Below are 55,011 nucleotides of genomic sequence, written 5' to 3' on the forward strand. Positions count from 1 at the left end.
CGAAGGCGCGACGACGCTTGAATGGACGCTGTCGAGCCCGCCGCCCTATCACCAGTTCGAAACGCTGCCGGTGATCGAGGATCACCACGACTACCACGATCACCGCCCGGCAACGGTTTGATCGCCATGCGGTGGCGGGGTGCATAGGCTCCCCATACCGAACGGCACAACAATCGGCAGGGGCGCGGCGGCAATGCCGCGCTCTTCGCCAATGAGACACTAGAAGATTATGGACACCGCCTCGCCCCCGATCAGCCCGACCAGCGCCGCCGCAACCGCGGCTGCGCTCCCGGCGGAATGGCGTGATTTTTTCACGCTGACCAAGCCGCGGGTGATGACGCTGGTGATCTTCACCGCGATCTGCGGCGTGCTGGCGGCGCCGGGCAGCATTCATCCGGTGCTGGGCTTCACCGCTATTCTAGCGATTTCGATGGGTGCGGGCGGTTCAGCCGCGCTCAACCATTGGTGGGAAGCCGATCTTGATGCCGGGATGAAGCGCACCATGAACCGCCCGCTACCCGCCGGGCGGATGCGGCGTGAGGATGCGCGCGATTTCGGGGTTTTCCTGTCTGCCGTGTCGGTGTGCCTGATGGGCGTCGCCATCGGCTGGCTGGCAGCGGCGCTGCTGCTGGGCGCGATCATCTATTACGCGGTGATCTACACCATGTGGCTGAAACCGCGCACTCCGCAGAACATCGTCATCGGCGGCGGCGCGGGCGCGTTTCCGCCGCTGATCGGCTGGGTCGCGGTGACAGGTGAGATTACCGCGATGCCGGTGCTGCTGTTCGCCATCATCTTCTTCTGGACGCCGCCGCATTTCTGGGCGCTGGCGCTGTTCGTGCAGTCTGATTACGCCAAGGTCGGCATCCCGATGCTGCCGGTGGTCGCGGGCGAGAAAGTCACGCGCCGCCAGATCATGATCTACACCCTGCTGCTAACCCCGGTAGCGATCGCGCCGTGGGCGATTGGCGGGACGGGCTGGATCTATGGCTCGGTCGCGGTGGTCTTGTCGGCCTTGTTCATCGCGCTGGCGCTTCCGGTGGGATCGCGGATGAAGGCGGCGGACGATAAAATGCTGCCCGAAAAGCGCTTGTTCAAATACTCGATCGTCTATCTGTTCGTGCTGTTTGCCGCTTTGGTGGCAGACCGCGTGGCGGCCTATCAGGGATGGATCGCATGACACCCGAAGAAGAAACCGAATACCGCCGCCGCCAGAAAAGCCGCAATCTTGTGGTCGCGGGTACGCTATTGTTCTTCGTGGTGTTGTTCTACGCAATCACCATGGTGCGGATTGGAGACGGTTGATGGCAACGCACCCGCCCGTAATGCAGGCAAATGAAACCACGCGGAGCAATGTGCGTGTCGGCGTGCTGGCGTTCTTGGGCGCGGTGTTCATGCTCGGCCTCGGCTATGCATCGGTGCCGCTCTATCGGCTGTTTTGTCAGGTCACCGGGTTCGGCGGCACCACGCAGGTGGCAAGCGAGGCCGAGGCCGCGCGCGCCGCTGTGAATGCGACCGGGCAGAAAATCTCGATCCGCTTCGATGCCTCCACTTCGAGCGATATGCCGTGGACGTTCCGCCCGAGTCAGGCGACCGACACCATCACCATTGGTGAACGCGACATCGCCACCTATGTCGCCCGCAATGAAAGTTCGCGCTCCATCACCGGGATGGCGACCTTCAATGTGACACCGGTGCAGGCGGGCCAGTATTTCAACAAGATCCAGTGCTTCTGCTTCACCGAACAAACCCTCGCGCCGGGGCAGGAAGTGATCATGCCGGTATTGTATTACGTCGATCCGGCGATGCTGAACGATCCGAATATGCAGGGCGTTGAGCAAATCACGCTGAGCTATACTTTTCACCGCACGGATGATCCGGTAACTCCGGCGTCTGCGCGCACCAACTGAACCTTTACGCAACCCAGGGACGGGACCGACCAATGGCTGGCAAGGCAAACCACGATTATCACATCCTTGAACCCGATATCTGGCCGTTGATCGGCTCGATTTCGGCGCTGACTTTCACTAGCGGCATGGTGCTGAGCTTTTACCCCGATCTGTTCGGGATGGCATCCAAAGTCGTGGTGTGGGCGGGGCTGGCAGGATTGCTCGCTACGTTCTTCATGTGGTTCCGCAATGTTGTGATCGAAGCCCAGCGCGGCGATCATACTCCGGTGGTGCAGCTGCATATGCGGTATGGGATGATCTTGTTCATCGCGTCCGAAGTGATGTTCTTCGTCGGCTGGTTCTGGAGCTTTTTCGATTTCGCGCTGTTCCCGACTCCGCTGCAATTCGATCATGAAACTGGCGCGACGACGAGCCTGTTCGGCCAAGCGGGCGCTGTTGCGGCCTTCATTCCCGAAGGCATGGAAGTGCTCGATCCCTTCGCGCTGCCGCTGCTCAACACGCTGATCCTGCTGTGTTCGGGCACCACGGTTACATGGGCGCATCATTCGCTGATCCACGGTGATCGTGAAGGGCTGAAGCAGGGCCTGTGGGCGACGATTGCGTTGGGCGTGCTGTTCAGCTCGATCCAGGCCTATGAATATGCGGTCGCGCCGTTCGGCTTTGGCGGCAACACCTATTCATCCGCGTTTTACATGGCGACTGGCTTCCACGGGTTCCACGTGCTGATCGGCACGATCTTCCTCAGCGTGTGCCTGTACCGCGCCTATATCGGCCACTTCACCCCGCGCCAGCATTTCGGTTTCGAAGCCGCTGCCTGGTATTGGCACTTTGTCGATGTGGTGTGGCTGTTCCTGTTCGTCGCCGTCTATGTGTGGGGCGGCTGGGGCGCTGAATTCCATTGATGGATGCGGATGACAGTCCGAATGAAACGAAGGGGCAGCCGGGATTATTCTCGGCTGCCCTTTCCGGTTTGTGCCCCCGCTGCGGCGCGAGGACGCTGTTTGCCGCGCCTGCGCGGCTGGCTGGTGAATGCACGGAGTGCGGGCTGAATTTCCTCAGCCTTGAACGCGGCGGGCGGTTTATCGGCGTGGTGACGATGCTGCTGGCGCTGGCGCTGATCCTCGCTGCGCTGGGCGTTGACGAATGGCTGCGCCCGCCCTTGTGGGCCTCGCTGCTGTTCTGGGTGCCGGTGACGGCGGGTGCGGTGATTTTTGCGCTGCGGTTTTACAAGGCCATGTGGGTCTATCACCAATACGAGGAACGCCAGCCATGAACGCCCGCCTGCCGATTATCCCGACGATTATCGTCTTGGCGGCGGTCGCCACCATGATTGCGCTCGGCGTGTGGCAGCTGGGGCGCAAGGCCGAGAAAGAGGCACTGATCGCTCGATACGAGGTGGCGGCGGGTGAAGGCGAGGTGGCGCTGTTCCCGCTGGAGGGCGAGGGCGAGGAAGTGTTGTTCCGCCGCAGTTTACTTGGGTGCAATGCGGTCGAGAGCATCGAAGCGGTCTCCGGCACCTCGGCTGAGGGCCAGAAAGGCTGGGTGCACCGGGCGAGGTGTGTGGAGGGCTTGCACGCTGTTGTTCCCGTTGACCTTGGCTTCAGCCGCGATCTTGCCAAGCCTGCCTTCACCGGCGGTCTCATCAGCGGCGTGATCGCCCCGGGGCCACGGCTCGTGGCAGATCCTCCTATGGCCGGGCTGCAAGCGATGGCCAAGCCCGATCCGGCTGACCTGCCCAACAACCATCTCGCCTATGCCGGGCAGTGGTTCTTTTTCGCGCTGACCGCGCTGGTCATCTACGTGCTGGCATTGCGCCGCCGTCGCCGCTAGGCGCTGTTCGCATATGCAATACGTATCGACACGCGGCAGCGCACCGGCGCTCGATTTCGAAGGGGTGACGCTGGCGGGGCTCGCCAGCGATGGGGGGCTGTATCTGCCAGCCGAATGGCCGCGGTTCAGCGCAGCCGAGATCCGCGATATGCGCGGGCTCGCCTATCCCGATCTGGCCGCGCGGATCATGGCACCCTTCGTCACGCCCAGCCTTTCCGAGGATGAACTGCTGGCGCTGTGCCACACGGTTTATGGCGATTTCGGCCACGCTGCCGTTACCCCGCTGGTGCAGCTGGATCAGCAACACTGGCTGCTCGAACTGTTCCATGGCCCGACGCTGGCGTTCAAGGACGTGGCGCTGCAATTGCTCGGGCGGCTGTTCGAAACCTTCCTTGAACGGCGCGGCGAACGCATCACCATTGTCGGCGCGACCAGCGGGGATACCGGCTCTGCCGCGATACAGGCGGTCGCGGGGCTTGATCGTGTGGAAATCTTCATGCTCCACCCCAAGGGCCGGGTCAGCGATGTGCAGCGCCGCCAGATGACCACGGTGCGCGCGCCCAATGTCCACAATCTTGCGATTGCTGGCAGCTTTGACGACGCGCAGGCCCATGTGAAGCGGATGTTCAACGACCCGCAAGTGACCCATGCGCTGAACCTCGGCGCGGTCAATTCGATCAACTGGGCGCGGCTGATGGCGCAGGTGGTGTATTACTTTGCGTCCGCGCTGCAACTCGGCGCGCCGGATCGGACTGTTGCTTACTCTGTGCCGACCGGCAATTTCGGCGACGTGTTTGCAGGCTATGTCGCGGCGAAGATGGGCCTGCCGATTGAACGGCTGATCGTCGCCACCAACATCAACGACATTCTCCACCGCGCCTTGACCAGCGGCGATTATTCGGCGGGCGGGGTCACGCCCACGATCACCCCGTCGATGGATATTCAGGTGAGTTCCAATTTCGAACGGTTGCTGTTCGATGGCGCGGGCCGTGACGGCGCGGCGCTGGCGGCGCAGATGCGCGGGTTTGAAGCGTCCAAGGCAATGCAGCTCACCAACGCGCAGGCGCAAAGCGCGGCGGCGCTGTTCACCAGCGCGCGCGCCGATCAGGTCGAAACCGCGCGGGCGCTGCAATGGGCGTTCCGCCACGCCGGGCAGGTGATCGATCCGCATACCGGGGTCGGGCTGCACTGCGCGCGGGCGGTGGCCGATGCCGGGGTCGTGCCCGCTGGCGTGCCGCTGGTGACGCTGGCGACGGCGCATCCGGCCAAGTTCCCCGACGCGGTAGAACGCGCCATCGGTGTGCGCCCGTCGCTGCCAGCGCGCGTGGGCGACTTGTTCGGGCGGGCGGAAAGCTTCACCGAACTGGCGGGCGATTATGCCACCACCCGCGATTATGTGCTGGAGAACGCTGCGGGATCGCAGGCGTAATGGACGCGCAATTCTCGCTCATGCTGAGCCTGTCGAAGCATGGACAGGGCCGAGCGAGCGTCCTTCGACAAGCTCAGGACGAGCGGGGGACGGATCGTGGCTGACCTCGTCCAGCAGCCGCTGGTGATGGAATGCACCGGTTGGCCAAATGCAGAAGGCGCGTACCGCCTGCTCGACAGCGGGGCCGGGCGCAAGTGGGAGGCGTTTGGCCCCCACGCCTTCATCCGTCCCGAACCCCAGGCCCTGTGGCAGCCCCGCGTAGCCGAATGGCCCGCAGCGGGCGAATTCATCCCAGGATCGGACGAGGATGGCGGCGGGCGCTGGCAATTCAGCGAAAACTTGCCCGAAGACGGCTGGCCGCTGGCGTGGGATGATGTGCGCTTCACCGCCAAGCCCACACCCTTCCGCCACCTGCAATTCTTCCCCGATATGGCCCCGGTGTGGGAATGGATGCGCCAATGCGCGAGTCCCCGCGACGGCGGGGATCCCAAGCAACCAGCGCCCACGCCGCCGGAGGCTCCCGCCTTCGCGGGAGCGCACGAGTTTCTCAATCTGTTCGGCTACACCGGCCTTGGCAGCCTCGCGCTGTCGCGGCACGGCAAGGTGGCCCATGTCGATGCCTCGAAGAAATCCGTGGCGCAGGCGCGGGAAAATGCCGTGCTTTCGGGGATGGAGGATCGCCCGATCCGCTGGCTGGTGGACGACGCGGCGAAGTTCACTGCGCGCGAAGTGCGGCGCGGGCGGCGTTATGACGGGATCATCCTTGATCCGCCGAAGTTCGGGCGCGGGCCGGATGGTGAGGTGTGGCGGCTGGAAGAACACCTGCCCGGCCTGATCGCGGATTGCGCCAAGCTGCTCGATGCCGACAGCCGCTTCCTGTTCCTCACCGTCTATGCCGTGCGGATGAGCAGCCTTGCGATTGCGGGCCTGCTGGCCGAGGCATTGGCCCACCTGCCCGGCCAGATCGAACACGGCGACCTTGCCGTGCGCGAGGAAGGTGAGGGCGGCAGGCTGCTCCCCACCGCAATCTTCGCGCGCTGGAGCAATCCCGGCTAAAGGCGGCGCACCATGACCGATTCGCTCACCCTCGAAGTTGCCGACCTTGAAGCCGATGTCCTCACCGGCATCTATTCCGAGGAGACGGGCAAGCCGCAGCCGCTGCGGATCACCATCACCGCGCGTTACACGGTGGCCGATCACTACGATCCTGACACCCCGCTTGATGCGTCCAAGAATTACATGGATCTGAAATTTGCCGCCACTGACGGTCTGCCGCAGGGCGTGCATTTCAAGCTGATCGAGGCGGTGGCCGATCACATCTGCGAAACGCTGTTCGTGCAGGACGCGCGGGTTGAGGCGGTGACGGTCAAGATCGTCAAGCTCGCGATTGCCGAGGCGAACGAGAAGATCGGCATCACCCTCCACCGTGAACGCCCCACCGGCCCGGCGGTGTAAGGCGATGATGCGGCAGATCGTGGTTGGCCTGCTGCCCGATGCTGCGCTGGATGCGGCAGGCGCGTTCATGGCGTTCCACCTCGAACCTGCGCGTGCGTTGCTGAATCAGCCCGATTGCACCGCGCTGGCGATCATCCTGCCGCCCGCGGCGCATGATCACCGTGATTGGCGGCTGGCGCTGGCGCGCGATCTGGCGCGCGAGGCCGCGCCCCGGCGGGTCAATGTGGTGGCCGGGTCGCCCGGAGAGACTCTCGATCAGACGCTGCGTTTTTTGGCAGATGCGCCCGGCGTGACGGGGCAGTATATGGTGTGCCATGACTGACAGCCTGCAATCCGCTCTGCTGCGCGACCGCGCTACGGCTAGGCCGCTGGTCGACAGCTTTCAGCGCCGGATCACCTATCTGCGGCTGTCGGTGACTGACCGCTGCGACCTGCGCTGTTCCTACTGCATGCCCGAACGCATGACCTTCCTGCCCAAGGCCGATGTGCTGACGCTGGAGGAACTCTACGATCTCGCCACAGGCTTCATCGCGCGCGGGGTGACGAAGATCCGTATCACTGGCGGCGAACCACTGGTGCGTCGTGACATCATTGATCTGTTCAGCGCGCTGGGGCGGCGCTTGGGGCATGGTCTGGACGAATTGACGCTGACCACCAACGGCACGCAGTTGGCACAACACGCCGAGGCTTTGGCCAAGGCCGGGGTGCGGCGGGTGAATGTGTCGCTCGATACGCTCGACCACGCGAAGTTTGCGGCGCTGACCCGGCGCGATGCGCTGCGCCAAGTGCTCGAAGGGATCGCCGCAGCCAAGGCGGCGGGGCTGAAGGTCAAACTCAACGTCGTGGCGCTGAAGGGCGTCAACGAGCACGAACTGCCCGATCTGATCGGCTGGGCGCATGGGCAAGGCCACGATGTCACCCTGATCGAAGTGATGCCGCTGGGCGATGTCGAGGAGGAACGGCTCGACCAATATCTGCGGCTGGATGATGTGCGCGCGCGGTTGGAGCAGCGCTGGACGCTGACCGAAAGCCAATACGCCACCGGCGGCCCGGCGCGCTATGTCGATGTGGCGGAGACCGGCGGCAGGCTTGGCTTCATCACCCCGCACACCAGCAATTTCTGCGCAGGGTGCAACCGGCTGCGGGTGACGGCGACCGGGCAGCTTTACCCCTGCCTTGGCGGGGGTGAGCAGGTTGACCTGCGCGCGGCATTGCGGTCCGGCGATCCGCAAGCGAACCTCACCGCCGCGCTCGATGAAGCGCTGAGGATCAAGCCTGAGAGGCACCATTTCCGCATGGATCAACGCGGGGCCGATCCGGCGCTGCCGCGCCATATGTCGATGACGGGGGGTTGAGCGTGATTACAGTGGTTCTGCTCGGCAAGCTGGCCGATCTGGCGGGCGCGCCGACGTTGACGCTGCCCGCACCATCTTCTGCGCCGCTTGACTGGGACGGGGTGATTGCCGCTTTGCCGCCCGCGCTGGCCGCAGCGGCGGGCGATCCGCGCAACCGGGTGGCGCTGAACGGCGCGCTGCTGGCGGACAAGCTGGCCTTGCACGCCGCGGACGGCGATGAAATCGCGCTGCTGCCGCCGGTATCGGGCGGCTGATCCGATGCGCGACATTCGCTTGCTCACGCAAACTTTTTTCCCCGGCACGCTGATCGGGCCGTTCACGCAGGCCAATCCGGGGCTGGGCGGGGTGTGCACCTTCGTGGGCGAGGTGCGGCCCGACAGCGAAGTCGAGGCGCTCGAACTCAGCCATTACGAACCGCTGACCCTGCCGGGGATGCACGCGCTGGCAGACCGGGCGTTTGACCGTTTTACGTTGATGGGCCTGCTGATGGTGCACCGCGTCGGCGTGCTTCATCCGGGCGAGCCGATTGTCTGCGTTTCGGCCGCCGCGCGCCACCGCCGCGATGCGATCGACGCGGTCGATTTCTGCATGGATCACCTCAAAAGCGCCGCGTGGTTCTGGAAGCGTGAGAAGCGCGCCGATGGCTGGCACTGGATCGAACCGCGCGCGGATGACACCCGCGATCTGGCGCGTTGGTGATGGCGGTTTGATTCGGGTCAAAGCAGGCGTGCTCGCCGCCCGGTAATCTTCCTTCCAACAGCAAGGAGGATCACGAATGAGCCACATCGTCCATGATCGTATCGCGCGCGGTGATGCCCGCGTTGTGGTGCAGCCCGCTGGAGCCAATCCGCGCCATCAGGTTGAGGCTGATCGCAATTTCGGTCTGCCTTCCGCGCTCTATATTGCGACGATTGCCTGCTATTTCGGGTTTCTGGTGATTGTCGGCAGCGCCTTTGCCAATCCGGTGCTGGTGATCCCGATGGCGATTATTGTGGTGCTGATTGTCGCGGCTTTTGGAGTCCCAGCGGTGTGGGCAAGGCTGCGCGATAATTCGTCAGCGCCGCAGACTCTCGGCGAATTCGAAACGCGCGGGATCATGACCAATACCGGACGGCTGCGTCCCCGCGATGCGACCATTCAGGTGCTGATCCTGCCGGTGCTGCTAGTGGTCTGGGGGCTGGCCGTGGCGGTGGTCGCCGCGATCGTCACCTGAGGCGCCGGGTCAACAATTTCTCCCCGACTGGGGCGGTGAGTTTCGGCTTACCGCCCCGATATTTCGAGCAGCAGTTCCGGGTTTTGCAGCGCGATGCCGCGTTTGCCCTCACGCCGGATCGCACCCATGTCTTCCAATTCTCCCAGCTTGCGGCTGACCGTTTCGATGGTCAGGCCCAGCATATTGCCGATCTCACCTCGGGTGAGCGGCAGTTCGAATTGCTTTGCAAGGTGGCACGAGCTTTCACTCGCTGCCACTGCGAAATCGTGCAGCAGCGCCGCCAGCCGGGCCTCTGCGCTGGCATGGCCGGTCAGTTCAAGCAGGCTGCGGGTCGCCAGCAAATCGGCCTGACTGCGGCGTAGCAGCGCGCGGGCGAGCGCGGGGTATTCCTCAATCGCACGCTCGATGTCGCGCCGGGCAAAGGTGCACAACCGGCTTTCGGTCAACGCCACCACATCATGATGCGCAAACGGCGCAAACAGCTCGCCGATGAAGCCCGACGGATGGACCAGCGCAAGGATCTGTTCGTTGCCATCCTGATCAACCGCTGACACTTTCAATGCGCCGGTTTGCAGCGTGGCGCAGGCGGCGTCTTCGTCGCCCGCGGCGAACAGCATCTCACCGCGTTTGAGCACGCGGGTGCGCCCGGCGGCGGCCATCGCGTCGCGTTCTTCGGGGGTCAGCACCGCGCAAGCGGCGGTTTCCCTTACCGGACAGGTGTTGCACGCAAGGTTCATGATCCGATAATATCCCACAATTGTGCGATGCCTGCGTCTTGCCGGGCGATTAGCGCCGCCACGTCTGTCTGCGTTGCCACCAGCGCCGGATCGGGGGAGAGCGATGTGGCAGCATCGGCGGCGAGCAAATCAAGTTCGGCGAGCACCGCCGATGTCGCACCGCGCTGCGATGTCAGATCGGCCATCGCCACCAGCGCGGCGGCGCGGGCATTGCTTTCGACCGATTGTCCAGCGGCAGCGGGCGCGATTTTGGCGATGTTCGCCTCACGCTGCAAAAACCCGGCATGCGCCGTTGCCGCTTTATCGCGCAAGGAGGCGAGGGTGGCCGGACTGGTCGCCGGGCGAATCGGGGTGGGTGCGTCAGGCGCGGCCGTGACCGGCAACGCCCCCGTTTCAAACGGGCGCAGCGCCAGCGAGGGATAGCGCGTCTTATCAGCGGCACAGCCAGACAGGACTGCAATCAGCCCGAACAGCATGGAAATGTTGACAAGAGCGCGCATCATGATCCCATGTCGCGTTACCACACCGCCTGCAAGTGGCAAAGGCGACTGTCGGAATCTGTCATCATGCGTTTTGGTGAGGTTTGAAGCGCTGAGGCGTTGACTTGCTGGTGCCATTCCCCTAACGGCACCCATCTTTCCGGGGCTGCATTGTCGCACGCCTCGCACTGCTGTTCGGTTGGCGTGGCGTTTGTCTGCCCACCCGGTCACTGCACCAGATTGAGAGTATATAGCATGTTCGCGATAGTGCGCACGGGCGGCAAGCAATACCGGGTTGCCGCCGGAGACAAGATTGCCGTTGAAAAGCTTGCTGGCGAAGCCGGTGAGACCATCACCCTGAGCGATATCCTGCTCGCCGGTGAAGGCGAAGAACTGGCCGATGCTGCCAAGGTGACCGTTTCGGCGGAAATCATCGCGCAGGCCAAGAGCGAAAAGGTGATCGTCTTCAAAAAGCGTCGCCGCCACAATTATCGCCGCAAGAACGGCCACCGCCAGCAGATGACACTGCTGCGGATCACTGCCGTGGGTGCGGGCGAAGCCAAGGCTCCGGCCAAGAAGGCCGCCGCCAAGAAGACCAAGAGCGAAGCACCGGCTGAAGCCGCTGCCTCGGCTGAATAAGGAGCACCCGAACCATGGCACATAAAAAAGCAGGCGGTTCATCGCGCAACGGTCGCGATTCGGCCGGTCGTCGTCTCGGCGTGAAGAAGTTCGGCGGTCAGGAAGTGATCGGCGGCAACATTATCATCCGTCAACGCGGCACCCGCGTGTACCCGGGCGTGAATGTCGGCATCGGCAAGGATCACACCCTCTATGCGCTCGATGCGGGCGTGGTGCGATTCCATGCAGGCAAGCTTGGCCGCAAATACGTCTCTGTCGACGTGATGGCCGAAGCCGCCGAATAAGCGGACGATTCGAAAAAGGGATCGTCCGGCAAGGATGGTCCCGGTTGGTGAAACACCAGCCACGCAGAGGGAGATGGGACCGTCCTCAATTTTGAGGGGGTTCGTCTCCTTTTTTGCATTCTCCCTCGCAATTGCCGTGGAATTGCCAAATTTCATGGCCATAGCCTGCCTTGCGCAGCTTTTGGTGGCGGCGCGGGGGGCGAGGAAGGAATTGCTCGTGTTCTACCGTAGTCACAGGTTGCTGCTCCGGCCGATCTGGCCCGAAGATACGCAGGCGCTGTTCGCCGGCATCGCCGATGAAGGCGTGGTGCGTAATCTTGCGCGCGCGCCCTGGCCCTATGAAGAACGCCATGCGCGCGACTTTGCGGAGCGTCCTGTAGATCCGTTCCACCCGCGTTTCCTGATCACCCGCGCCCGCGATGCGGCGGTGGTGGGCGGCGTTGGCATTGATGCGGTCGCCGGCGCGCCGGGTGTGGTTGAGATGGGTTACTGGATCGCACGCCCGCATTGGGGGCAGGGTTATGCCACCGAAGCGGGGGCAGCGGTGCTCGCCATCGCCCGCACGCTCGGCCACCGCGAAGTGCGCGCGGGCCATTTCCTCGATAATCCGGCGTCGGGCCGGGTGCTGCGCAAGCTTGGGTTTGAGCCGACCGGGCGGGTGGAGGAACGCTTTTCCTGCGGGCGTGGTGAAAGCGCGCCAACGCTGGAATATGCGATCACGCTGGCGGATGGCGCCGGGGTGCATCAGCGCGCGGCGTAATACCAAAGCACGATGAGCGCGGCTCATCGTGCTTTGGTTAAGCCCGTGCGGCGCTTGAGCATCCCAGCGCGTGATGCGTCAGCATCTTAGCGCGCTGCCATAAGTGCGGCGGGGACACGGTGTGACAGCACCTTGTTCGCAGGCGCAAAAGTGACTACGCGCTCGCACCAATGCAACCGCGCAAGCGCCTCACTCCCGAAGAATCGCGCAGTTCCGCGCTATCAGCGGCGCGCGCGCTGTTGATCGAAAGCGGGCCGCAATCGGTGACGCTCAAGGCCGTGTCTGCGCGGATTGGCCGCACGCACGCCAATCTGCTGCACCATTTCGGTTCGGCAGCAGGCCTGCAACAGGCGCTGGCCGAACATCTCACGCGATCAGTATGCGCGACGATCATTGATGCCGTTCACGCCACTCGTGCCGGGCAGGGAAGTCCGCGCGAGGTGGTGGATCTCGCCTTTGACGCCTTCGACCGCGAAGGCGCAGGGGCGCTCACCAGCTGGATGCTGCTGACCGGCAATGAAGATGCGCTCGACCCGATCATCAGCACGATCCACGATCTAGTCGATGAACTTGCCGCAGGCGAAGACGATCAGTCGGGCGACCAGAAAATCCACCGCGACACGCTGACCCTGGTGCTGATGGCGCTGGGCGATGCGTTGATCGGTGGGCCACTGGCGAAATCGCTGGGCCTGCCGCGCGATGCTGCGCGTGAACGGGCGACGGCGATGCTCGAAGCCAGTCTCGCCGATTTTCAGCAGGCTTAGCCCTCGGGCGCAAGCAACCCGGCGCTTTGCCACGAGGGCAGGGTCGCCGGATCAAGGCTTTCCACCCGCAGGTGATCGACCGCCAGCCCAAGATCGGGATAGGCCGCCCGTTGGCGCGCTTCGTCCGACGCCGCCATCGGCACTACCACCAGCCGCCGGTTGACCTTTTGCCGCCAATTCATCCGTGCGGTGTTTTCCTGCCCGACATAGCAGCCCTTGGTGAAGCTGACCCCGTTGAGTTCCACCGCGTTGGTTTCCAGCCACAGGATATCGCCCAACTCGCCGCGCCCCTCTGGCACGCCGAGCGCCAGGCGGTGGGCGAGCCACGCCGCGTCCGCGCTTGCGCCGCCATTGGCCGGGGCGAGCCAGCGGTATCCCAATGCGGGCAGGCGCGGATCGGGGGCAGCGCCGGGCTGCGCCTGCGCGCTCCAATGCACCGCCAGCGTTCCGTCGCGGGTAATCGCGATCTTGCGCCGCAGCCGATAGAGCGTCAGTCGCTTGGCGAGGTCATCCGCGCCTGCCGCCTCGCAATCGAGCAGCAGATCGGCCCCGTCGTCCCACACCAGAAAATCGAACAGATGCTTGCCCTGCGCGCTCAGCAGCGCGGCATAGCAGGGCAGCGGCCCGGTCACGTCATTGGTGACGAGGCCTTGGACGAAGGCGGCGACGTCTTCGCCTTCGCCTTGCGGGGACAGGCGGATCACGGCGCGGTTGGTGAGGAGGGTTGATGTCATGCGTGACAGATAGGATCGCGCGTGGCTAAGGGGAAGGGATGACCGACCGCTTTACGATCCGCCGCCCCGATGACTGGCACCTGCATTTCCGCGATGGCGCGGTGATGCGCGATGTGGTGCCTTTTACCGCGCGGCAGTTTGGCCGGGCGATCGTGATGCCCAACCTCACCCCGCCGGTGACGAGTGCTGCGCTGGCGGCGGCCTATCGGGATCGGATCATCGCGGCGGTGCCAGCGGGCCTGCGGTTCACTCCGCTGATGACCTGTTACCTCACCGATTCGACCGATCCCGATGATCTGGCGCGCGGGGCGGCAGACGGCGTGTTCACCGCGGCGAAACTCTATCCCGCCAACGCCACCACCAATTCCGCCGCCGGGGTCAGCAATATCGAAAACCTCTACCCGGTGCTCGCGCGGATGGAGGCGGAGGACATCGTGCTGTGCATCCACGGCGAAGTGACCGATCACGATGTTGACGTATTCGACCGCGAAAAAGAGTTTATCGAAAGACACTTACGGTCGATTATTGCGACTTTTCCGAAGTTGCGGGTGGTGTTTGAACACATCACCACCGGCGACGCGGTCGATTTCGTGATGGCCGCCGGCGCGCAGGTTGCCGCGACCATCACCCCGCAGCATCTCCACATCAATCGCAACGCGATGCTGGTGGGGGGGATGCAGCCGCACAATTACTGCCTGCCGGTGGCCAAGCGTGAAACGCACCGGCTGGCGCTGCGGGCGGCAGCGACAAGCGGTTCGCCGCAATTCTTCCTTGGCACCGACAGCGCCCCGCACCTCAAACGCGACAAGGAAAGCGCCTGCGGCTGCGCGGGGATTTTCGGCGCGCCTTTTGCGCTCGAAAGTTACCTCACGGTGTTTGACGAGGAGGGCGCGCTGGAACGGTTCGAAGGCTTTGCGTCATTGCACGGCCCGGCGTTTTACAAGCTCCCGGTGAACGAAGAGAGCGTCACGCTGGAACGCGCCGAAGTGGCGGTGCCGCCGGTGCTGCAAGTGACGGGTGAGGACATCGTGCCGTTTCATGCGGGCACCACGCTCGGCTGGCGGTTGGTGGGTTAGGCCGCAGGCACGACCCTTGCTTTGCGGTGCTTGGCCAACAGGTCGACAACAAAGATCGCCACTGCAATCCAGATCAGCACAAAACTGATCAGCTGAACCGGTTCAAGCGGTTGCCGAAACACGGTCAGGCCCAGAAAGAACACGATTGTCGGCGCGAGATATTGAATGAAGCCGAGCGTCGAATAATCCATCCGCCGCGCAGCCAGCGCGAACAACAGCAGCGGGATGGCGGTGACAACGCCCGAAAAGATGATCAGCCCGCTCATCACCGGTTCGTGGCCGAAGGATGATCCCGCAGGGCTGGCCGCATACCATGCCGCGATGCCGATTGCGGGCAGCAACAGGATCGCGCTTTCAATCGTCAGACCGGGCAGCGATCCCACCGAAACCTGTTTACGTACAAGGCCATAAAAGCCAAAGCTTAGCCCGAGTGTCAGGCTGATCCACAGGCTGGTGAGCGCGCCCGCCGCGAGCAGCGCGACCGCTGTAAGCGCAATCGCCACCGCCAGCCACTGCCAGCGCGACAGCCGCTCACCCAGAAACAGCGTGCCCAGCAGCACGTTGATCAGCGGGTTGAGGTAATAACCGATGCTGGCGGCATAGACCTCCCCCGCCATGATCGCCCAGATATAGACGAACCAGTTGACCCCGATCAGCACCGCGCTGGCCATCAGCGCGAGCATGGTGCGCGGGCTTTTCAGCGCCGTCAGCAGATCGGGAAACTGCCGCCGGAACGCGACGATGATCAGGCACAGCGGCAGCGTCCAGATGATCCGCCAGCCGACGAATTCGAACGGCGGCACGGTTTTCACCAGCAGCAGATAGAGCGGCAGAAAGCCCCAGATGATGTAAGCCCCCAGCGCTGGGAGCAGCCCCGAAGCGGGCGAGGCCGCTGATGCGGGGGAGGAAGCAGCGGCTGTCATCGGAAGCCTGCCGTTAGGGGCCGCACCCGCCCTGCGCAAGCCAAGATAGCGCCACCGCCGAATGAATGGTGGCTGTCAGCAGTATTGCACAGCCGTTCATATTTACCGCCATATAAATGAACAATACCAGCTCGCGGCCATTCCCACCAAGTGGTCGCCAGCGCGGGGCGGGGGGCTTCGCGGGAAACGCCTTCGGTTACTTTCGGGTATCCGGAGGCGTTTTCATGTCCGGCGCAGGTTGCCATGCGCGGGGGAAAATTAACCATCCTGTGTCATGGCGAACCGATGCGTCCTGCCATTCTGCCCCTGCTGTGCCTGATGATTGCCCCGATGATTGCCACCTGTTCGGGGGCGAAGACCGATCACGCGCTTGATACCACCGCAATCGCGCCGGACCCGGTGATCGCGCGCGCGCTCAACGATCCGCTGATGAGCGATCCCGATCTTGCCAGCCGCAACGAAGCCAATTCCGTGATCGGTTTTGTTGACAGTAGCGCCTTACCGGTGCTGCCCGCCACATCGCAGCAGGCCCGCGCCGCGCGTGAGGCTGCGCGGCTTGAACTGCTCGAAAGCGGCAGCATTGCTGATCTGCCCCGCGCCCAAGATGATCCGCGCGATGGCCCGCGCGGAAAGCCGCTTGGCCCGATGGCCGGTGCAGCGGACTTCATCGCCGCACTCGGCGCTCCGGCACGCTGCGCCGCGCGCCTGAACGACGATTTTGCCTTCGCGGCCAACTTGCCGCAAGTCGCCGCGATTATGCCGCGCGGGATGGTGGTGCAGGCAGCCGGAGCGGACATCGCGCCCTGCCGCATCCGTATCATCCGTTATCAGACCGCGGCCGCGCCCGAAGACCTATTGCAATATCACTATGCCCGCGCGGTGCAGGCCGGCCTTGATGCCGCGCGCCATGCAGTGCCCGAAGATATCATTGCCGCCGCTGGCAAGGATGGAGAGACGCTGATCGTCCATGTCCGTCCGGGCGTTCACGGATTGAGTAGCGTTGATCTGCTCTACCGTGCGCCCTGATTCGGGTGGCGCATCAGGGCCGCAACCCCACGCCGATATTGGCACGCGGCTGGTCGCGTTCGGTGCTGGCGACCGGATAGGCGCAGTAATCTGCCGCGTAATAGGCTGCCGGTCGGTGATTGCCCGATAACCCAATCCCCCCAAACGGAGCCTTGGACGATGCGCCGTTGGTCGGCCCGTTCCAGTTGATGATCCCGGCGCGGATATTGGCCCAGAACCGCCCGTAATCATCGGGCGTGCCGCCGATCAATGATGCCGAGAGGCCAAAGCGGGTATTGTTCGCCTCGGCAATGGCGGTGTCGAGATCGGGCACGCGGATGACCTGCAAAAGCGGGCCGAACAGTTCGATATCGGGCCGGTCAGGCACATCGGTAACATCGATGATGCCGGGGGTGAGGAACGGCAAATCGGGAACGCTGCGGCGCATATGCAGCAGCGGGCGGCCACCGGCGGTCATCAACGCGACAAAGCTTTCCGACAGGCGGTCTGCTGTATCATTATCAATCACCGGCCCCATGAACGGCTGCGGTTCGCCCAGCGGATCGCCCACCATCAGCTTGCGCGTCAGCGGCAGCAATTCGGCCATCAGATCATCATGGATGCTGTCTTTCACGATCAACCGGCGCGCGGCGGTGCAGCGTTGGCCCGCGCTGGTAAAGGCGCTTTGCACGATCAGCGCGGCCGCATCGGCCAGATGGGGCGTGTCGATCACCACGATCGGGTTGTTGCCACCCATTTCCAGCGCGAGGATCTTGCCCGGATTGGCGGATAGCTTGCGGTTGATCGCAAGCCCGACATTGGCCGATCCGGTGAATAACACGCCATCAATTCCGGGATGCGAGACCAGCGCCCGGCCTTCGTCCGGTCCGCCGATCACGAGTTGGATCACGTCTTCGGGCACGCCAGCGGTATGGAAACAGGCAACCAGCGCTTCACCCACCGCGGGGGTTTTCTCCGACGGTTTGAACAACACCGCGTTGCCCGCGATCAACGCAGGCACGATATGGCCATTGGGCAGGTGCGCTGGGAAGTTATAGGGGCCAAGCACCGCCATCACCCCATGCGGTTTGTGCCGCACTGCGGCGCTGGCATTCAGACCAGCGTCGAATTTCTTCTTGCCGGTGCGTTCGGCATAGGCCTGAACCGAGGTATCGACCTTGTTCACCACCGCATCCACTTCGGCGCGCGATTCCCACAAGGGCTTGCCTGCTTCGCGCGCGATCAGTTCGGCCAGCGGTTCGGCCTGTCGGCGGACTTCGTTGGCGAAGGTGCGCAGCACTTCGATCCGGTTGGTAAGCGGCTGTGCCGCCCAGGCGGGCCAGGCACGACGAGCGGCACTGACCGCGGCATCGACATCGCCAAGCGTCCCGCGCCACAATTCCTCACCGCTGGCCGGTTCATAGGAAATGAGGGTGTTGTCGCTCACTCTGCCGATCCCCGCCTGCCTGCTGCTGCTGCTGCAAATTTGTGGGAGCGCGGTATCGCGGATAGGCTTGAAAAGAAAGGGGGCAGGCGGATAGGGGGAATAACCGAGGTCACTAGATCACCCTGCGTGTCCGGCAGGCACAGGCGACGCGCCGTGCGCTGCGCCCATCCGGCGCAGGGCGGCGACCTTGGCATGAAGCGGTGCCCAATCATCGCTTTCGTCGATGGCGGCCCAGATCGCTTCGACATCATCGATCATCAAGGTTTGCGGGGCGGGATCGGCCCAGTATTCATGCTGCGTTTCTGCGGGCTGATAGCTGGCGAGCAGTTCGCCCAAGGCACCATCAACCGCGCCGCGCCCGCCTCTGTGTGCAAAGAAAAACGCATCGGGCTGCGCCTTGGTTTCGCGCAGGTGCGCTTCGCAGGCGGCGATCAGCTGGGTGTCGTGTTCAATCCCCTGCGGCTCCAGCCCCAGCCGCCAGCACCACCGCCGCGCCACCGCCGCCATATAGAGCGGCCCGAACCGTTCGAGCGCGGCAATCAGCGGGGCGCTGTCTGCCAGCATTCGCAGCGCGACGGCGAACTGTCCGCAATTCCAGTGCAGCGACTCGGGCTGGCGGCCAAAGGCATACAGCCCCGCATGGTCGAAATAGGCGGCGGTGAACCCCGGGTCCCATTCGGCCAGCCAGCGCCACGGGCCGTAATCGAAACTTTCGCCCGTCACGTTCATGTTATCGGTGTTGAGCACCCCGTGGACAAAGCCTGCGACCATGTAGCTGGCGGCGAGATCAGCCATGCGTTCGACGACGTGGTGCATCAGTTGCACCGCCGGTTCATCGCGCGCGGGCGCATCGTCTGGCGGGGGTGGGCCGGGGAACTGGGTGAGGCAGTAATCGACCAGCTGCGCCATTTCGCCCGGCAGTTCGAGCGCGAGCAACCGCTGGAACGTGCCGATGCGGATGTGTGAATGCGACAGCCGCACCATCACCGCTGATCGCGTGGGAGATGGCTCGTCACTCCGCCACAAGTCTTCGCCGGTCTCGATCACCGACAGGGTTTTCGATGTGTTGACCCCCAATGCCTCGAGCATTTCGGTGGCCAGAATCTCGCGCACCGCGCCTTTCAGTGTCAACCGCCCGTCACCGCTGCGGCTGTGCGGGGTGGTGCCCGATCCCTTGGTGCCCAGATCCATCAGCAGTCCCGCGCCATCGCGCAGCTGCGCAAACAGAAACCCGCGCCCGTCGCCGATTTCGGGGTTATACACGCGGAACTGGTGCCCGTGGTATCTGAGCGCGATCGGTTGCGGCAGATTGCCGGGCAGGGCTGCAAACCGCCCGAAATGCGCCGCCCATGCCGCATCATCCAGCCCGGCAAGGCCGACGCTGGCCGCTGCCCGATCATTGCGGAACCTGATTCGGGTATCAGGAAAGTCCGCCGGGGCGACAGGATCGCCCAGCCAGCCTGCCAATTCGAGGATGGCTGGGTCGGGGCAATAGTCTTTGGCCCAATCGGGGTGTTGCACAGGCTCGCTCATCCCGCGATAGTGGGGGCAAGCACAGCGGGGCGCAAGCCGCGCCCGCCAGCTAGGCAAACAACGACCAAAGGGATTAACGCCGTTCATGGCTGCACAATACGAAGATCGCTTCTGGGACAGCAGCGACGGGCTCACCCTGCATTACCGCAATTATCCCGGGCCTGAGGGGGGAACGGCGCTGCCGGTGCTGTGCATGCATGGCCTGACCCGCAATGCTCGCGATTTTGCCGGGCTGGCAGACGAACTTGCCGCCACCCGCCGGGTGATCGTGCCCGAAATGCGCGGGCGCGGGCAAAGCGATTATGCGCCCGATTCCGATACCTACACCCCCGCCACCTATGTCGCGGATGTGGAAAAGCTGCTGGCCGAACAGGGCATCACCCGTTTCATCGCAATCGGCACGTCGATGGGCGGTTTGATGACGATGCTGATGGCACCCGCCCAGCCGGGGCGCATGGCGGCGGTGGTGATGAACGATATCGGGCCAGAGGTTGACGCGAGCGGCCTTGCGCGGATTTCGGGCTATGTCGGGCAAGGGCGCAGCTACCCCACCTGGGTGCACGCCGCGCGCGGGCTGGCCGAAGCCCATTCGGCGGCAGCTCCCGATTACACGCTCGACCAATGGCTCGAAATGGCCAAGCGCACGATGGTCGTCACCCAGAACGGGCGCATCGGCTTTGATTACGACATGGCGATTGCCGAACCTTTCGCCAAACCCGGCAACGCCGCTCCGCCCAACCTGTGGCTGGCGTTTGAGGCGTTGCGCGGCGTGCCGATGTTGTTGGTGCGCGGCGGATTGTCCGATCTGCTGAGCGCGGAAACGGTCAAGCAGATGGCGGCGCGCAACCCGGCGATGACCACGATCACGGTGCCGCGTGTCGGCCATGCCCCGACCTTGGACGAGCCCGAAGTGCGCGCGGCAATTAACGCGCTGCTGGACGGGGTTGAATGACCACAGCGTCCGGGGCCGTTCCCGGAATCCGGCCCCGCATCCTGCACTGCCATTCTACGTTCGCGGCCGGGGGCAAGGAGGTGCGCTGCGCCCGGTTGATGAATGCGTTTGGCGCGGCGCTGGAACACGTGGTGGTATCGGCCCAGCCCGAAGCGATGGGCGCACGCGCGCTGATCGATACCCGCATCAAGGCCAGCTTTCCCGATGATTTCCCGGCGCTGACCGGCTGGCCCACGCCGGGGCGGCTGGCGGGGATCGCGAGGGCGTTGAAAGGCTACGACCTGATCTGCACCTATAACTGGGGCGCGATGGACGTGGTGATGGCGCACCGCGCCTTCGCGCGCGCAATGGGCCTGCCCCCGCTGGTGCATCACGAAGACGGGTTCAACGAGGATGAGGCGCACGGGTTGAAGACCAGCCGCAACCTCTACCGCCGCGCCGCCTTGATGGGGGCAAACCGCCTGATCGTGCCCAGCACCGGGCTGGAACGCATCGCTCTGGAAGTGTGGCACCAGCCGCGCGCCAGAGTGGAGCGGATTGCCAACGGGATCGACACCGCCGCCTTTGCCAAACCGCCCCAGCCGCGCGCTTTGCCGCTGGCAAAAGGCGCAGGCCAGCGCTGGGTCGGCACGCTGGCGGGTTTGCGCGCGGTCAAGCAATTGCCGCTGCTGGTTGAGGCGGTGGCGGGCCTGCCGGACGAATGGCATCTGGTCATCTGCGGCGAAGGGCCGGAGCGTGAGGTTATCCTTGCCGCTGCCGAAGCCCACGCCATCAGCCACCGGGTGCACCTGCCCGGCGCGGTGGCTGATCCGGCGCGCATCATCGGGCTGTTCGACATTTTTGCGCTGTCGTCAGCGTCCGAACAATTCCCGCTTTCCGTGGTCGAAGCCATGGCGGCCGCGCTGCCTGTGGCTGCGCCCGATGTCGGGGATATCCGGGTGATGGTGGGCGAAGCCAATCAGGCATTTATCACCGCCCCCGGCTCCGCGCAGTCGCTGCGCGCGGCGCTTACCCAACTTGCCGCTGATGCGGATTTGCGCGCCCGGATCGGCGCGGCCAATCAGGCCAAGGCGCGCGAGCAATACGACTTTGCCGCCATGCTCGCCCGTTACCGCGCGGTCTATGGCGATGCGATGGGGCGCGGGCTGTGACGCGGCGCGCTTCATCCCCGGTTCAAATCGCCTGCGCCACATCAGCACGGCACTGGCACATGGCACTGGGCATCGCCGCACCGCCGCCATTGCGCGCAGCGCGGCACCTGCCTAAAGAGCCGCACTGATCTGCTTGCCAAAGTGCAAGGCAATTCTTGAACGAGGAACACAGGCCCGGTGGCGCGCATCCCGACCAATACCCCTTCTGTCCCGGCGGCTTCAGCCGAGGATGAAGTCCTGATCCGTGAGATTGACGAGGCTGTGCGCGAAGATGCCGTGCTCGATTTCTTCAAGAACCACGGGGCCAAACTGCTGGGCGGGATCATCCTGCTAATCGCCGGCCTTGGCGCCTATCTGGCGTGGGACAGCTACCGTGAAGGTGAACTGGAATCGCAATCCGAAACGCTGATCTCGGCGCTCGATTCTGCCGACCAGGGCGATTTCAAGGCTGCCGGTGACAAGGTTGCGCCGTTGCTGGCCGATGGATCGTCAGCGGGTGCGCGCACCGCTGCGCGGTTTGTGCAGGCGGGCGCGGCGCTGGAACAAGGCGACACGGCCAAGGCGACCGCTTTGTTCAAGGCAATCGCCGCAGACGCCGATGCGCCGCCTGCGCTGCGCGATCTGGCGCGGGTGCGCGACGTCAGCACCAATTTCGACACGATGAAGCCCGCTGATGTCGTCGCGCAGCTTGGCGACCTCGCCAAGCCCGGCAATCCGTGGTTCGGCAGCGCCGGGGAACTGGTGGCGATGGCGCATCTGGAAAGCGGCAACCGCGCTGAAGCAGGGAAGCTGTTTGCCGAAATTGCCAAGGATGAAGAACAGCCCGAAACCTTGCGATCGCGCGTGCGCCAGATGGCGGGCCTGCTGGGCGTGGATGCGATTGTGGATGTCGACAAATTGCTCAAGGATGAAGGCGTGATCGTTTCCGAGGGGAATGGCGCAGTTGTCGCCAATTAACGGGTTAGGGTTGAAACGGACGGTTATGACAAACACGAAAATTGCACGCGCCGCTTTGTTGGCGGGCATTCTGGCGATGGGGCTGACTGGCTGCAAGGGCGGGTTGTTCGGCGGCGGGGGTGACAAGACCACGCCAACGGTGGGCAACCGCACGCCGATCCTTTCACGCATTGAAAGCGGGGCGGAGGTTGATCCGGCGCTGGCTGGGATCACCGTGGTGCTGCCGCCCGCACGCGCCAATGCCGAATGGGCGCAGGTCGGCGGTGCGGCGAGCAAGTCTTACGGCCACCTTGCCCTTGCGGAAAACCCGGCGAAGGCATGGACCGCAAGGGTTGCCGGGTCGAGCAATCGTATGCGCCTTGCCGCAGCCCCTGTGGTGGGCGGTAACAAGCTGTTCGCTGTTGGCACCGATGGCGTGATTACCGCCTTTGACAAGAATACCGGCGCGCGGCTGTGGATGACCGACGATAAGAACATCACCAAGGATCAGGCACCATCCGCCTTTGGCGGTGGGGTGAGCTTTCAGGAAGGCAAGCTCTACGCCACCGATGGGGTGGGCTATGTCAGAGCATTGAATGCCGATACTGGCGAAGTGTTGTGGGAGGTCAAACCTGCAGGCCCCTTGCGCGGATCGCCAACGATCGCGTTTGGGCAGTTGTTCGTGATGACGCAGGACAACCAGATCATCTCCTTGAACCTTAATGACGGGTCGCAAGTCTGGGACGAATCCGGGTCAACCACGCAATCGGGCGTGTTCGGGGTGGCTGCCCCCGCCGCCGGGCAAGGCACGGTGATCGCGGGCTATTCCAGCGGGGAACTGTCCGCCTATCGCTATGAAAACGGGCGCACGCTGTGGTCGGATGCGCTGGCGCGCACCAATATCTCGACCACGGTTGGCACTGTGACAGACATTGATGCCGATCCGATCATCGATTCGGGCCGGGTCTATGCGCTGGGGCAGGGCGGCCGGATGGCGGCCTATGAACTGGTGACGGGTCAGCGCATCTGGGAACTGAATCTGGCCGGCATTTCCACCCCGGCAATTGCGGGCGAGTGGATATTTACCCTCACCGATGATGCGCGCCTGCTGGCGATTTCGCGTTCGAATGGGCGGGTGCGGTGGATAACGCAGTTGCAGCGCTGGAAAAACGAGAAGAAAAAGGAAAACCCGATTTTCTGGACTGGCCCGGTGCTGGCGGGCGGCCAATTGTGGGTTGCAAGTTCGCGCGGTGAAGTGTGGAAGATCAGCGCAGGCGAAGGTTCGTCCGCGCTGTTCGATGACATTGGACAGCCTGTCAGCCTGCCGCCGTTGGTGGCCGATGGCTATCTGTATCTGTTGGACGATAGCGGCACGATCCACGCCTGGCGCTGATTTCCAACAGCGGTTTTGGCCGGATTCTGGCTAGACCGGGGTTAGACCCCTGCTAGACCCCGGTTAGGGTGGGGTTAGGTCGTCCTTGACCCGCCTTTGGCCGGGTTTAGGGCGGTATATACCAAGGCGTTAACCCTTATGCTGTAGGGCCGCAGCACTATGACAGCGCTGCGTCCGCCCCGTCCAACTGCGCCCGGCGCGCCGCCGCCAAACCTCCCGCCGAGCGATGTTTCGGCAGGGGTCGGATTGGCGGGCCTTGCCGGGCTGTTTGTATGGATTGCGCTGTGCCGATCCTACCCTGAGATTGCCGATGCCTTGGGATTGCAGGGCAGTGTGGCGCGCGCGCCGGGCGTGTTATCCGGCCCCTACGCCGCGCTCGCCGCGATTGTGTTTACGGCGCTGCCGATGGTGGCTTGGTCGGTGCTGGTCGACAAGGTGCACCGGCGGCCATCGACCGGAATCGACTGGGATCAGGCCCGACCGCTGGCAGAAATTCTGCCGATTTCAGTGGTCAAATTGTGCGGGTTATGGGCAACATGGGCGCTGCTCGCGGCATTTTACGGCCTCGCCCGGTGGTATTGGAACGGGTCGTACCTGTTCGCGATGGAGGTGCTGACCTTCGCCGTATTGCCGCTGGTAATGCTTTCGATTCCTTACGTTATCTGGCTCGACCGGCATCTGGTGAACCCGCGCGACGGCACCTGGTATTTCGGCGTATTTCTGCTCGGCGGCGGGGTGATCGGGCGCGAGGCATGGGACGGCGCGCAAATCGTCAAGCACTGGCGGGCATGGGCGATCAAAGGCTTTTTCGGCGCCTTCATGATCTCGATTCTGCCCCCCGGTTTTGCCCAGGTGGTGGAAGCTGATGCTGCACAAGTCATTGGCAATCCTGTGCAATTTGCGATGGCACTGGTGACGTTGCTGTTCGTGATCGACGTGCAGATTGGCACGGTCGGCTACTTGCTGACACTGCGCCCGCTGGATGCGCATATCCGATCTGGCAATCCGCTGCTGGCGGGCTGGCTGGCGGCGCTGATCTGCTATCCGCCGTTTGTGTGGGGCATAATCGGCCCTGATAATCAGGTTCTTAGCTACGAAACGGGCACGCCCGGCTGGGCGCACTGGTTTGCCGGGAGCGAGGCTTTGCTGTGGGCATGGGGCGGGCTGCTGACCGTGCTGACGGGTGCCTATGCCTGGGCAACCGTGGCGTTTGGCATCCGCTTTTCCAACCTCACCTATCGCGGGGTGCTGACCAACGGGCCATACCGGTTCACCCGCCACCCGGCTTATCTGGCGAAAAATCTGTTCTGGTGGGCTTCGGTGTTGCCGTTTCTGGTGACCTCCGGACCGGTTGCTGACGCGGTGCGCAACAGTTTTTTCCTGTTGATTGTCAATGCAATATACTATTGGCGGGCACGCACCGAAGAAGCGCACCTGCTCGCCGAAGACCCCAAATATGTCGAATATCACGCGTGGATGGCGCAGCACGGCTTGATCACCGCCCCGCTGGTGCGATTGAAGCGGATGATCAGCGGAGGCAGGCGCGCGCCGTCTGCGGCGGCTGGCCCGTTCCCGGCGGAATAGGCGCTTACATCAAGGCCGCGCCCTCATCGGTGTGATATTTGATCGCTTCGACTATCTTGATATCAAGCTGCGCAATCGCCGCGCCGAATGCCGCCATGTGGGGCGTGGCAAAATGTGCGGCAAGCGCGGCGTCGTCCTGCCATTTTTCGACAATATGTAGCACGCCGGGATCAAGCGCATCCTGCGCGAAATTGTAAGCGATGCAGCCGTCTTCGGCGTTCGAGGCCGCCACCATATCGGCAATTGCCGCGCGCGCTGCATCCACTGCGCCAGCGCCCACTTTTGCCTTGGCCAATACGATTAGCATGATGTTATCCTTCACTAAAATGATTGTTCGTAAACGCGGGTAATATCGCCGTTCCATTCCCCGTGATAGGCATCGAGCAGCCGCTGGGCCGGAACCTTGCCGCTGGCAACGATTTCATCGAGTGTTTCCAAAAAGCCCGTTTCATTATCGCCCGAGGAGTTAAACCGCGCGCGTGCTGCCAACCCTTTGTGAGCAATCGCCAAAGCCTCGCGTCCGATATCGCGCAACGTGCCGCCGCCGGGGACGGGCGCGTCCAAAGCCAGCCGCGGGGCATCATTGCGCAGCGCCTCGCGCTCTTCCATCGTCCAGCCCTTGACCAGATCCCATGCCGCATCGAGCGCGCCCTGGTCGTAAAGCAGCCCGACCCAGAACGCTGGCAGCGCGCAGATCCGGTTCCACGGCCCGCCATCGGCGCCGCGCATTTCGAGGAAACTTTTCAGCCGCACTTCGGGAAAGGCGGTGGACAGGTGATCCCACCAATCGCTCTGCGTTGGACGTTCACCCGGCAGGACAGACAGTTTCCCGTCGAGAAAATCGCGGAACGAAAGCCCCGCAGCGTCAATGTATTTGCCCTCGCGGAACACGAAATACATTGGCACATCAAGCATATACCGTGCCCAGCGCTCATAACCGAAGCCTTCTTCGAACACGAAGGGCAGCATCCCCGTGCGCGCCGGATCGGTGTCTGACCAGATGTGCGATCGGTATGACAGGAACCCGTTGGGCTTGCCCTCGGTGAAGGGCGAATTGGCGAACAGTGCGGTCGCCAGCGGTTGCAGCGCGAGCCCGACGCGGAATTTCTGCACCATGTCGGCCTCGGATTGATAATCGAGATTGACCTGAATGGTGCAGGTGCGCAGCATCATGTCGAGGCCCATGCTGCCCACGCGCGGCATATGCCGCAGCATGATGTCATAGCGACCCTTGGGCATGATCGGCAGTTCTTCTCGGGTCTTGTCGGGCCACATGCCGAGGCCGAGATAGCTCACCCCGCATTTCTCGCCGACCGCTTTCACCTGCTCCAGATGCCGCCCGGTTTCCGCGCAGGTCTGGTGCAGATTTTCCAGCGGCGCACCCGATAATTCGAGCTGTCCGGCGGGTTCGAGGCTGACGGCTCCATCCTCGCCTTTGAGCGCGATAACGTGTCCGCCTTCTTCAACCGGCGACCACCCGAATTGTTCGAGGCCTTTCAGCAGGTCACGGATGCCGCAGGGTTCGTCATAGGACGGCGCGCGGTGGTCGGCGCGCTTATACACCAGTTTTTCGTGCTCGGTGCCGATGCGCCAGTCGGCAGGGGGCTTTTCGCCGCCCACCATGGGCGCGACCAATTGGTCGAGGCTTTCGATGATTGGATCGTCTGCCGTGCTGGTTTCGCGTGTGCTCATCGAAGATGCCCTCTTTGGCCGGTTGCCATAGAAAACTGATATGCTGGTGGAAAGCGAAAACGCGTTTGCCTGCGCGAAGCGGTGCTACCAATCGCCTGCGCTCGCCATCCACACCGCGAGCGCAGCGATAGCGGCGGTTTCGCCGCGCAGGATTCGCGGGCCGAGCGTGATCGGGCGGGCTGCGGGATGGGCACGGATAGCGGCGCGCTCGGCATCGTCGAACCCGCCTTCGGGGCCGGTGAGGATGGCGGCGGGGCCGGAATGGGCCGTGAAGGCCTGTGCTGCGGGCTCACCCCCGTTCTCGTCGGCAAAGAACAGCGCGCGGTCATCCGGCCAATTGGTAAGCAGCGCGTCAAGTTTTACCGGTTCGGCGAGTTCGGGCAGCGCCGTGCGGGCGCATTGTTCGGCAGCCTCGGTGGTGATCGCGCGGGCGCGATCAAGGTTGAGCTTATCGGCAACGCAGCGCCGGGTGATCAGCGGCTGAATGCGCGCCGCGCCCAGCTCGGTCGCCTTTTCCAGCACAAGATCGAAACGGTCTTTCTTGAGCAGCGCCGGGCAGAGCCACAGATCGGGCACGGCTTCACGCGGGCGGAGTTGTTCAACCACTTCGAGCGCAACCTCGCGCTTGCCCACATCGCTGACCCGCGCGGCCCATTCGCCGGTGATATCGTCGCACAGGATCACCGTGTCGCCCACGCCTGCACGCATGACGCGGGCGAGATAATGCGCGGGCTTGCCTTCTATTCGCAACCCCGCGCCGGGACGCAGTTGCTCGGTCACGAACAGGCGCGGGGCGCTTTTCGGAGGCCATGCTGGGGTTGCGGGCATGGCTTTGCACTAGGCGCTCCGGGCGCTAGGGAGCAAGCCATGAGCGAACACATCGTCCCCGATAGTGAGCATCGCGGCATCGTCGCGCGCCTTCCGCAGCTTCCGCGTGACTTGGCGCAGCTGGCGCGGTTCGACCGGCCGATTGGGTGGTGGCTGTTGTTCTGGCCCTGCGTGTTCGGCGCGTGGCTGGCGGGTGCAGGGGCGCAATTCGCGCTGCTGGGCTGGCTGCTGCTGGGCGCCATTGCGATGCGCGGCGCGGGGTGTGTCTATAATGACATTGTCGATGCCGAACTTGACGCCAAGGTGGCACGCACCGCCGCTCGTCCGGTGGCGAGCGGGCGGGTATCGAAGAAGCTGGCATGGGGGTGGCTGCTGGCCTTGTGCCTGATCGGCCTGATCGTGCTGTTGCAACTACGCTGGCAGGCGCAGGTGGTGGCGCTGGGCAGCCTTGCGCTGGTCGCCGCCTATCCCTTCATGAAGCGCATCACCTGGTGGCCGCAGGCGTGGCTGGGGATGGTGTTCAACTGGGGGTTGCTGGTCGGGTGGACGCAATTGCGGCTGGACAATTGGGACGCGCTTGCGGCGGTCTATGCCGGGTGCATCGCCTGGGTGATCGGATACGATACGATCTACGCCCTGCAAGACCGTGAGGATGATGCGATGGTCGGCATCCGGTCCTCGGCGCTGGCGATGGGCGCGCGGGTGCAGGCTGGAATCGCCGGCTTCTATGCCGCTGCAATCGTGCTGTGGGGGCTGGCCATCTGGCTGTATCGGCCCGATCCTCTGGCGCTGCTCGCGCTGCTGCCGGTGGCGGGGCATCTGGCGTGGCAGGCGGCAACGCTCGATACAGACGATCCCGCCAATCCGCTCACCCGGTTCCGGTCGAACCGCTGGGCCGGGGCGCTGATGGCGGCGGCGTGTTTCGTGGTGGGGAACGCCTAGGTTCATTGCAGCGGGGGCTGTCCCCCACCGACGCCTGACCAGGATCGACAAACTGCACGCGCGCCGATCAACTGCGTGTGCTACCCCACCAATACAGCTTTCCCTCCGCTACTAATGCTCTAAGATCAGGTTCGCAAATATCGGTTTAACAGGGGACTATCATGCTCGAACTCAGCGGCGTCAGCCACGTCTATCCCAACGGCACCCGCGCGCTTGACGATGTGACGCTGTCGATCCCCAAGGGCATGTTCGGTCTGCTCGGCCCCAATGGTGCGGGCAAATCGACGCTGATGCGCACCATCGCCTGCCTGCAAGCGCCGACGGCGGGCAGCATCCGGTTTGGTGAGATTGATGTGTTGGCGCAGCCCGATGCGCTGCGCCGCACGCTCGGCTATCTGCCGCAGGATTTCGGCGTTTATCCGCGCGTTTCGGCCTACCAGATGCTTGATCACATGGCGGTGCTGAAAGGCATTCGTGATGCCAAGGATCGGCGCGGCGTGGTCGAGAACCTGCTCAACCAGACCAACCTGTGGGCGGTGCGCGGTAAGGCGATTGCGGGCTTTTCGGGCGGGATGCGCCAGCGGTTCGGGATTGCGCAGGCGCTGATCGGTGATCCGGCGTTGATCATCGTCGATGAACCCACCGCCGGGCTTGATCCCGAAGAACGCAACCGGTTCCTCAACCTGCTCGCCGGGATTGGTGAGAATGTGGTGGTGATCCTGTCGACCCATATCGTCGATGATGTGGCTGATCTGTGCCCGCGCATGGCGGTGCTGGCAGAGGGGCGCGTGCAATTGGAAGGGCCGCCGCGCGATTTGATCGGATCGATCGCCGGGCGGGTGTGGCAACGCACCATCGCGCATCAGCAATTGCCCGATATGCAGGCCGCGCACGAGGTGATCTCGCACCGCTTCTTTGCCGGAGAAATCGTGGTTCACGTGCTCAGCGACACGCAGCCCGAAGGTTTCGCCCCGGTCACGGGCGGGCTGGAGGATGTGTATTTCGCCACGCTGGCGCAAACCCGCCGCCCTGTCGCCGCCGCTGCTGCGGCCTGATGGGAGCGCCCGCCATGTTGACCGCCTCCATCGCCACATTTGAAATCCGTTACCAATTGAAAAACCCGGTGTTCTGGGTGGCGGTAGCGATCTTTTTCCTCATCGGTTTCGGGGTCGCGGCCAGTAATAATGTCAGCATCGGCACGCCGGGTGCGGTGCATGAAAACTCGCCGTTTGCGATCACCATTGCGCTTGCGTTGCTGGGGTTGTTTTACCTGTTCGTGATCACCTCTTTCGTCGCCAATGCGGTGGTGCGCGATGATGTGACTGGGTTCGGGCCGATGATCCGCGCCACCCCGGTGGGACGCAGCCAGTTTCTGGCCGGGCGGTTCGTGGGTGGGCTGGTGATCGCGATCCTCGGCTACATGGCGGTGCCGCTGGGCATTGCGCTGGGATCAGCGATGCCGTGGGTTGATCCGGAAACTGTGGGGCCGGGCGGATTTGCCACCTATGCCTGGCCGTTCCTTGTCATCGCCATCCCCAACTTGATCCTGTCATCGGCGCTGCTGTTCAGTCTCGCCACGATCACGCGGTCGATGCTGGCGAGCTATATCGGCGTGCTCATTCTGGTGATGGGTTATCTTACCACCAGCGCCGTGCTGGGCAATGAGCCTGAATATCAGGACGCGCTCGCCCGGTTTGAACCGATGGCGCTTGGCGCGATTGGCGAAATTTCGCGCTACTGGACGGCGGCAGAGATGAACACGCGGGCGATCCCGTTCGAAGGTAATCTGCTGATCAACCGGTTGCTGGTGCTGGGCTGTTCGGCGCTGTTCCTTGGCCTTGCCTGGTGGCGATTCAGCATGACTGAACGCGCGCCGTCGCGCTGGCGGCAGCGGCGGCTGGCGAAGCAGGCAAGCCGCGCGGCCAAGGCTGAGGCGGTGCAGCCACAGGTTCTTACAGCGCCTGCACGCCGCAGCTTTGGCACCGGCCACGCGCTGGCGAGTTTCTGGACGCGGTTGAAGACTGAAACCATGCTGGTGATCAAAAGTCCCGGCCTGATCGTGCTGCTGCTGATCGCGCTGGCGTTTACGGCCTTTGGCCTCGTGTTCTCGCAAACGACCTACGGCACGCCGTCCTATCCGCTGACCGCCAACGTTATCACGTCGGTCATCGGCGGCATGGCCCTGTTCACGCTGATCGTCGCGGTATTTTACGGCGGCGAGCTGGTCTGGCGTGAGCGTGACGTGAAGATCAATGAAATCATCGACGCCGCGCCTGTGCCCGGCTGGGTGATGTTCGTGCCCAAGATTCTGGCGATATTCGCGGTGTTGTTGGCGATGTCGCTGACAGGGATGGTGGCCGGCGTGTTGTATCAAATCGTACTGGGCGCGCCGAGCATTGATGTCGGCTTATATCTCAGCGCCTATGTCCTGCCGCAGAGCATTGACCTGCTGCTGCTGGCGGTGCTGGCGGTGTTTTTTCAGGTGCTCAGCCCCAACAAATATATCGGTTGGGGCCTGTTTCTGGTGTGGTTCGTCAGCCGCATTTTCCTGTCGAACCTTGGCTATACCAACATGCTCTATTTGTTCGGCGGCGGGCCGGGCGAACCGCTCAGCGACATGAACGGCACCGGCGGGTTCTGGGTCGGCGGGCTGATTGCGCGGGCCTATTGGGCGTGTTTCGGGCTGCTGCTGCTGGTGATGGCGCATTGGGCCTGGCCGCGCGGCACGGTGGCGGCGGTGTGGCCCCGGCTAAAGGGCATGGGGCGGCGCATCACGCTGGCATCGGGTGCCACGGCGCTGGCAGCCGTCGGCGGGATGATCGGCACAGGGCTTGTCATCCACCAAAATATCAAGGTGCTCAACACCTATCAGACCGCTGATGAGCGCGAGGCGCAGGCCGCAGATTATGAACGCAAATATCTCAAATACGAAAGCCTGCCGCGTCCGGTCGTCACCGATGTTGAATTTGCCGTGGACGTCTATCCCGATGAACGGCGGATGGAGGTGGCTGGCCATTATCTGATGCGCAACGATACTGCGCAGCCGATTGCCGAACTGCACGTGCGGCAGGGCGATGATGCGCTGGAATTCACCCGGCTGGAGATTGCCGGAGCCACGCTGACCAGCCATGACGCGGAGTTTGACTACCGCATTTACCGGTTTGATACGCCGCTGGCTCCGGGGGCGACCACGCGGCTTGATTTCAGTTCGCGGCTGTGGCGGCGCGGTTTCGCCAATGGCGCGGCGGCGACCGATATTGTCGATAACGGCACCTTTGTGAACAACGGAGCCTTCGCTCCGATAATCGGCATGGACAGGCGCGGGCTGTTGCAGGATCGCACCGTGCGCCGCCGCCAAGGCCTGCCCGATGAACTGCGCACCGCCAAGCTGGAAGATACTGCGGCGCAGAACCGTAACTACATCAGCGCAGACTGGGTCAATTCGCGCATCACCATCAGCACTGCCGCCGATCAGGTGCCGATTGCGCCGGGCAACAAGGTGTCCGATCAAGTGAAGGGCGGTCGCCGTATCGCGGTGTTTGAAAGCCCGGCCCCGATCCTCAATTTCTTCTCGGTGCAATCGGCGCGCTATGCCGTGGCTGAGGACACTTTCGGGGACGTGCAATTGTCGGTCTATCACGATCCGCGCCATGCGTGGAACGTGCCTGCGATGTTGGCGGCGATGAAGACCTCGCTTGGATACTTCACCGAAAATTTCGGCCCGTATCAGTTCGGCTATGCGCGAATTATCGAATTCCCGGGATATGCGGGATTTGCGCAGGCGTTTGCAGGGACGATGCCCTATTCGGAAAGCATCGGCTTTGCCGCCGATGTGCGCGACCCGGAAACCATCGATTATGTCTCCTACGTCACCGCGCACGAGTTGGGCCACCAATACTGGGCGCATCAGGTGGTCGGCGGCGATATGCAGGGATCGACCCTGCTGTCCGAAACGCTGGCGCAATACAGCGCGCTGATGGTGATGGAAGAACTGTATGGCGCGGACAAGATCCGGCGGTTCCTGAAATATGAACTCGATCAATATCTCCGCGGGCGCAAAACCGATGTGCTGGACGAACAGCCGCTGCTGCGGGTCGAGAATCAGGGGCACATCCATTACCGCAAGGGGGCATTGGTGATGTATCTGCTCCAGCATCGGCTCGGCGAAGATGCGGTCAACCGCGCGCTGGCCCGGTTGATTACCCGCTACAAGTTCAAGGGCGCGCCGTACCCGCGCAGCCTCGATCTGATTGCCGAATTGCGCAAAGAAGCGATCACGCCCGAAGATCAGGCGCTGATCACTGATCTGTTCGAGCGGATCACGATCTATGACCTGAAAGCGAAAGAGGCAGTGACCACGCAGTTGGTCGATGGCCGCTGGAGCACCCGCATCACCATCGAAGCAGGCAAGTTTTACGCTGACGGTAAGGGCAAGGAGACGCCGGCGAAACTGGCCGAAGATATCGAAGTCGGCCTGTTCACCGCGCGGCCCGAAACAAGCGCGTTCGATCGCGCGAACGTGCTGTCGATGAAACGCTCACCGATCCGTGCGGGTCGTCAGGTGATCGAAGTGGTGACTGCCAAGAAGCCGCTGTTTGCCGGGGTTGATCCCTACAACTTCTATATCGACCGGGATTCGGACGATAATCTGGTGCCGGTGAGTTAACTCTCAGGCCCCTAACCTTCAGGCCCCAGCGCCGGGTCAAGATCGCGCGGGCGGGCGAAATGCACCAGCTTGGCGCAGTAGCGTTTGAGATCAGCCCAGTGGTCGATATCGCATTCGAGCACGGCGTAGGTCGCGGTGGGGAACTTCACCACCGCCTCGCGGAACAGGTCGTTTTCCTTGCCCGGCGCGACCAGTTCCAGCAACACGTCTTGCAATCCCGGATTGTGCCCGCAAATCAGCAGCGCCTGCGCCTCATCCGCGCCGCTGCCAGCATGGGCCTCAATCGTTTCGGCGATGGAGTCAAAACTGGCGAGGTAAAGGCGCTGGTCGAAGACCGGGGTGACGGCTGGCAGCGCCGCGTCGAGCGTCTGTTTAACTCGCACCGCCGGGCTGGCGATCAGCCTGTCCCATGTCACGCCGTGATCGCGGATATGATCGCCGATCACCTTTGCGCCCTGCCGTCCGCGCGCATTCAGGCCGCGGTCGAAATCGCGCTGGCTGGTGTCGTCCCAATCGGACTTGGCGTGACGCAGGAGGCCGAGAATCTTCATGGCAGCAAGGCTCCTCGCACGGGGACGGCGTCGATGCCTCCAACACCAGCGGCGACGCGTTGTAAAGCCTGTTCCAGCGTGACGCGCAGCACCGGGGTGCCCGGCGGAAAGGCTGATAGCAGCCGCGTGGGAAAGGCGGGTGACAGCACCACGAAATGCCCCGCGTCATCCTTGCTGCGGATCAACCGCCCGAAGGCCTGGGCCAGCTTGGCACGGATGATCCGGTCGTCATACTTGCTCCCGCCACCCGCCGCGCGGCGCGCCTTGTGGAGAATGTCGGGGCGCGGCCACGGCACCTGTTCCAGCACCACGCAGCGCAAGGAATGCCCCGGCACATCCACCCCGTCGCGCAGCGCATCGGTGCCGATCAGGCTGGCACGCGGATCATCGCGGAAAATGTCGACCAGCGTGCCGGTGTCGATCGGATCGACGTGCTGGGCATAGACCGGCAGGCCAGCCCGCGCGAGCCGATCGGCAATCCGGCCATAGACCGCGCGCAGCCGCCGGATCGCAGTAAACAGGCCTAGCACCCCGCCGTCCGACGCCTCGATCAGCCGCGCGTAAGCCCCGGCGAGTGCGGGCAAATCGCCCTTCTTGATGTCGGTGATGATCAGCACCTCGGCGCGGGCGGCGTAATCGAACGGACTGTCCGCCGCCGACAGCAGCGGCGCGCTGTCGATATGCGCCGCGCCGGATCGCGCAATCGCGCTCGCCCAGTGATCATCATCACTCGCACGGTCGGTCAGTGTGGCGCTGGTCAGCAGCACCCCGTGCGCGGGTTCGAGCACGACGCGGGCAAACGGCTTCATCGGGTCGAGCCAGCGGCGGTGGATCGCGACATCGAATTCGCGCGCGTCGGAACGGTCAACCGCCAGCCAATCGACGTATTCGGGGTCAGCCGGGCCGCCGAGCCGGTCAAGCAGCGCCTCCCACGCGGTGATCAGATCGATCCGCCATGTCAGCGCAAAGCGCGCGCCTTCGATGCGGGCGCGGCCTTGGGTGTCGAGCCAGTCGGGCGGATCGGCAAGGATCGCCTCCAATCGCCCGCCGAGCCGGATCAGCGGCACGCGAATGGCGGCGAGCGCCTCGCCCGCGGCTCCGGCGGCTTCGATCACGTCTCCGGGCAGGCCCGCCGCTTCGGTCTCTATGGCGTAGCCTGCGTCGATCCCGCCGCTTTCATCGCGGGCATAGGTCGCAGCGCGCACCGCGCCGAGCAGCGCCTCAACCGGGCCGAAGGGTGCGTTATCGGTGAGCCGTTGCAACCAGCCTTCCGACGGCAGCGTCAGCCCCGCCTTGCACGCGGCGGCAATGGCTTCGGCCCCGGCCTCGTCATAGCTGGCAAGATCGGCGAGCCGTGCGGCAAGGCCCCGCCTGCGCCCGCGCGCCTCGCGCTCCGGCCCGATGATCCAGCGCCGCAGTTCGATCGCTTCCTGCCCAGAAAGCGTCGCCGCAAAGGTCGAATCTGCCGCGTCGAACACGTGATGGCCTTCATCGAAGATCAGCCGCGTCGGGCGCTGCGCCGGATCTCTGGCCCGCGCGGCATTGACCATCACCAGCGCATGATTGGCGATCACCAGATCGGCCTGCGCGCTATCCCGCGCGGCGCGTTCGATGAAGCATTTGCGGTAATGCGGACACCCGGCGTAGATGCATTCGCCCCGGCTGTCGGTCAGCGCCGCGATGCCGCGCTTGCGAAACAGCGTGCCAAGCCAGCCGGGCAGGTCGCCTCCGACCATGTCGCCATCGCGGGTATAAGCGCCCCAGCGCGCCACCAATTGCGCCAAAATCGCCGCGCGGCCTGCAAATCCGCCTTGCAGCGCGTCCTCAAGGTTCAGCAGGCAGAGGTAATTTTCACGCCCCTTGCGCACCACCACCGGGGGCGATCCATCGGCGCGCCGCGCAGGCCACGCCCGGCGGCTTTCGGCGCGCAGTTGGCGTTGCAGGTTCTTGGTGAAGGTCGATACCCATACCGTGCCGCCGCTTTGCGCCGCCCACAGCGATGCAGGCGCAAGATAGCCTAGCGTTTTGCCGATCCCGGTGCCTGCCTGAGCGAGGGCAAGGTGGGGTCTACCGGGGGCCAAGCGCGGGGCAAAGACGCGCGCGGCATCCTGCGCATAGGCGCGCTGTCCATCGCGCTGTTCGGCCCCTGCGCCGGTCAGCCGCGCCAGTTGATCGGCCACGGCGGGCGCCGTCAGTTCGACCTGCCGGGGCGCGGGGCGTTCGGCGGCATCCTCCCATTCGGGCAGGCGGGCAAACAGCCAGCGTTCGGCCTGTTCAGGCTTGGCAATGTGGGGTTTGAGCACTTGCGCCCACGGCCAGCGCAGCCGTTCGAGCGATTGCAGCGCGCTCCACGCGCCTTCGCGTTCGCACCATTCGGGATCGCGGCACGCGGCAACCAGCGCGCCTGCCGCGCGTTGCAGCAGTTCGGGCACGCCCTCGTCACCCACAGGCATAGGCAAGCCGAGCGCCTCAGCCAGCCCGCGCGGGGTCGGCACGCAGAACCGCGCTGGGTGGATGAAGGCGAAGGCTTCGAGCAGGTCGAGCCCTGACAGATCGGGATAGCCCAAACGGCTCGCTACCAAAGGCGCATTGATCAGCAGCACGGGGGTATCGGCGGCGGCCATGATCGCATCGCCTTTCGACACGGCATTGGTCGGCCCACCGGCGGCGCGCAGCCAATGGCCGCCGTGGCTGGCATGGAGCGCGGGCAGGCTGATGGGATCGGGCAGGGCAGCGAGGGGCGTCACGCCGCCTTGAATGGGCGAGGCAGGCGCGAATGTAAACGCACGCTTGCAACCAAGGCGAGGTTGCCTAATAGCCCGCCCACTATGACCATCACGCCCGAAGCTCTCATCACCGCCGCGCAATCCTCCAAGGCCTGGCCGTTTCAGGAGGCGCAGCGGCTTGCCAAGCGGTTGCCGCAGGGGAAGCCCGGCGGAGTGCTGTTTGAAACCGGCTATGGCCCGTCAGGCCTGCCGCATATCGGCACATTTCAGGAAGTACTGCGCACCACGCTGGTGCGCCGCGCCTATGAAGCGCTGACCGGACAGCCCACCCGGCTGGTGGCGTTTTCGGATGATATGGACGGCTTGCGCAAGGTGCCCGACAATGTGCCGAACAAGGATATGCTGGCGCGGCACATGGGCCTGCCGTTAAGCCGCATTCCCAACCCGTTTGGCACCGAATACGAAAGTTTCGCCGCGCATAACAACGCGATGCTGCGCGAATTTCTCGACCAGTTCGGGTTTGAATACGAGTTCGTCAGCTCGTCTGATTGCTACAATTCGGGCCGGTTCGATGACGCGCTGAAGGGCGTGCTCGCCAATTTCGGTGCGATCATGGACATCATGCTGCCGACCTTGGGCGAAGAACGCCGTCAGACCTATTCGCCGGTCATGCCGATTTCGCCAACCACCGGTGCGGTGTTGCAGGTGTCGATTGCCGTGGTGGACGCCGCCGCCGGGATTATCCGCTTCACCGATGAAGACGGCAACACCGTCGAACAATCCGCCTTGGGCGGCATGGCCAAGTGCCAATGGAAGGTCGATTGGGCGATGCGCTGGGTCGCGCTGGGCGTCGATTACGAGATGTATGGCAAGGATTTGACCGACAGCGGCATTCAATCGGGTAAAATCGCCCGCGTGCTTGGCGGACACAAGCCCGAAGGCCTGATCTACGAGCTGTTCCTCGATGCCAAGGGTGAGAAGATTTCCAAGTCCAAGGGCAACGGCCTGACCATCGATGAATGGCTGCAATACGGCAGCGAGGAATCGCTGGGCTATTACATCTTCGCCAATCCCAAGAGCGCCAAGCAATTGCACGCGGGCGTGATCCCCAAGGCGGTGGACGATTACTGGCAGTTCCGCGCGGCCTTGCCGGGGCAGGAAATCGACAAGCAATTGGGCAACCCGGTGTGGCACCTGCTGCGCACGAATGAACGGCACGAAGGCGCACAGGCACCGGGTGCGGGCGATACGCTGCCGGTGCCGTTCAGCCTGCTGCTGAACCTTGTGGGTGTGCTGGGCGCAGGTGCGACGCGCGAAGCGGTGTGGTCATACCTTGGCAATTATGTTGCGGATGCCGATCCGGCGGTGCATCCGGCGCTGGACGTGCTGGTGGGCAAGGCGCTCGCCTATAACCGCGATTTTGTCGCGCCAACATTGCACAAGCGCGCGCCGGTGGGCGGCGAAGTCGCGGCGTTGCAGGCGCTCGATGCTGCGCTGGCTGACGCCGATCCGGCCACCAGTGCCGAGGATTTGCAGACCATCGTCTATGAAATCGGCAAGCAGGAAGCCTTCGGGTTCGACAATCTGCGCGATTGGTTCAAGGCGCTGTACGAAACCCTGCTGGGCAGCGAACAAGGCCCGCGCATGGGCAGCTTCATCGCGCTTTACGGCAGCGCACCAACCCGGCAATTGATCGCAGAGGCGCTCGACCGACGGTGATTCCCCGCGCAGGTGCGATACCATTTGGTGATGACGTATTTCGCGCCCCGTTCCACCGGCAACCCGGCGTGCAACGTGGCATCGTTGGGGCAACCATCGGGCAGGGCGTTGTTCCAGATCAGCAGCACACCGGGCTGAGGCGTGATTTCAATACCGAGCGCGCTGAACATCGTCGCGCCGCCTGCCTCGACCGCATCGTTTGCGATTGGGCAGACGGCTTCATTATCAGCAAGCCGCGCGCCCCAACGCGCGCGAGGGCGTGGTAACGTCAGAACCTGACGGGAAGCGAAATCACCAGGGCATAGTCGGGGCTGTCCTCTGTCAGCCCGAACCGCGCGGCGATATCGAGCAGTACGCCGCGATGGAGCAGTGAGGAGGCCCCGGTTGTCAGAAACGCGACTGTCCGGCTTGACCCGTCGACCGGCATGCCGCCGAACCGGAATGGTGAATGGAATTGCTGATCGAAAGTGAAGCGCAGCGACGTTTCCGGGCTGGCTGCAAGCAGCGTGCCGAGCGAAACGCCCACAACATCGCCCGGATCGATCGCCTGCTCGGCGAAGAATGAATCATAGGAAACGCTGCCCACGAAAACCAGCGGGTCCTGTCGCTTGATCGCGGTGAGCGACCCGCCGAGCGAGGCGAAGCCGCCGCCAAGCGCCACGCCATCGTCTTCGAACTTTCCGCTGCCCGTGTTCCATCTCAGCCGCCCGACCAGATCGGGCAACCATCCCCGCTCGCGCAGCAGCGTATGCGCCAGTGCCACGCTCACGTCACCGAACGCCGAACGCGATTGGCTGGTAGCGCCGATCGGGCCGAAGCCAACCTTGGTGACAAGCGAGCGATCGACGAACTGATAGGGAAGGCTGATTTCGATCTGAGAATCGAGCGGCAGCCCCATGCGCAGCGACAGTCCGGCGATATATTGGTTGCGGCGCTGTTCTGCGGTGCCGATCAGTGTCGCATCGTCCTCGAAGATAAAGGTAGGTGCGGAATTCACCTGGCGCACAAATCCGAATTGCGGCGTGATCTCGATTGCACCGCCGGGCAGCAACAGCGCACCGGCCTGGACCAATGTACGCTCAAGCGCGCGATCGGCATCGGCACCGGTGTAGGCCGGCGCTGGATCGGGCGCGCCCGATGCGATGACCGGATCTGTGTTCGTAGGCGCCATTTGCGGTGCGCGCGCGGCTTGCAATTGCGGACCGGTTTGCCCGGCCAGCGCCAATTCAAGCTGCTCGACCCGGGCGAGAAGATCAGCGATGATTGCGTCGCGCTGCGCAAGTTCGTGCTGTAGCAGTTGCGCGCTATCGTCCCTATCGGCTTCCTGCGCCGTGGCCGGGTATGGCAGCGCTGCAAGCAGCGCGGCGCATATCGCAGCCATCATCATATCCTGGCGTTTCATCGCTTGCCCCCCCAAAGCGCTTGCACCATCAGCGCAGCATCACGAAATCGCTGTCTTGCGGCGTGAGCCTGTGCGCAGTGCTCGCTTGGCCCGGCCGGGTGACGACAAAGCCGATGCGCCCCAGATTCTCGTCGTCGATCCACGCATCTTCGAACCGCGCGATCGGCATGGTGCGGTTGCCGAAGGCCGGGTCTGCCAGCAGCACGCGGTTGCCCCTGACACCGCGAAAGATCACAAAGTGGCGATAGCCCTGCAGTTCGACCGGGACCATCACCGGTGCCATCTGTAGGAGCTGATCTAGATCTAGCTGGCCATAGCCGATCCCCTCATAGCCGCGGGCATCGACGAAACGCTTCAGGTCGAGCAGCGAAAAGCCGAGCCGTGCCCTGATGATTTGTGGATTGGCGAGATATTCCGCCCGGCTGATGAGGCTGGTGGCGATTTCGCGCTCGCTCACCGGGTCGTCGAACTGGTGGTTCAAAATCGTTGCCAGCGCCGCCGCGCCGCAGCTGATGTCCCATTGCTGGAGGACGACGTTCTCGCGCCGCAATTCGAGCAGTGAGGTAACCGGCGCTTGCGCACTCGCTACTGCTGGCGAGCCTGCAAGTAGCGCGCAGGCGAGTCCGCACGCCGCCATGCAGCGCGTGCTGGCCGGGCCAGATTGCAACCGGCCCCGGGGAAGCGCGAACTGGCTTCCCCGCAGGCCGTGCTGCTTCAGCAGATCGAGCACAAGAACTCGATAGACGGGCTGTTGAATGCAGCGCTCCACGGCCCTTCGTTGCCCGAGGCATCAGATCCTGTTGGCGAGCGGTCGAAGTTGGGGTGGAAATCCCCGGGCGCGGCGTTGTCGAACCCTGTGAATATCACCTTGCCGTTGGGCAGCCCCAGATCGCCAGCGGTGATCCGGTCAAGTTCGGTGAGCGAAAGCTGCACGGGATGCGGTTGCGCATCGGGTGCCACAGCCGCCTCTTCTGCGACGGGCGCTGGTGCCGGTTCTTGCTGTTCGGCGGCGAGTGTCTGGCCGTAGAGCAGAAAGCCTGAGGCGATCAGTGCGGTATGAATGATTTTCATGATAAGCTCCTTTGATTTTAGGTTCAACGATGGATGCCGCCAGCCCGCCGCGACGCGCAGCAGGCTGGCGGCAGGCAATCAGCAGAATGCAAGGCAGATCGAATTGGGCACGGTGCTCGGCACCGCAGTGCCGAGGTGGCCGGCGTGATCGATCAGGCCCTTATCCGCGTTGCTGTTGTGGTGCAGGCTGAATCCCGCAGCGATCAGCGCGGCCCAAGGCTGGGTCGCCACATTGTCACGACCGAGTCCGGCGGTGACGCGATCCAATTGATCCGGCGAAAGTTGCACCTGAACAATAGGTGCACGCGGATTCGACTCAGCTACCGCAGGTGCGGGCAGAATAGTCAAAACCGGTTGCAATGGATCGGGGCCAGCCTGCGGCTCGCTAGCAAGTAATTGTCCGGAAAACAAAATTCCGGCAGCAATTGGAATGTATTGAATGATTTTCATCTTGAGTCCCCCCTCTGCTTGTTTGCAACGGAAGCGACCCACGCACGCCACATTAAGTGGTTGTGCTCAGTTGATATACATCATTCAAATATAGCGGGCAACATGATTTTGTAATTCAGTTGCAATTTAGAAACAATCTATACTTGTAAGGTTCTTAGCTGCACGCACGCTGGCACCGACGCGGGCGAGGGCGCTCTGATCGGGGGCGGGGGCGGGCGCGGTCATGGCGCACGGCCTAGTAAGCCGCGCCGGGCGCGCAAGTATCGCCGCGCATTGCCCTGCGGCGCAGGCGTGCTAGGCACGCCAATACGGGGGATCATGGGAGCAATGGTATGAGCCTTAATCCAAAAACCAAATATTCGGGCCTCGCAATGACGTTGCACTGGCTGGTAGCGATTGCGGTGATCGTGACCTGGAGAATTGCCGAAGCGGCCGAACTGGCCCCGACGCGTGAGGCGCGCGGCGAGATCATGGGCAATCACTTTGCGCTGGGCGTGGTGATCTTTTTGCTGGTGGCCACACGGTTTATCTGGCGGCAGATGAACCCGCCGCCCGCGCAGATCGCCAGCCACGCCCCGTGGGAAAAGATGCTCGCCAAGGCGACCCATCTGGCAATGTACACGCTGTTGCTGGTGATGCCGCTGGTGGGGTGGTTTGCGATGTCGACCTATGGTTCGCCGATCAGTGTGTGGGGCGTGGTGGAAGTGCCTGCGCTGCCAGTGCCGGTGAACCCCGATCTGGCCGGAGAGATATTTGATCTTCACGCCATCGCCGGAACCACTTTACTGGTGCTGATTGCGGTGCATGTGCTGGCGGCCTTGAAGCATACCTTCATCGACAAGGATGGAACGCTGTTCCGGATGCTGCCGTTTGGATCGGTCAAGCGCTGACGCGGCACGAAAAACCCCGCCGGATCGCTCCGGCGGGGTGTGATCAGCAGCGCTGATCCGCTTACCAGAAGAAGTCGTAGATGGTGTCCACCACTTCGCCTGTGGCCATGTCGACAAGCAGCACGTCGTCATAATAACGCACCCACTGATAGGGGGCATAAGCGGGCGGCAAGCGATAGGAATAAGGGTCGCTGATAAAGAACCGCGGCTGGTAAAACGCGCTGTGAAGGAAGAAGCCGATTTGCAAGCGGCTATAACGGTGAGAGCGGTACGGCGCATAATACGCACCGGGGCGATAAATATATCGGTTGGCACGCCGGTAATCGGCCCAGTTGTAGCTGCGGTTGCCGCGCCAGCCTCGATCCCACCGGCGGTAATCGCGGCGATCTGAATCGCGGTAGTTATTGCGATCTCCGCGACGGTAATCACTGCGATCTCCGCGACGGAAGTCACTGCGATCCCCTCTGCGGAAATCGCTGCGATCATTGTTCCAACGCTGCCGGTCGTTGCGATAATCGGCGAGATGCCGATTGGCGCGTTGATCAGTGCGATTTTCGATCCGATTGGCCCGGAAATCGCCGCGCCGTTCAATACGGTTGGCCCGCGCTTCGCTGCGACGATCAACGCGGACGGCGGCGCGATCCCGACCGCGCTGATTGAGTTGGCTAGCACGGATATCACCGCGTCGTTCGACCCGATTAGCGCGCGCTTCGCTGCGGCGTTCAACCCGCTGCGCTCGCGCCTGACCTTGACGTTGGCGGTTTTGCGCCCGCGCCTGTTTACGTTCGCTGCGGTTTTCGCTACGCACGTGCGGGCGCTCGGCACGGGCCTGCGCGCGCGCCTCGCTGCCCCTGTCAGCCCGGTTCTGCGCTTCGGCAGGTGTGGCGGGTAGCGATAAGGTGAGTGCGAGCGCCAAAGCTGCCAGCGATCCACCCTTGAAGAAAAGGTTTGTCATCGTTGTTGCCTCCAGTGTCGCCGATCCACCACAAGCGGCTAGTTGATGAGTCGGACATAGCCTGTCGAGACTGTCGCAGGGATGAACCATCGCATAAATGTTCAGAAAAAATGTCAATAATATGAATGGCGTTTCAAATCGAGACAGAGCAACTTGACTGCCAATGGCGCGCGCCCAAAGGCGAAAAGGCCATGTTTGAAACGCTCGACGCTGTTCGCACCGATTGCCTCACCCGCCTGATCCGCGCGGCGCGTGATCGCAAATCACCGATGCAAACGCCGGTTATTGTTACTGGTGATGTCGATGCGCGGGTAATGGTGCTGCGCGCCTTCGATCGCGAGTCGGGTAGGCTGCGCCTGCATACCGATGCGCGCTCCCCCAAGGCGCAGGTAATCGCAGCCGATCCGCGCGTGGCGGTGTTATTTTATGACAGGGACGCCAAAATCCAGATCCGCGCGCGCGGGACAGGGCAGATAATCACCACCGGGCCGCAGCTGGACAGCGCCTGGGCAACCAGCACCAATTTCGCGCGGCGGTGTTATCTGGGGGAAGGGCCGGGCGCGCCTTCGCAGCACCCCACTTCAGGCCTGCCGTCGGAGTTTGAGGGGGTTGAGCCTGACGATGCGCAGTTAATTCCCGCGCGTGAGAACTTCGCCTTGCTGATGATCACCATCACCGCGCTCGATTGGCTGTATCTGGCCCACACCGGCCACATCCGCGCACAGTTTACCCGCGCGGATGGGGGTGCAGAGTGGCAGGGGCGCTGGGTCACGCCGTGAGTTGGCGCGGTTGCGCTGCCCCCACCTCAAAGCGGGGGCAGGCTCCCGGCAATCCTACCGCGTCAGCTTCTTGTAAGCCAACCGGGTCGGGCGATCTGCCGCATCGCCCAGGCGGCGGCGCTTGTCTTCTTCGTAGGCTTCGAAGTTGCCTTCGAACCATTCGACATGGCTGTTGCCTTCAAACGCGAGGATGTGCGTGGCGAGGCGATCGAGGAAGAAGCGATCGTGGCTGATTACCACCGCGCAGCCCGCAAAGTTTTCAATCGCGTCTTCCAATGCGCCCAGCGTTTCGACGTCAAGGTCATTGGTCGGTTCATCGAGCAGCAGCACGTTGCCGCCTTGCTTCAGCATTTTGGCCATGTGCACGCGGTTGCGCTCACCGCCCGATAGTTTGCCGACGTTTTTCTGCTGATCCGCGCCCTTGAAGTTGAACGCACCTACATAGGCGCGGGTCGAGGTTTCCTGCTTGTTGACCGTCATGTAATCGTGTCCGCCGGAGATTTCCTGCCACACGTTGTTGTCTGGATTCAGATGGTCGCGGCTCTGGTCAACATAGCCAAGGTGCACGGTGCTGCCGATCTCGATCGTGCCGCTGTCGGGTTGTTCCTTGCCAGTGATGATCTTGAACAGCGTGGATTTGCCCGCGCCGTTAGGGCCGATGATGCCAACGATGCCGCCCGGGGGCAGCATGAACGACAGGTTTTCGAACAACAGCTTGTCGCCGTAAGCTTTGGTCAGGCCCTTGGCCTCGATCACCTTGCTGCCCAATCGCTCGGGCACCTGAATCACGATCTGCGCCTTGCCGAGCGAACGATTATCCTGCGCGTTCTGCAATTCTTCAAACTTGCGGACACGCGCCTTGGACTTGGTCTGACGCGCGGCAGGGGTCTGGCGAATCCATTCGAGCTCGCGCTGCAGGGCCTTCTGCTTGCCGGATTCCTCGCGACTTTCCTGCTCCAGCCGCTTGGCTTTCTTTTCGAGGTAGGTCGAATAATTGCCTTCGTAGGGGTAGTAGCTGCCCCGATCGAGTTCGAGGATCCATTCAACCACATTATCGAGGAAGTAACGGTCGTGGGTGATCATCAACACCGCGCCGGCATATTCCTTGAGATGGTTTTCCAGCCACTGCACGCTTTCTGCATCAAGGTGGTTGGTGGGTTCATCCAACAGCAGGATCGAAGGTTTCTGGATCAGCAGCCGGGTGAGCGCGACGCGGCGTTTTTCCCCGCCCGACAGGCTTTCCACGCCCATATCGCCCGGCGGGCAGCGCAGGGCCTCCATCGCGACTTCAAGCTGGTTGTCGAGCGTCCAGCCGTCAACCGCGTCGATCTTGTCCTGCAATTCGCCCATTTCCGCGCCGAGTGTTTCAAAATCGGCGTCCGGTTCACACATCAGCGCGCTGATTTCGTTGAAACGGTCAACCATGTCGGCGACCCCGCGCGCGCCGTCCTTGACGTTTTCGAGCACGGTCTTGGTCAGATCGAGTTCTGGCTCCTGTTCCAGATAGCCGACGGTGATGTTCTCACCCGGCCAGGCTTCGCCGGTGAAGTCCTTGTCGACCCCCGCCATGATCTTCATCAGCGTCGATTTGCCCGCGCCATTGGGGCCGACGATGCCGATCTTCGCGCCCTGATAGAATTGCAGCGAGATATTGGCGAGCACCGGCTTTTGGGCACCGGGGAAGGTTTTGGTCATGTCCTTCATGACAAAGGCATATTGCGCGGCCATCGGATCAGTCCTTTTGGGATCGAAAAATCGGGTTGGGAGGTTTGGCTGCGCAGATAGGGAAGGGCAGAGGCAAGGGCAAGCGGCTAGACTCGTGCCCCGCGCGGCGATAGCAACGCTGCCCATGAACCGCACCATCACCGCGCTGTCAGCGCTTTCGCTCGTTGTCCTGTCCACTGCCGCTGTTGCCGAGTCTCCCACGCTGGAGGCGCAGGCCGACATCGCGCTGGAAAGCGACCGTGTCGCATGGGACTTCGTCGAGGGGATCACCACAGAAGTCGGCCCGCGTCAGGCCGGGACCGAGGCTGAGGCGCGCGCCCGCGCATGGGCGATGGCGTGGCTGACGGCCAAGGGCTTTGCCAATGTCGCGGATGAGCCGTTCATGATGGACACCTGGGTGCCCGGTGACATCGCCCGCGCCCGCGTGACCGCACCGTTCGCTCAGGATATGGTTGTCCTGCCGCTCGGCAATTCTGCCGCAACGCCTGTTGGCGGGATCGAAGCTGAAGTGGTGTTCTTCCGCACGGTGGACGACCTGCGCGCCGCGCCCGAAGGCAGCCTGAAAGGCAAGATTGCCTATATCAGCCACCAGATGCGCCCGGCGCAGGATGGCTCGCACTATGGCTTCGCCGGGCCTGCACGCTGGGTTGGTGCAGGGATCGCGGCAAGCAAGGGCGCGATTGCCACTGTCATCAAGTCGGTCGGCACCGATTACCACCGCAACCCGCACACCGGCGGCACCAGCTTTCCTGAAGGTGTGAAGCCGACCCCGGCAGGCGCGCTGAGCCTGCCCGATGCCGAGAACCTTGAACGGATGTTCGCCCGCGCTGGGGGCCGTCCCGTCACCATGAAGCTCGAAATGAACCCGCGCCAGATCGGCCAGACCCAAAGCGGCAACGTGGTGGCCGAGATAGTGGGGCGCAATCCGTCGCTCCCGCCGGTGCTGCTCGCTTGCCATATCGACAGCTGGTGGAATGCGCCCGGCGCGTTTGACGATGGCGCGGGCTGCGGGATCATCGCAGCGGCAGCGTTTCACGTGAAACATTCAGGCCAGCCCCTGCGCACCATCCGTATTTTGATGGCAGGCGCGGAGGAAACCGGCCTCTGGGGCAGCCAAGCCTATAGCAAGGCGCACCTGGACGAGCCTATCGCTGTTGGAATCGAGAGCGATTTCGGCGCTGACCGGATCTGGCGCTTTGACAGCAATTTCCGTGAGACCAACCCCGCCTTGCACAAACGCATCGCCAGCGCGGTCGCCCGGTTTGGCGTATCAACCAGCAACGAAGTCGCCACCGGCGGGGCCGATCTCAACATCGTGCGCGATCAGAAGGGCGCGTTGGTAGATTTGCAACAGGACGGCACCCGTTATTTCGATCTGCACCACACGCCCGACGACACGCTCGACAAGATCGACAAGGCCCAGCTGCGTCAGAACGTCGCGGTGTGGACGCAGGTGGTCGGCATCCTCGCCAATCAGGAAACCGCAATCCTGACCGGCACCCCGATCCCCGCCGCGCCGCCGATCATGCAGGCGCAGTAATTATTCAGACGGATTGCCGGGGCTCAACAGCGGCCATGATCCGCAGGAAATTGCCGCCAATCAGTTTTGCAATGTCAGGCTCCCCCATCCCGCCGCGCAGCAATCCGGCCACATAATGGGGCAGGCGGGCATAGGTATCGAACACGGGTTTGTAATTGGCATCCATATCCGTGCCCATGCAGACGTGATCGATGCCGACCGCGTCGACCAATTCGAACGTCCGGGTAACGAAGCCGCGCAGATCGGTGATACCGATCCCCGCCGGCCACGCCCCCAGCAGACCGCCGCCGGTTTCGGCCACGGCCAACGCCAGGTCGCGTGAAACAAAGCGGGGATGGTCGATCCCGCCAGCCTTCGCCGGGTGGATATGGACATGGCTGGCCATGACCGGCCGGGATGAGGCCTTGATTATCCCGAAAGCGGTGGCTTCGGATGCGTGGGCGACGTCGATCAGCATCCCGGCATCGTTCATGGCTTTGACCACTGCGATACCTGCCGGGGTAATGCCATTGTGAACCGGGGTGCCGGTGATGATGTCGCCCAGTTCATTGGTGCGGTAATGCATCAGCGTGACGGATCGCACGCCATCAGCATAAGATTGCGCCACGCGATCGGCCCTGCCTTCGAGGAAATCCCCGCCTTCAACCGTGAACAGCGCGCCGGGTTTGCCAGCTTTGCGCGCGGCGGCAAAATCACTCACCGACCTGACCGGATAGACCAGCCCGCTGTCCACCAACTGCTGTAAGTTGGCAATTTGCCGCTGATAGCTGGCCCATGCTTCGCCGGGTTCAAAATCACGAACCGCGGCGAGCCCTTCATCGACAAAGCCAATCGCCTGAAAATCGGCCACGGCGGCAAAGGCTGCCGCTGTCAGCCCTCCGGCCTGCATATCGCCGATGCTGCGGCTTTCGAAGGAGCCCAATATGACCGCCGCACGCGACATTCCCGAAACATTCTCTGCTCCGCTAACGAAGGTTCTCCCCGGATGGGCATGGGCATCAATCGACGGATATTTTTCCAGCAATGACCGCGCCGTTGCCAGTTCGTCCGCAGTGAAATCGTAACCCAAAGGAACCAGCGCAGGGTGTTTAAGCCGATAGGCGGCTGCGCCAAACCCGCCAGCCACCACAGCCGCCCCGCCAATCAGAAAATTGCGTTTTGTCATCAGAGCCATTGCGCGCTTCGATCCCTACTTTTTGAGTATTGAGGTCATTTCAGCGCTGGGCTTTGGCTTGCGGGCTATAGGCCCAGCATTCCAGTTCAACCCGCCCGCCATAGGCGAGGCCGGTCGACCCAAAGGCGCTGCGGGCGGGCAAGCGATCCGGCTTGAAATAGCCGACATAGACGGCGTTGAACGCTGGCCAATCATTCATGTCGGCAAGCATCACCGTGCATTTGACGACATCATCAAACCCTAGGCCATGCCGCGCCAAAACCGCGCCGATATTGTCCATGGTCTGGCGGGTTTCGCCCGCGATCCCGCCCGCCGCCAGCGTTGTTTCCCCCGGAGCAACGCCGATCTGGCCCGATAGATACAGCATGTCGCCCACTCGCACCGCTTCGGAAAATGGCATCCCTTCGGCAGCGTGATAGATCGGCTCCCCGGCATTCGACGCGGCGGGGGCAAGGGCGGCGGCCGCCGCCATGGCGGCGCCGGTGGCGTAAAGGAACAAGCGATTGGTTGGCATGAAAGGTTCTCCTTCCTATCGGGTTTCGGGCGGTGTGCCCTGTTTCAGAAGGCGCAGTCCCAACGCATAGACAAGCACCAGAACGGTAATCCCCGCAAACGACCATTTCAGGGTCGTGAAGATGCTCGCCATCCAGGCCAGCGCCACCGGCTGATCCGGGTGCAGGCTAAGAAGCATGAAAACCGTGGCATTTTCCAGAATGTCTAAACTGAACAACAGCAGCGGCGGCGCGAACGGCCAGCGGGCGTGTTCCAGCCGGGTGGTGCGGGTGACAAGCGCAATCGCCCAGACGAACAACAGCGTATAGCTGATCGGATAGGCGATATCCGCCGTGACCAGAAACATCCGGTAGGAACTGCGGGCAGCATCCGAAAAGGCACCGATATTCGCAAACGCCTCTGCCGGGGTATAGGCAAACATCAGATCGAGCGGCCCCGCGCCGGGGGTCGTCAACAATTCGGCCCCAATGCGCGGCATCACACCATAGCGAATGCCCCCGCAGATCAGGGCGACGATCACCAACCGCCTGATAGTTGCCGCCGCGATCAGCCTGTCGAATAGAGCCATTGTCGATCCCTCCTCCGACGAGCTTAGAGAGATCGGAGGGCAAAGGAAACAATCGGGCGATCCGGAATGGCCGTACGCGAATCAGGCACCACTTCGGTGATCCCAGGGCGGCAAAACCGCAAGCGCACAATCCGTTACGACAAACAGCGATATCGCGAACGTCACCTCGTCAAAAATGCCTTTTGCCGCCTCAAGGAGTTGGCTTCGCCGCCCTTCGGGTCCGCCGTGTCGCCACACGCTACGACAAGCTTGCCGCCACTTCCTATCAGGTGTGGCGCTCGCCACCGCTGCCGCCTTCTGGCTCTGAATGAGTCTGGACTCTAATAGTGATGTAAAATTATAAAAATCTATATTCATATGAACATGTAACCTTACCAAAATTCAAACGAACCACTTTTTATAAGGGATATGGATGTCGAATTTTTTGAATTAACAACTGGAAGCATTTATATTAGAATATAGTATGAAATACGTATGCGAGGAAATAAGCATGGGCTCTGGTAATATTTATGACAAAAAAGTCAGTCTTGTCTTACAAGGCGGCGGTGCACTTGGTAGTTATCAAGCCGGTGTTTATGAGGCGATTGCGACATCGCGTTACTGCCCTGACTGGGTCGCAGGCATTTCAATTGGCGCTATCAACGCTGCCTTGATTGCCGGGAATCCCCCCGAACACCGGGTCGCGCGACTGCGCGAATTTTGGGAGACGATTACCGCTCCATCATCGATGTGGCCCACTGATCTCAAGGATCCGTGGTCTGCCTGGCAAAAGAAATTGGGTGGGCAGGCCGCGTTGATGTTTGGTCAGCCCGGATTTTTCACGCCGAACAACCTGTTCGATTGGCTCGGCGCGACCCAACCGGTCAGCTACTACAAGACTGAAGAACTCAAGACCACGCTGGAGCGGCTGGTCGATTTTGACCGCATCAATCATGCTGAAGGGGTTCGCCTTAGCGTGGGCGCGGTGAATATTCGCACGGCTCGTTTCGCCTATTTCGATAGCGCGGAAATTCCACTGAGGGCCGAACATATCATGGCCAGCGGCGCTCTGCCCCCCGGGTTCCCGCCGGTCGAGATCGATGGCGAATTCTATTGGGACGGTGGGCTGGTTTCCAACACTCCGCTGCAATACGTTCTCGATTACATGCCAAGGCGCAGTCGGTTGACCTTTCAGGTCGATGTTTTTCAGGCCGCGGGCCAGACACCAACCAGTCTGGAAGAGGTTGCCGAGCGCCAGAATGATATTCGTTATGCCAGCCGCACACGCGACAATACCAACAACTTCAAACAAAGGCACGAGGTGCGCTACGCGATCAACGAATTGATAAACACTCTGCCGGAAAACCTTCGCGAGACGCCCGAAGCCAAGCGGCTGCGCAGTTTGGGCTGTGTCACAACGATGGACATCGCCCAGATCATCTATCGTCCATTTTCCCCTCAAGGTGCGGCAAAGGATTATGAATTTACCCGCCCGACAATGCTCCGCCGTTGGAAGCAAGGGCTGCGCGATGCCACCGCTACGCTGGAAGCGGCCCCGTGGTTGAAACCCGCTGAGCCACACGAGGGGGTGCGGGTGTTCGATGTGATGCACGAACGGCTGGTGGCACAAAACGCCGGGAAGTCTGGCAATGATCGAGATGTCAGTGATGTTCAGCCCGTCATGGAGACAAAACCGGCATGACATCTTCCCGTGATGCAAGTGCCCCCCGCCTGCCTGATACAGCCTTTGCGATGCCTTTGGTCAGCCCGTCCTATCCGCGTGGCCCCTACCGCTATACCAACCGCGAACACATGATTGTCACCTATCGCACCGATCCTGCCGCGATCGAGCAAGCGGTGCCCGAACCTTTGGTGGCCGATCAGCCGTTGGTCAGGCTGGAATTCATGCGCATGGACGCCAGCACCGGTTTTGGCCGCTATTCAGGCGCCGCGCAGCATATTCCGGTGCAGCTGAATGGCCTGCAGGGCGCCTATACCCACAACATGTTTCTGGATGTGCACGCGCCAATTTCCGGTGGCCGGGAATTGTGGGGGTTCCCGCAGAAACTGGCCAGCCCTTGCCTCAAGGTCGCGCATGACACGCTGCTGGGAACGCTGGATTACGGGCCGGAACGGGTTGCCCGGGCGACCATGGGCTACAAGCACCGGGCGATTGATGAAGGGTCGGCATTGGCGATGCTGGGTGAGCCGGGGTTCCTGCTCAAGATCATCCCGCATGTCGATGGCACGCCGCGCGTGTGCGAGCTGGTGCAATATTATCGCCGCGATATTGTGTTGAAGGGGGCATGGACCGGGCCGGCATCGCTTGATCTGCAACCCCACGCGCTAGCCCCGCTGGCTGATCTGCCGGTATTGGAAGTTGTATCGTCGGTGCATCTGATCGCCGATTTCACCCTCGAACTGGGAGTGGTTGTCCATGATTACCTCGCCTGATCACCGCCTGCCAGGATTCATCACATGAAGGCCGCCGATATCCGCGCGCACGCATTTTCGATGCCGCTGCATTCACCGAGCTATCCGCCCGGCCCCTATCGTTTCATGGACCGCGAATATCTGATCATCACCTATCGGACTGATCCGGAGGCGCTGAAACGGGTGGTGCCAGCGCCGCTTGAATGCGACGCCCCGATTGTGAAATACGAATTTATCCGGATGCCGGACAGCACCGGGTTTGGCGACTATACTGAATCGGGCCAGGTTATTCCGGTATCGTTCAAGGGTCAGCAGGGCGGCTATGTCCATGCGATGTTTCTTGACGATGACCCCCCGATCGCGGGCGGACGCGAATTGTGGGGCTTTCCCAAGAAATTGGCTACGCCCACCCTGATCACAGCGCACGATACCTTGCTGGGCACGCTTGATTATGGCCCGGTGCGGATTGCCACCGGCAGCATGGGCTACAAGCATCAGGCGCTCGACAGTGCCAAGGCGCTGGCCGCATTGGGCGAGCCGGGATTCCTGCTCAAGATCATTCCCCATGTCGACGGCACGCCGCGGATCTGCGAACTCGTGCGCTATTACCTGTCGGACGTAACGCTCAAAGGGGCGTGGAGCGGGCCGGCCGCGCTGGAATTGCACCCCCATGCTCTGGCTCCGGTTGCCGATCTGCCGGTATTGGAGATCCTTTCAGCAGTGCATCTGGTTGCTGACCTCACCCTTAATCTTGGCGAAGTTGTGCATGACTATCTCGCCAAATGACACCCGATCGAAGGAAATTTGCATGAACCGTTTCAAGGATAAAGTCGCGATCGTCACCGGGGCTGCCAGTGGTATTGGCAAGGAAATTGCCCATGCCTTTGCGCGCGAAGGGGCAATCGTGGCGATTGCCGATCTCAAATTGGACGCAGCGCAGGCTGCGGCGCAGGACATCATCGCACAGGGCGGCCAGGCCATCGGCGTCGAAATGAATGTGACCGATGAAGCTGCCGTCAACGCCGGGGTTGATCTGGTGCAGAAAACCTATGGCCGGATCGACATCTTGGTCAGCAATGCCGGTATCCAGATCGTCCATCCGATCGAGGATTATCCCTTTGCCGACTGGAAGAAGATGCTCGCCGTGCATCTCGACGGGGCTTTTCTGACCACCAAGGCCTGTGCCAAACATATGTATGCCGCCGGTTCCGGCTCGATTGTGTATATCGGCTCGGTCCATTCGAAAGAGGCATCCTTGCTCAAATCGGCCTATGTCACCGCCAAACACGGGCTGATAGGCCTGTCCAAAGTGGTCGCCAAGGAAGGCGCAAAACACAATGTGCGCAGCAATGTGGTGTGCCCCGGTTTTGTTCGCACGCCGTTGGTCGACAAGCAGATCCCCGAACAGGCGCAGGCCCTCGGCATCAGCGAAGAAGATGTGATCAAGACCGTCATGCTCAAGGAAACGGTCGATGGCGAATTCACCACGGTCGAGGACGTTGCCGAAGCAGTGCTCTATTTCGCCGGCGCAAAAACCAACGCGTTGACCGGGCAATCGCTGATCGTCAGCCACGGTTGGTTCATGGAATGAACTGCGGGGCCGGTGCGCTGCAGCGTGGCTTGATGGCTTTGGCTGGTTACGCGGCGACGCCAATAAACAAGGTCATCGATCATAGGGGCTGCTCGCCGATTCAGATGATAAGGTGATGGGCACGAGCCCGTTGAATGCCACCTCTGCACCATGTTCGCGCCGCAGTGGTTCTTCAGGGTCATCTGCGGACGCGAAGTTCACGGATGCGAAGTGACCATGCCCGCTCATATGCGCCACGTTCCGGGCGATAGCGTCGAGGTTGGCGGTTCTCTCGGCACGCTGCTCGAGGAAGCGGGCCGCCCGCACCACCACCCATTCGGGCCCCTTTGCCATGTCGGCGACGAACCAGATGTTGGGGTCGACCTGCGGGTTGGAATGCGACGACATGATTTCGTAGCCGCGCTCCTTCAGGTCGTTCCTCATCACCTGCACGGCGAAATCGTGCAGTTCCCAGTCGGTCATCACCACGGGTTCGTCGGTGACGAGCATCGAGGGATTGATGCGCTTGCCGTCGCGCAGGTCGATCATACGCCACGGGCGGCGGGAGGCTCGGTTCGAACTCGAGTATCGCTTCTTCGATCCCACCCGCACCCGGACAGAAATCCTCGATGGTGTCATCCAGCGCACTCCGCCCGGTGCCGATCTGCTGATCCGGCAGGCACAACCATTGCCGGACAGGCTGGTTCCCGCCAAAGGCCGCCATTCCGGTTGCTGGAATCGACCTCTAGGCCGCCTATGGCCGCAATTGGGTGGGAAGCTGAAGGGCGGACTGCGGGTGATTTCGACCTGTCAGTCGCCACGCTCTGCGCCCTCTCGATTGCCGCGCCTTTCGTTGCTGCTTCTATGACACCGGACACTGTTGGAACAGCAACCCACAATGCCCAGACCAGCCGGCGGAGCTTACAAGCAGCCGGAAGGTTTTAGGCCCGACGCGACGACGATCATGAGCCCGCCAGTGAAGCCATGATCATCGCGCAGAGAAGGGAAACCTTGCCAGACTTTATAGTAGTATACGTGAGTTTCGAGATCCCAATACACGAACAACCAATCTTCGGCTCAATGTGCTTTTTCGCGTGGCAGCAAGCACAAGGGTATTCAATTTTCAAAGCGGAAAGTCTTCTCGTCGATATTGCTATTTTGCGATTTGGTGACTTTGCCCTATCCTGACGAGCAGGATGACATTGGTCGAACGGTGGGGGGAGCCGTGAGCGAATATCGTTACCGCGCC

59 protein-coding genes and 2 pseudogenes (2 of these 61 only partly in view) are annotated in these 55,011 nt (G+C 62.7%); 39 read left to right on the forward strand and 22 right to left on the reverse strand.

The genetic code is table 11. The features are described 5' to 3' along the window. From ctaD to ACSSV3_RS07685, 15 genes are all read left to right on the forward strand, one after another. A protein-coding gene (gene ctaD / locus ACSSV3_RS07615) for a cytochrome c oxidase subunit I (protein ID WP_354323472.1) crosses the window boundary here: on the forward strand, positions 1–121 show its 3' portion. Its footprint begins 1,586 nt before the window's first position; the window shows 121 of its 1,707 coding nt (coding positions 1,587–1,707); the start codon falls outside the window, past its left edge; its stop codon occupies positions 119–121. Between the two features lie 108 nt (positions 122–229). Continuing rightward, positions 230–1,180 carry a heme o synthase gene (locus tag ACSSV3_RS07620; protein WP_354323474.1) on the forward strand — a complete coding sequence of 317 codons (951 nt, stop codon included), beginning with the start codon at positions 230–232 and terminating at the stop codon, positions 1,178–1,180. After that, positions 1,177–1,305, forward strand: coding sequence for a hypothetical protein (locus ACSSV3_RS07625; protein WP_354323476.1), 129 nt, complete (start codon positions 1,177–1,179; stop codon positions 1,303–1,305). Before ACSSV3_RS07620 ends, ACSSV3_RS07625 begins: the two co-directional genes overlap by 4 nt. Continuing rightward, entirely contained in the window at positions 1,305–1,910 is a 606-nt protein-coding gene (locus tag ACSSV3_RS07630) for a cytochrome c oxidase assembly protein (protein WP_354323477.1), read from the forward strand. Before ACSSV3_RS07625 ends, ACSSV3_RS07630 begins: the two co-directional genes overlap by 1 nt. A gap of 32 nt (positions 1,911–1,942) precedes the next feature. Further along, the gene (locus ACSSV3_RS07635; protein WP_354323479.1) at positions 1,943–2,812 is read left to right on the forward strand and encodes a cytochrome c oxidase subunit 3; all 870 of its coding nucleotides are present in this window, start codon (positions 1,943–1,945) and stop codon (positions 2,810–2,812) included. Positions 2,813–2,880: 68 nt separating this feature from the next. Continuing rightward, a complete protein-coding gene (locus ACSSV3_RS07640; protein ID WP_354323481.1) occupies positions 2,881–3,183 on the forward strand; it encodes a DUF983 domain-containing protein in 303 nt (100 codons plus the stop codon). Beyond that, the gene (locus ACSSV3_RS07645) at positions 3,180–3,740 is read left to right on the forward strand and encodes an SURF1 family cytochrome oxidase biogenesis protein (RefSeq protein WP_354323482.1); all 561 of its coding nucleotides are present in this window, start codon (positions 3,180–3,182) and stop codon (positions 3,738–3,740) included. The genes ACSSV3_RS07640 and ACSSV3_RS07645 overlap by 4 nt, the downstream gene beginning before the upstream one ends. Positions 3,741–3,753: 13 nt before the next feature. Next, a complete protein-coding gene (gene thrC, locus ACSSV3_RS07650; RefSeq protein WP_354323483.1) occupies positions 3,754–5,169 on the forward strand; it encodes a threonine synthase in 1,416 nt (471 codons plus the stop codon). A gap of 96 nt (positions 5,170–5,265) precedes the next feature. Further along, on the forward strand, positions 5,266–6,225 hold the full coding sequence (locus ACSSV3_RS07655) for a class I SAM-dependent methyltransferase (protein ID WP_354323484.1): 960 nt from the start codon (positions 5,266–5,268) through the stop codon (positions 6,223–6,225). 12 nt (positions 6,226–6,237) lie between these two features. Beyond that, complete coding sequence (locus ACSSV3_RS07660; RefSeq protein WP_354323485.1) at positions 6,238–6,624, forward strand: dihydroneopterin aldolase; 387 nt, start codon at positions 6,238–6,240, stop codon at positions 6,622–6,624. Continuing rightward, positions 6,596–6,946 carry a Rossmann fold domain-containing protein gene (locus ACSSV3_RS07665; RefSeq protein ID WP_354323486.1) on the forward strand — a complete coding sequence of 117 codons (351 nt, stop codon included), beginning with the start codon at positions 6,596–6,598 and terminating at the stop codon, positions 6,944–6,946. Before ACSSV3_RS07660 ends, ACSSV3_RS07665 begins: the two co-directional genes overlap by 29 nt. After that, positions 6,939–7,979, forward strand: a complete 1,041-nt coding sequence (moaA, locus tag ACSSV3_RS07670; protein WP_354323488.1) for a GTP 3',8-cyclase MoaA — start codon at positions 6,939–6,941, stop codon at positions 7,977–7,979. Before ACSSV3_RS07665 ends, moaA begins: the two co-directional genes overlap by 8 nt. Before the next feature lie 2 nt (positions 7,980–7,981). Next, complete coding sequence (locus ACSSV3_RS07675; protein ID WP_354323489.1) at positions 7,982–8,233, forward strand: MoaD/ThiS family protein; 252 nt, start codon at positions 7,982–7,984, stop codon at positions 8,231–8,233. A 4-nt stretch (positions 8,234–8,237) separates the two neighbouring features. Next, positions 8,238–8,678, forward strand: a complete 441-nt coding sequence (locus ACSSV3_RS07680; RefSeq protein WP_354323491.1) for a molybdenum cofactor biosynthesis protein MoaE — start codon at positions 8,238–8,240, stop codon at positions 8,676–8,678. Between the two features lie 76 nt (positions 8,679–8,754). After that, positions 8,755–9,192: a hypothetical protein gene (locus ACSSV3_RS07685; protein WP_354323492.1), complete on the forward strand. Its 438-nt coding sequence runs from the start codon at positions 8,755–8,757 to the stop codon at positions 9,190–9,192. A 47-nt stretch (positions 9,193–9,239) separates the two neighbouring features. Here ACSSV3_RS07685 and ACSSV3_RS07690 read toward each other — a convergent pair whose 3' ends face one another. Together ACSSV3_RS07690 and ACSSV3_RS07695 are read right to left on the reverse strand one after the other, a co-directional pair. Further along, on the reverse strand, positions 9,240–9,929 hold the full coding sequence (locus ACSSV3_RS07690; RefSeq protein ID WP_354323493.1) for a Crp/Fnr family transcriptional regulator: 690 nt from the start codon (positions 9,927–9,929) through the stop codon (positions 9,240–9,242). Continuing rightward, positions 9,926–10,432, reverse strand: coding sequence for a hypothetical protein (locus ACSSV3_RS07695; RefSeq protein ID WP_354323495.1), 507 nt, complete (start codon positions 10,430–10,432; stop codon positions 9,926–9,928). The genes ACSSV3_RS07690 and ACSSV3_RS07695 overlap by 4 nt, the downstream gene beginning before the upstream one ends. 231 nt (positions 10,433–10,663) lie before the next feature. Here ACSSV3_RS07695 and rplU point away from each other — a divergent pair, with 231 nt between their 5' ends. The 4 genes from rplU (at position 10,664) to ACSSV3_RS07715 (ending at position 12,855) form a co-directional block, all read left to right on the forward strand. After that, on the forward strand, positions 10,664–11,047 hold the full coding sequence (gene rplU / locus ACSSV3_RS07700) for a 50S ribosomal protein L21 (protein ID WP_354323496.1): 384 nt from the start codon (positions 10,664–10,666) through the stop codon (positions 11,045–11,047). A 14-nt stretch (positions 11,048–11,061) separates the two neighbouring features. Continuing rightward, the gene (gene rpmA, locus ACSSV3_RS07705) at positions 11,062–11,331 is read left to right on the forward strand and encodes a 50S ribosomal protein L27 (RefSeq protein ID WP_354323497.1); all 270 of its coding nucleotides are present in this window, start codon (positions 11,062–11,064) and stop codon (positions 11,329–11,331) included. Between the two features lie 154 nt (positions 11,332–11,485). Continuing rightward, entirely contained in the window at positions 11,486–12,091 is a 606-nt protein-coding gene (locus ACSSV3_RS07710) for a GNAT family N-acetyltransferase (RefSeq protein ID WP_354323499.1), read from the forward strand. A gap of 170 nt (positions 12,092–12,261) precedes the next feature. Then, the gene (locus ACSSV3_RS07715; protein ID WP_354323500.1) at positions 12,262–12,855 is read left to right on the forward strand and encodes a TetR/AcrR family transcriptional regulator; all 594 of its coding nucleotides are present in this window, start codon (positions 12,262–12,264) and stop codon (positions 12,853–12,855) included. Here ACSSV3_RS07715 and ygfZ read toward each other — a convergent pair. Continuing rightward, positions 12,852–13,589, reverse strand: a complete 738-nt coding sequence (gene ygfZ, locus ACSSV3_RS07720; protein WP_354323502.1) for a CAF17-like 4Fe-4S cluster assembly/insertion protein YgfZ — start codon at positions 13,587–13,589, stop codon at positions 12,852–12,854. The two genes, ACSSV3_RS07715 and ygfZ, sit on opposite strands and share 4 nt — an antisense overlap. Before the next feature lie 38 nt (positions 13,590–13,627). Between ygfZ and pyrC the strand changes: the two genes are divergently transcribed. Beyond that, positions 13,628–14,665, forward strand: coding sequence for a dihydroorotase (gene pyrC / locus ACSSV3_RS07725; protein WP_354323503.1), 1,038 nt, complete (start codon positions 13,628–13,630; stop codon positions 14,663–14,665). On the opposite strand, the gene rarD is transcribed toward pyrC, so the two are convergent. Further along, on the reverse strand, positions 14,662–15,588 hold the full coding sequence (gene rarD, locus ACSSV3_RS07730) for an EamA family transporter RarD (protein WP_354323505.1): 927 nt from the start codon (positions 15,586–15,588) through the stop codon (positions 14,662–14,664). The two genes, pyrC and rarD, sit on opposite strands and share 4 nt — an antisense overlap. A 285-nt stretch (positions 15,589–15,873) precedes the next feature. Here rarD and ACSSV3_RS07735 point away from each other — a divergent pair, with 285 nt between their 5' ends. Then, complete coding sequence (locus ACSSV3_RS07735; RefSeq protein WP_354323506.1) at positions 15,874–16,614, forward strand: hypothetical protein; 741 nt, start codon at positions 15,874–15,876, stop codon at positions 16,612–16,614. A 13-nt stretch (positions 16,615–16,627) separates the two neighbouring features. Here ACSSV3_RS07735 and astD read toward each other — a convergent pair whose 3' ends face one another. After that, complete coding sequence (astD, locus tag ACSSV3_RS07740) at positions 16,628–18,040, reverse strand: succinylglutamate-semialdehyde dehydrogenase (protein ID WP_354323508.1); 1,413 nt, start codon at positions 18,038–18,040, stop codon at positions 16,628–16,630. A gap of 117 nt (positions 18,041–18,157) precedes the next feature. Beyond that, positions 18,158–19,573 carry a protein adenylyltransferase SelO family protein gene (locus ACSSV3_RS07745; protein WP_354323510.1) on the reverse strand — a complete coding sequence of 472 codons (1,416 nt, stop codon included), beginning with the start codon at positions 19,571–19,573 and terminating at the stop codon, positions 18,158–18,160. An 85-nt stretch (positions 19,574–19,658) separates the two neighbouring features. Here ACSSV3_RS07745 and ACSSV3_RS07750 point away from each other — a divergent pair, with 85 nt between their 5' ends. The 5 genes from ACSSV3_RS07750 to ACSSV3_RS07770 all read left to right on the forward strand — a co-directional run bounded on the left by ACSSV3_RS07750 (position 19,659) and on the right by ACSSV3_RS07770 (position 25,589). Further along, the gene (locus ACSSV3_RS07750; protein WP_354323512.1) at positions 19,659–20,525 is read left to right on the forward strand and encodes an alpha/beta fold hydrolase; all 867 of its coding nucleotides are present in this window, start codon (positions 19,659–19,661) and stop codon (positions 20,523–20,525) included. After that, a complete protein-coding gene (locus ACSSV3_RS07755; protein WP_354323514.1) occupies positions 20,522–21,676 on the forward strand; it encodes a glycosyltransferase family 4 protein in 1,155 nt (384 codons plus the stop codon). The genes ACSSV3_RS07750 and ACSSV3_RS07755 overlap by 4 nt, the downstream gene beginning before the upstream one ends. 177 nt (positions 21,677–21,853) lie before the next feature. After that, positions 21,854–22,633 carry a tetratricopeptide repeat protein gene (locus ACSSV3_RS07760; protein WP_354323515.1) on the forward strand — a complete coding sequence of 260 codons (780 nt, stop codon included), beginning with the start codon at positions 21,854–21,856 and terminating at the stop codon, positions 22,631–22,633. Between the two features lie 25 nt (positions 22,634–22,658). Then, the gene (locus tag ACSSV3_RS07765; protein WP_354323516.1) at positions 22,659–24,005 is read left to right on the forward strand and encodes a PQQ-binding-like beta-propeller repeat protein; all 1,347 of its coding nucleotides are present in this window, start codon (positions 22,659–22,661) and stop codon (positions 24,003–24,005) included. 159 nt (positions 24,006–24,164) lie between these two features. After that, positions 24,165–25,589, forward strand: a complete 1,425-nt coding sequence (locus tag ACSSV3_RS07770) for a methyltransferase family protein (RefSeq protein WP_354323517.1) — start codon at positions 24,165–24,167, stop codon at positions 25,587–25,589. A gap of 4 nt (positions 25,590–25,593) precedes the next feature. Here ACSSV3_RS07770 and ACSSV3_RS07775 read toward each other — a convergent pair whose 3' ends face one another. The 3 genes from ACSSV3_RS07775 to ACSSV3_RS07785 form a co-directional block, all read right to left on the reverse strand. Next, positions 25,594–25,896 carry a putative quinol monooxygenase gene (locus tag ACSSV3_RS07775; protein WP_354323519.1) on the reverse strand — a complete coding sequence of 101 codons (303 nt, stop codon included), beginning with the start codon at positions 25,894–25,896 and terminating at the stop codon, positions 25,594–25,596. Positions 25,897–25,910: 14 nt separating this feature from the next. Beyond that, a complete protein-coding gene (locus ACSSV3_RS07780; protein ID WP_354323521.1) occupies positions 25,911–27,281 on the reverse strand; it encodes a glutamate--cysteine ligase in 1,371 nt (456 codons plus the stop codon). A gap of 84 nt (positions 27,282–27,365) precedes the next feature. Then, entirely contained in the window at positions 27,366–28,109 is a 744-nt protein-coding gene (locus ACSSV3_RS07785; RefSeq protein ID WP_354323523.1) for a 16S rRNA (uracil(1498)-N(3))-methyltransferase, read from the reverse strand. A 39-nt stretch (positions 28,110–28,148) separates the two neighbouring features. Here ACSSV3_RS07785 and ubiA point away from each other — a divergent pair, with 39 nt between their 5' ends. From ubiA to ACSSV3_RS07800, 3 genes are all read left to right on the forward strand, one after another. Further along, positions 28,149–29,051: a 4-hydroxybenzoate octaprenyltransferase gene (gene ubiA, locus ACSSV3_RS07790; RefSeq protein WP_354323524.1), complete on the forward strand. Its 903-nt coding sequence runs from the start codon at positions 28,149–28,151 to the stop codon at positions 29,049–29,051. Between the two features lie 161 nt (positions 29,052–29,212). Then, a complete protein-coding gene (locus tag ACSSV3_RS07795) occupies positions 29,213–30,106 on the forward strand; it encodes an ABC transporter ATP-binding protein (RefSeq protein WP_354323526.1) in 894 nt (297 codons plus the stop codon). Between the two features lie 14 nt (positions 30,107–30,120). Continuing rightward, on the forward strand, positions 30,121–33,717 hold the full coding sequence (locus ACSSV3_RS07800) for an ABC transporter permease/M1 family aminopeptidase (RefSeq protein ID WP_354323528.1): 3,597 nt from the start codon (positions 30,121–30,123) through the stop codon (positions 33,715–33,717). A gap of 11 nt (positions 33,718–33,728) precedes the next feature. Here the strand turns inward: ACSSV3_RS07800 and ACSSV3_RS07805 are convergent, their stop codons facing one another. Both ACSSV3_RS07805 and ACSSV3_RS07810 read right to left on the reverse strand, forming a co-directional pair. Then, positions 33,729–34,268, reverse strand: a complete 540-nt coding sequence (locus ACSSV3_RS07805) for a SixA phosphatase family protein (RefSeq protein ID WP_354323530.1) — start codon at positions 34,266–34,268, stop codon at positions 33,729–33,731. After that, positions 34,265–36,892 (reverse strand): ATP-dependent DNA helicase, encoded by a 2,628-nt coding sequence (locus ACSSV3_RS07810; protein ID WP_354323597.1) that lies wholly within the window; start codon positions 36,890–36,892, stop codon positions 34,265–34,267. Before ACSSV3_RS07810 ends, ACSSV3_RS07805 begins: the two co-directional genes overlap by 4 nt. Positions 36,893–37,096: 204 nt before the next feature. On the opposite strand from ACSSV3_RS07810, the gene ACSSV3_RS07815 reads away from it, so the two are divergent. Further along, on the forward strand, positions 37,097–38,713 hold the full coding sequence (locus ACSSV3_RS07815; protein WP_354323532.1) for a lysine--tRNA ligase: 1,617 nt from the start codon (positions 37,097–37,099) through the stop codon (positions 38,711–38,713). Here ACSSV3_RS07815 and ACSSV3_RS07820 read toward each other — a convergent pair. From ACSSV3_RS07820 to ACSSV3_RS07840, 5 genes and pseudogenes are all read right to left on the reverse strand, one after another. Further along, positions 38,659–38,910: pseudogene (locus ACSSV3_RS07820) on the reverse strand (hypothetical protein); the annotation flags it as partial. The gene ACSSV3_RS07815 and the pseudogene ACSSV3_RS07820 sit on opposite strands and share 55 nt — an antisense overlap. Positions 38,911–38,981: 71 nt before the next feature. Then, positions 38,982–40,115, reverse strand: coding sequence for a hypothetical protein (locus ACSSV3_RS07825; protein ID WP_354323534.1), 1,134 nt, complete (start codon positions 40,113–40,115; stop codon positions 38,982–38,984). 28 nt (positions 40,116–40,143) lie between these two features. After that, a complete protein-coding gene (locus ACSSV3_RS07830) occupies positions 40,144–40,845 on the reverse strand; it encodes a C39 family peptidase (protein WP_354323536.1) in 702 nt (233 codons plus the stop codon). After that, the gene (locus ACSSV3_RS07835) at positions 40,830–41,186 is read right to left on the reverse strand and encodes a hypothetical protein (protein ID WP_354323538.1); all 357 of its coding nucleotides are present in this window, start codon (positions 41,184–41,186) and stop codon (positions 40,830–40,832) included. The genes ACSSV3_RS07830 and ACSSV3_RS07835 overlap by 16 nt, the downstream gene beginning before the upstream one ends. A gap of 78 nt (positions 41,187–41,264) precedes the next feature. Continuing rightward, entirely contained in the window at positions 41,265–41,636 is a 372-nt protein-coding gene (locus ACSSV3_RS07840; RefSeq protein ID WP_354323540.1) for a hypothetical protein, read from the reverse strand. Between the two features lie 332 nt (positions 41,637–41,968). On the opposite strand from ACSSV3_RS07840, the gene ACSSV3_RS07845 reads away from it, so the two are divergent. Further along, complete coding sequence (locus ACSSV3_RS07845; RefSeq protein ID WP_354323542.1) at positions 41,969–42,526, forward strand: cytochrome b; 558 nt, start codon at positions 41,969–41,971, stop codon at positions 42,524–42,526. A gap of 61 nt (positions 42,527–42,587) precedes the next feature. On the opposite strand, the gene ACSSV3_RS07850 is transcribed toward ACSSV3_RS07845, so the two are convergent. Next, positions 42,588–43,481, reverse strand: a complete 894-nt coding sequence (locus tag ACSSV3_RS07850; RefSeq protein ID WP_354323544.1) for an RcnB family protein — start codon at positions 43,479–43,481, stop codon at positions 42,588–42,590. Between the two features lie 191 nt (positions 43,482–43,672). On the opposite strand from ACSSV3_RS07850, the gene ACSSV3_RS07855 reads away from it, so the two are divergent. Continuing rightward, positions 43,673–44,260 (forward strand): pyridoxamine 5'-phosphate oxidase family protein, encoded by a 588-nt coding sequence (locus tag ACSSV3_RS07855; RefSeq protein ID WP_354323545.1) that lies wholly within the window; start codon positions 43,673–43,675, stop codon positions 44,258–44,260. 54 nt (positions 44,261–44,314) lie between these two features. Here ACSSV3_RS07855 and ettA read toward each other — a convergent pair whose 3' ends face one another. Next, a complete protein-coding gene (ettA, locus tag ACSSV3_RS07860; protein ID WP_354323547.1) occupies positions 44,315–45,988 on the reverse strand; it encodes an energy-dependent translational throttle protein EttA in 1,674 nt (557 codons plus the stop codon). A gap of 121 nt (positions 45,989–46,109) precedes the next feature. On the opposite strand from ettA, the gene ACSSV3_RS07865 reads away from it, so the two are divergent. Beyond that, positions 46,110–47,525 carry a M20/M25/M40 family metallo-hydrolase gene (locus tag ACSSV3_RS07865; protein ID WP_354323548.1) on the forward strand — a complete coding sequence of 472 codons (1,416 nt, stop codon included), beginning with the start codon at positions 46,110–46,112 and terminating at the stop codon, positions 47,523–47,525. A 4-nt stretch (positions 47,526–47,529) separates the two neighbouring features. Here the strand turns inward: ACSSV3_RS07865 and ACSSV3_RS07870 are convergent, their stop codons facing one another. From ACSSV3_RS07870 to ACSSV3_RS07880, 3 genes are read right to left on the reverse strand one after another with little or no spacing between them, the layout of a single operon-like run. Further along, the gene (locus ACSSV3_RS07870; protein ID WP_354323550.1) at positions 47,530–48,699 is read right to left on the reverse strand and encodes a dipeptidase; all 1,170 of its coding nucleotides are present in this window, start codon (positions 48,697–48,699) and stop codon (positions 47,530–47,532) included. Between the two features lie 40 nt (positions 48,700–48,739). Continuing rightward, entirely contained in the window at positions 48,740–49,213 is a 474-nt protein-coding gene (locus ACSSV3_RS07875; RefSeq protein ID WP_354323552.1) for a RidA family protein, read from the reverse strand. Positions 49,214–49,228: 15 nt separating this feature from the next. Beyond that, positions 49,229–49,780: a hypothetical protein gene (locus ACSSV3_RS07880; protein ID WP_354323554.1), complete on the reverse strand. Its 552-nt coding sequence runs from the start codon at positions 49,778–49,780 to the stop codon at positions 49,229–49,231. A 72-nt stretch (positions 49,781–49,852) separates the two neighbouring features. On the opposite strand from ACSSV3_RS07880, the pseudogene ACSSV3_RS07885 reads away from it, so the two are divergent. The 5 genes and pseudogenes from ACSSV3_RS07885 to ACSSV3_RS07905 form a co-directional block, all read left to right on the forward strand. Continuing rightward, positions 49,853–50,087, forward strand: a pseudogene (locus tag ACSSV3_RS07885) (IS5/IS1182 family transposase); the annotation flags it as partial. A gap of 183 nt (positions 50,088–50,270) precedes the next feature. Beyond that, positions 50,271–51,461 (forward strand): patatin-like phospholipase family protein, encoded by a 1,191-nt coding sequence (locus ACSSV3_RS07890; protein WP_354323556.1) that lies wholly within the window; start codon positions 50,271–50,273, stop codon positions 51,459–51,461. Then, on the forward strand, positions 51,458–52,213 hold the full coding sequence (locus ACSSV3_RS07895; RefSeq protein ID WP_354323557.1) for an acetoacetate decarboxylase: 756 nt from the start codon (positions 51,458–51,460) through the stop codon (positions 52,211–52,213). Before ACSSV3_RS07890 ends, ACSSV3_RS07895 begins: the two co-directional genes overlap by 4 nt. 24 nt (positions 52,214–52,237) lie before the next feature. Further along, a complete protein-coding gene (locus ACSSV3_RS07900) occupies positions 52,238–52,978 on the forward strand; it encodes an acetoacetate decarboxylase (protein WP_354323559.1) in 741 nt (246 codons plus the stop codon). Between the two features lie 22 nt (positions 52,979–53,000). Then, positions 53,001–53,783 carry a 3-hydroxybutyrate dehydrogenase gene (locus ACSSV3_RS07905; RefSeq protein WP_354323560.1) on the forward strand — a complete coding sequence of 261 codons (783 nt, stop codon included), beginning with the start codon at positions 53,001–53,003 and terminating at the stop codon, positions 53,781–53,783. Between the two features lie 72 nt (positions 53,784–53,855). Here ACSSV3_RS07905 and ACSSV3_RS07910 read toward each other — a convergent pair whose 3' ends face one another. Next, complete coding sequence (locus ACSSV3_RS07910) at positions 53,856–54,311, reverse strand: hypothetical protein (protein WP_354323562.1); 456 nt, start codon at positions 54,309–54,311, stop codon at positions 53,856–53,858. 619 nt (positions 54,312–54,930) lie between these two features. Here ACSSV3_RS07910 and ACSSV3_RS07915 point away from each other — a divergent pair. Further along, positions 54,931–55,011 carry the 5' portion of a TIR domain-containing protein gene (locus tag ACSSV3_RS07915; RefSeq protein WP_354323563.1) on the forward strand. It continues 2,022 nt past the right edge of the window, so the window shows 81 of its 2,103 coding nt (coding positions 1–81); the start codon lies at positions 54,931–54,933; its stop codon lies off the right edge, out of view.

The sequence above is a fragment of the Porphyrobacter sp. MBR-49 genome (genome assembly GCF_053628655.1).

Coding starts and splice junctions, on each gene's coding strand:
- ACSSV3_RS07620 (WP_354323474.1), top strand. CDS start 230: ATGGACACCGCCTCGCCCCCGATCAGCCCGACCAGCGCCGCCGCAACC.
- ACSSV3_RS07625 (WP_354323476.1), top strand. CDS start 1,177: ATGACACCCGAAGAAGAAACCGAATACCGCCGCCGCCAGAAAAGCCGC.
- ACSSV3_RS07630 (WP_354323477.1), top strand. CDS start 1,305: ATGGCAACGCACCCGCCCGTAATGCAGGCAAATGAAACCACGCGGAGC.
- ACSSV3_RS07635 (WP_354323479.1), top strand. CDS start 1,943: ATGGCTGGCAAGGCAAACCACGATTATCACATCCTTGAACCCGATATC.
- ACSSV3_RS07645 (WP_354323482.1), top strand. CDS start 3,180: ATGAACGCCCGCCTGCCGATTATCCCGACGATTATCGTCTTGGCGGCG.
- thrC (WP_354323483.1), top strand. CDS start 3,754: ATGCAATACGTATCGACACGCGGCAGCGCACCGGCGCTCGATTTCGAA.
- ACSSV3_RS07660 (WP_354323485.1), top strand. CDS start 6,238: ATGACCGATTCGCTCACCCTCGAAGTTGCCGACCTTGAAGCCGATGTC.
- moaA (WP_354323488.1), top strand. CDS start 6,939: ATGACTGACAGCCTGCAATCCGCTCTGCTGCGCGACCGCGCTACGGCT.
- ACSSV3_RS07680 (WP_354323491.1), top strand. CDS start 8,238: ATGCGCGACATTCGCTTGCTCACGCAAACTTTTTTCCCCGGCACGCTG.
- ACSSV3_RS07685 (WP_354323492.1), top strand. CDS start 8,755: ATGAGCCACATCGTCCATGATCGTATCGCGCGCGGTGATGCCCGCGTT.
- ACSSV3_RS07690 (WP_354323493.1), bottom strand. CDS start 9,929: ATGAACCTTGCGTGCAACACCTGTCCGGTAAGGGAAACCGCCGCTTGC.
- ACSSV3_RS07695 (WP_354323495.1), bottom strand. CDS start 10,432: ATGATGCGCGCTCTTGTCAACATTTCCATGCTGTTCGGGCTGATTGCA.
- rplU (WP_354323496.1), top strand. CDS start 10,664: ATGTTCGCGATAGTGCGCACGGGCGGCAAGCAATACCGGGTTGCCGCC.
- rpmA (WP_354323497.1), top strand. CDS start 11,062: ATGGCACATAAAAAAGCAGGCGGTTCATCGCGCAACGGTCGCGATTCG.
- ACSSV3_RS07710 (WP_354323499.1), top strand. CDS start 11,486: ATGGCCATAGCCTGCCTTGCGCAGCTTTTGGTGGCGGCGCGGGGGGCG.
- ACSSV3_RS07715 (WP_354323500.1), top strand. CDS start 12,262: ATGCAACCGCGCAAGCGCCTCACTCCCGAAGAATCGCGCAGTTCCGCG.
- ygfZ (WP_354323502.1), bottom strand. CDS start 13,589: ATGACATCAACCCTCCTCACCAACCGCGCCGTGATCCGCCTGTCCCCG.
- pyrC (WP_354323503.1), top strand. CDS start 13,628: ATGACCGACCGCTTTACGATCCGCCGCCCCGATGACTGGCACCTGCAT.
- rarD (WP_354323505.1), bottom strand. CDS start 15,588: ATGACAGCCGCTGCTTCCTCCCCCGCATCAGCGGCCTCGCCCGCTTCG.
- ACSSV3_RS07735 (WP_354323506.1), top strand. CDS start 15,874: ATGCGTCCTGCCATTCTGCCCCTGCTGTGCCTGATGATTGCCCCGATG.
- ACSSV3_RS07745 (WP_354323510.1), bottom strand. CDS start 19,573: ATGAGCGAGCCTGTGCAACACCCCGATTGGGCCAAAGACTATTGCCCC.
- ACSSV3_RS07750 (WP_354323512.1), top strand. CDS start 19,659: ATGGCTGCACAATACGAAGATCGCTTCTGGGACAGCAGCGACGGGCTC.
- ACSSV3_RS07755 (WP_354323514.1), top strand. CDS start 20,522: ATGACCACAGCGTCCGGGGCCGTTCCCGGAATCCGGCCCCGCATCCTG.
- ACSSV3_RS07765 (WP_354323516.1), top strand. CDS start 22,659: ATGACAAACACGAAAATTGCACGCGCCGCTTTGTTGGCGGGCATTCTG.
- ACSSV3_RS07770 (WP_354323517.1), top strand. CDS start 24,165: ATGACAGCGCTGCGTCCGCCCCGTCCAACTGCGCCCGGCGCGCCGCCG.
- ACSSV3_RS07775 (WP_354323519.1), bottom strand. CDS start 25,896: ATGCTAATCGTATTGGCCAAGGCAAAAGTGGGCGCTGGCGCAGTGGAT.
- ACSSV3_RS07780 (WP_354323521.1), bottom strand. CDS start 27,281: ATGAGCACACGCGAAACCAGCACGGCAGACGATCCAATCATCGAAAGC.
- ACSSV3_RS07785 (WP_354323523.1), bottom strand. CDS start 28,109: ATGCCCGCAACCCCAGCATGGCCTCCGAAAAGCGCCCCGCGCCTGTTC.
- ubiA (WP_354323524.1), top strand. CDS start 28,149: ATGAGCGAACACATCGTCCCCGATAGTGAGCATCGCGGCATCGTCGCG.
- ACSSV3_RS07795 (WP_354323526.1), top strand. CDS start 29,213: ATGCTCGAACTCAGCGGCGTCAGCCACGTCTATCCCAACGGCACCCGC.
- ACSSV3_RS07800 (WP_354323528.1), top strand. CDS start 30,121: ATGTTGACCGCCTCCATCGCCACATTTGAAATCCGTTACCAATTGAAA.
- ACSSV3_RS07805 (WP_354323530.1), bottom strand. CDS start 34,268: ATGAAGATTCTCGGCCTCCTGCGTCACGCCAAGTCCGATTGGGACGAC.
- ACSSV3_RS07810 (WP_354323597.1), bottom strand. CDS start 36,892: ATGGCCGCCGCCGATACCCCCGTGCTGCTGATCAATGCGCCTTTGGTA.
- ACSSV3_RS07815 (WP_354323532.1), top strand. CDS start 37,097: ATGACCATCACGCCCGAAGCTCTCATCACCGCCGCGCAATCCTCCAAG.
- ACSSV3_RS07825 (WP_354323534.1), bottom strand. CDS start 40,115: ATGAAACGCCAGGATATGATGATGGCTGCGATATGCGCCGCGCTGCTT.
- ACSSV3_RS07835 (WP_354323538.1), bottom strand. CDS start 41,186: ATGAAAATCATTCATACCGCACTGATCGCCTCAGGCTTTCTGCTCTAC.
- ACSSV3_RS07840 (WP_354323540.1), bottom strand. CDS start 41,636: ATGAAAATCATTCAATACATTCCAATTGCTGCCGGAATTTTGTTTTCC.
- ACSSV3_RS07845 (WP_354323542.1), top strand. CDS start 41,969: ATGAGCCTTAATCCAAAAACCAAATATTCGGGCCTCGCAATGACGTTG.
- ACSSV3_RS07850 (WP_354323544.1), bottom strand. CDS start 43,481: ATGACAAACCTTTTCTTCAAGGGTGGATCGCTGGCAGCTTTGGCGCTC.
- ACSSV3_RS07855 (WP_354323545.1), top strand. CDS start 43,673: ATGTTTGAAACGCTCGACGCTGTTCGCACCGATTGCCTCACCCGCCTG.
- ettA (WP_354323547.1), bottom strand. CDS start 45,988: ATGGCCGCGCAATATGCCTTTGTCATGAAGGACATGACCAAAACCTTC.
- ACSSV3_RS07865 (WP_354323548.1), top strand. CDS start 46,110: ATGAACCGCACCATCACCGCGCTGTCAGCGCTTTCGCTCGTTGTCCTG.
- ACSSV3_RS07870 (WP_354323550.1), bottom strand. CDS start 48,699: ATGGCTCTGATGACAAAACGCAATTTTCTGATTGGCGGGGCGGCTGTG.
- ACSSV3_RS07875 (WP_354323552.1), bottom strand. CDS start 49,213: ATGCCAACCAATCGCTTGTTCCTTTACGCCACCGGCGCCGCCATGGCG.
- ACSSV3_RS07880 (WP_354323554.1), bottom strand. CDS start 49,780: ATGGCTCTATTCGACAGGCTGATCGCGGCGGCAACTATCAGGCGGTTG.
- ACSSV3_RS07890 (WP_354323556.1), top strand. CDS start 50,271: ATGGGCTCTGGTAATATTTATGACAAAAAAGTCAGTCTTGTCTTACAA.
- ACSSV3_RS07895 (WP_354323557.1), top strand. CDS start 51,458: ATGACATCTTCCCGTGATGCAAGTGCCCCCCGCCTGCCTGATACAGCC.
- ACSSV3_RS07900 (WP_354323559.1), top strand. CDS start 52,238: ATGAAGGCCGCCGATATCCGCGCGCACGCATTTTCGATGCCGCTGCAT.
- ACSSV3_RS07905 (WP_354323560.1), top strand. CDS start 53,001: ATGAACCGTTTCAAGGATAAAGTCGCGATCGTCACCGGGGCTGCCAGT.
- ACSSV3_RS07910 (WP_354323562.1), bottom strand. CDS start 54,311: ATGATCGACCTGCGCGACGGCAAGCGCATCAATCCCTCGATGCTCGTC.